The organism is Serratia sp. 22278 (assembly GCF_052045405.1).
Classification (GTDB): Bacteria; Pseudomonadota; Gammaproteobacteria; order Enterobacterales; family Enterobacteriaceae; genus Serratia; species Serratia marcescens.
In genome coordinates, this window is sequence record NZ_JBQEOW010000002.1 from 57,672 (window position 1) to 114,596 (window position 56,925).

The 56,925-nt window shown below is 60.0% G+C and carries 52 protein-coding genes (2 of these 52 running past the window's edge); 27 read left to right on the forward strand and 25 right to left on the reverse strand.

The annotated features are described in order from the left end of the window. A protein-coding gene (gene spt, locus ACTJJ6_RS04905; RefSeq protein WP_143778304.1) for a serine palmitoyltransferase crosses the window boundary here: on the forward strand, positions 1-1,014 show its 3' portion. Its footprint begins 159 nt before the window's first position; only the last 1,014 of its 1,173 coding nucleotides appear in the window; the start codon falls outside the window, past its left edge; it ends in the stop codon at positions 1,012-1,014. A 70-nt stretch (positions 1,015-1,084) separates the two neighbouring features. Here spt and ACTJJ6_RS04910 read toward each other — a convergent pair whose 3' ends face one another. Beyond that, the gene (locus tag ACTJJ6_RS04910; RefSeq protein ID WP_015378484.1) at positions 1,085-1,816 is read right to left on the reverse strand and encodes an ATP-binding protein; all 732 of its coding nucleotides are present in this window, start codon (positions 1,814-1,816) and stop codon (positions 1,085-1,087) included. A gap of 372 nt (positions 1,817-2,188) precedes the next feature. On the opposite strand from ACTJJ6_RS04910, the gene ACTJJ6_RS04915 reads away from it, so the two are divergent. The 10 genes from ACTJJ6_RS04915 (at position 2,189) to ACTJJ6_RS04960 (ending at position 11,706) form a co-directional block, all read left to right on the forward strand. After that, the gene (locus ACTJJ6_RS04915) at positions 2,189-2,914 is read left to right on the forward strand and encodes a lipoprotein (RefSeq protein ID WP_033632594.1); all 726 of its coding nucleotides are present in this window, start codon (positions 2,189-2,191) and stop codon (positions 2,912-2,914) included. Positions 2,915-2,944: 30 nt separating this feature from the next. Continuing rightward, positions 2,945-3,739, forward strand: a complete 795-nt coding sequence (locus ACTJJ6_RS04920) for a hypothetical protein (protein ID WP_048794863.1) — start codon at positions 2,945-2,947, stop codon at positions 3,737-3,739. A 72-nt stretch (positions 3,740-3,811) separates the two neighbouring features. Then, positions 3,812-5,149 carry a lipopolysaccharide biosynthesis protein gene (locus ACTJJ6_RS04925; protein ID WP_004935553.1) on the forward strand — a complete coding sequence of 446 codons (1,338 nt, stop codon included), beginning with the start codon at positions 3,812-3,814 and terminating at the stop codon, positions 5,147-5,149. After that, complete coding sequence (locus tag ACTJJ6_RS04930) at positions 5,146-6,015, forward strand: hypothetical protein (RefSeq protein ID WP_016927024.1); 870 nt, start codon at positions 5,146-5,148, stop codon at positions 6,013-6,015. Before ACTJJ6_RS04925 ends, ACTJJ6_RS04930 begins: the two co-directional genes overlap by 4 nt. A 20-nt stretch (positions 6,016-6,035) precedes the next feature. Then, positions 6,036-6,602 carry a YtfJ family protein gene (locus tag ACTJJ6_RS04935; RefSeq protein WP_049298902.1) on the forward strand — a complete coding sequence of 189 codons (567 nt, stop codon included), beginning with the start codon at positions 6,036-6,038 and terminating at the stop codon, positions 6,600-6,602. 28 nt (positions 6,603-6,630) lie between these two features. Beyond that, complete coding sequence (gene lptF / locus ACTJJ6_RS04940) at positions 6,631-7,701, forward strand: LPS export ABC transporter permease LptF (protein WP_016927022.1); 1,071 nt, start codon at positions 6,631-6,633, stop codon at positions 7,699-7,701. Next, positions 7,698-8,777: an LPS export ABC transporter permease LptG gene (lptG, locus tag ACTJJ6_RS04945; protein WP_079449942.1), complete on the forward strand. Its 1,080-nt coding sequence runs from the start codon at positions 7,698-7,700 to the stop codon at positions 8,775-8,777. Before lptF ends, lptG begins: the two co-directional genes overlap by 4 nt. A gap of 103 nt (positions 8,778-8,880) precedes the next feature. Next, entirely contained in the window at positions 8,881-9,630 is a 750-nt protein-coding gene (locus ACTJJ6_RS04950) for a glycosyltransferase family 2 protein (RefSeq protein WP_049298865.1), read from the forward strand. A 406-nt stretch (positions 9,631-10,036) separates the two neighbouring features. Next, positions 10,037-10,786: an ankyrin repeat domain-containing protein gene (locus tag ACTJJ6_RS04955; protein ID WP_440803184.1), complete on the forward strand. Its 750-nt coding sequence runs from the start codon at positions 10,037-10,039 to the stop codon at positions 10,784-10,786. A 146-nt stretch (positions 10,787-10,932) separates the two neighbouring features. After that, positions 10,933-11,706, forward strand: coding sequence for an ankyrin repeat domain-containing protein (locus ACTJJ6_RS04960; RefSeq protein ID WP_151254636.1), 774 nt, complete (start codon positions 10,933-10,935; stop codon positions 11,704-11,706). Positions 11,707-11,803: 97 nt separating this feature from the next. Here the strand turns inward: ACTJJ6_RS04960 and ACTJJ6_RS04965 are convergent, their stop codons facing one another. Next, on the reverse strand, positions 11,804-13,111 hold the full coding sequence (locus ACTJJ6_RS04965) for a serine hydrolase domain-containing protein (protein WP_440803182.1): 1,308 nt from the start codon (positions 13,109-13,111) through the stop codon (positions 11,804-11,806). Between the two features lie 107 nt (positions 13,112-13,218). Between ACTJJ6_RS04965 and ACTJJ6_RS04970 the strand changes: the two genes are divergently transcribed. Next, positions 13,219-14,130 carry a LysR family transcriptional regulator gene (locus ACTJJ6_RS04970; protein WP_440803180.1) on the forward strand — a complete coding sequence of 304 codons (912 nt, stop codon included), beginning with the start codon at positions 13,219-13,221 and terminating at the stop codon, positions 14,128-14,130. A gap of 265 nt (positions 14,131-14,395) precedes the next feature. Here ACTJJ6_RS04970 and ACTJJ6_RS04975 read toward each other — a convergent pair whose 3' ends face one another. Continuing rightward, complete coding sequence (locus ACTJJ6_RS04975) at positions 14,396-16,123, reverse strand: AIPR family protein (RefSeq protein WP_072271199.1); 1,728 nt, start codon at positions 16,121-16,123, stop codon at positions 14,396-14,398. Between the two features lie 280 nt (positions 16,124-16,403). Here ACTJJ6_RS04975 and ACTJJ6_RS04980 point away from each other — a divergent pair, with 280 nt between their 5' ends. Continuing rightward, on the forward strand, positions 16,404-17,408 hold the full coding sequence (locus ACTJJ6_RS04980) for a LacI family DNA-binding transcriptional regulator (RefSeq protein WP_440803177.1): 1,005 nt from the start codon (positions 16,404-16,406) through the stop codon (positions 17,406-17,408). 6 nt (positions 17,409-17,414) lie between these two features. Here ACTJJ6_RS04980 and araD read toward each other — a convergent pair whose 3' ends face one another. The 8 genes from araD to ACTJJ6_RS05020 all read right to left on the reverse strand — a co-directional run bounded on the left by araD (position 17,415) and on the right by ACTJJ6_RS05020 (position 26,341). Next, the gene (gene araD / locus ACTJJ6_RS04985) at positions 17,415-18,107 is read right to left on the reverse strand and encodes an L-ribulose-5-phosphate 4-epimerase (RefSeq protein ID WP_025303515.1); all 693 of its coding nucleotides are present in this window, start codon (positions 18,105-18,107) and stop codon (positions 17,415-17,417) included. Further along, positions 18,101-18,970 carry an L-ribulose-5-phosphate 3-epimerase gene (locus tag ACTJJ6_RS04990; protein ID WP_440803175.1) on the reverse strand — a complete coding sequence of 290 codons (870 nt, stop codon included), beginning with the start codon at positions 18,968-18,970 and terminating at the stop codon, positions 18,101-18,103. The genes araD and ACTJJ6_RS04990 overlap by 7 nt, the downstream gene beginning before the upstream one ends. Then, positions 18,957-20,444: an FGGY-family carbohydrate kinase gene (locus tag ACTJJ6_RS04995; RefSeq protein WP_440803173.1), complete on the reverse strand. Its 1,488-nt coding sequence runs from the start codon at positions 20,442-20,444 to the stop codon at positions 18,957-18,959. Before ACTJJ6_RS04995 ends, ACTJJ6_RS04990 begins: the two co-directional genes overlap by 14 nt. An 8-nt stretch (positions 20,445-20,452) precedes the next feature. Further along, positions 20,453-21,442 carry an ABC transporter permease gene (locus ACTJJ6_RS05000; RefSeq protein ID WP_046896378.1) on the reverse strand — a complete coding sequence of 330 codons (990 nt, stop codon included), beginning with the start codon at positions 21,440-21,442 and terminating at the stop codon, positions 20,453-20,455. Then, positions 21,439-22,929: a sugar ABC transporter ATP-binding protein gene (locus ACTJJ6_RS05005; RefSeq protein WP_046896377.1), complete on the reverse strand. Its 1,491-nt coding sequence runs from the start codon at positions 22,927-22,929 to the stop codon at positions 21,439-21,441. The genes ACTJJ6_RS05000 and ACTJJ6_RS05005 overlap by 4 nt, the downstream gene beginning before the upstream one ends. Positions 22,930-22,982: 53 nt before the next feature. Continuing rightward, on the reverse strand, positions 22,983-23,900 hold the full coding sequence (locus ACTJJ6_RS05010; protein ID WP_197758967.1) for an ABC transporter substrate-binding protein: 918 nt from the start codon (positions 23,898-23,900) through the stop codon (positions 22,983-22,985). A 135-nt stretch (positions 23,901-24,035) separates the two neighbouring features. Continuing rightward, a complete protein-coding gene (locus tag ACTJJ6_RS05015; RefSeq protein ID WP_016927009.1) occupies positions 24,036-25,103 on the reverse strand; it encodes an erythritol/L-threitol dehydrogenase in 1,068 nt (355 codons plus the stop codon). Positions 25,104-25,387: 284 nt separating this feature from the next. After that, on the reverse strand, positions 25,388-26,341 hold the full coding sequence (locus ACTJJ6_RS05020) for a LysR family transcriptional regulator (RefSeq protein WP_075686129.1): 954 nt from the start codon (positions 26,339-26,341) through the stop codon (positions 25,388-25,390). Between the two features lie 140 nt (positions 26,342-26,481). Between ACTJJ6_RS05020 and ACTJJ6_RS05025 the strand changes: the two genes are divergently transcribed. Both ACTJJ6_RS05025 and ACTJJ6_RS05030 read left to right on the forward strand, forming a co-directional pair. After that, on the forward strand, positions 26,482-27,663 hold the full coding sequence (locus ACTJJ6_RS05025) for a M20 aminoacylase family protein (protein ID WP_440803169.1): 1,182 nt from the start codon (positions 26,482-26,484) through the stop codon (positions 27,661-27,663). 22 nt (positions 27,664-27,685) lie between these two features. Next, positions 27,686-28,474, forward strand: a complete 789-nt coding sequence (locus ACTJJ6_RS05030) for an ABC transporter substrate-binding protein (protein WP_440803167.1) — start codon at positions 27,686-27,688, stop codon at positions 28,472-28,474. Positions 28,475-28,632: 158 nt separating this feature from the next. On the opposite strand, the gene tmaR is transcribed toward ACTJJ6_RS05030, so the two are convergent. The 3 genes from tmaR to ACTJJ6_RS05045 all read right to left on the reverse strand — a co-directional run bounded on the left by tmaR (position 28,633) and on the right by ACTJJ6_RS05045 (position 31,040). Further along, a complete protein-coding gene (tmaR, locus tag ACTJJ6_RS05035) occupies positions 28,633-28,950 on the reverse strand; it encodes a PTS system regulator TmaR (RefSeq protein WP_004935612.1) in 318 nt (105 codons plus the stop codon). Positions 28,951-29,110: 160 nt separating this feature from the next. After that, entirely contained in the window at positions 29,111-30,178 is a 1,068-nt protein-coding gene (locus tag ACTJJ6_RS05040) for an FUSC family protein (RefSeq protein ID WP_016927008.1), read from the reverse strand. A gap of 94 nt (positions 30,179-30,272) precedes the next feature. Then, on the reverse strand, positions 30,273-31,040 hold the full coding sequence (locus ACTJJ6_RS05045) for an N-acetylmuramoyl-L-alanine amidase (protein ID WP_048796451.1): 768 nt from the start codon (positions 31,038-31,040) through the stop codon (positions 30,273-30,275). A 175-nt stretch (positions 31,041-31,215) separates the two neighbouring features. On the opposite strand from ACTJJ6_RS05045, the gene ACTJJ6_RS05050 reads away from it, so the two are divergent. After that, positions 31,216-31,962: a S24 family peptidase gene (locus tag ACTJJ6_RS05050; protein WP_019453597.1), complete on the forward strand. Its 747-nt coding sequence runs from the start codon at positions 31,216-31,218 to the stop codon at positions 31,960-31,962. Between the two features lie 34 nt (positions 31,963-31,996). Here the strand turns inward: ACTJJ6_RS05050 and ACTJJ6_RS05055 are convergent, their stop codons facing one another. Further along, positions 31,997-33,106: an SDR family oxidoreductase gene (locus ACTJJ6_RS05055; RefSeq protein WP_049298904.1), complete on the reverse strand. Its 1,110-nt coding sequence runs from the start codon at positions 33,104-33,106 to the stop codon at positions 31,997-31,999. Positions 33,107-33,364: 258 nt separating this feature from the next. On the opposite strand from ACTJJ6_RS05055, the gene ACTJJ6_RS05060 reads away from it, so the two are divergent. From ACTJJ6_RS05060 to sbcB, 3 genes are all read left to right on the forward strand, one after another. After that, positions 33,365-33,571, forward strand: coding sequence for a hypothetical protein (locus tag ACTJJ6_RS05060; RefSeq protein WP_016927004.1), 207 nt, complete (start codon positions 33,365-33,367; stop codon positions 33,569-33,571). Between the two features lie 54 nt (positions 33,572-33,625). Next, positions 33,626-33,814: a DNA polymerase III subunit theta gene (locus ACTJJ6_RS05065; RefSeq protein ID WP_016927003.1), complete on the forward strand. Its 189-nt coding sequence runs from the start codon at positions 33,626-33,628 to the stop codon at positions 33,812-33,814. Between the two features lie 90 nt (positions 33,815-33,904). Further along, the gene (gene sbcB / locus ACTJJ6_RS05070; RefSeq protein ID WP_143778319.1) at positions 33,905-35,332 is read left to right on the forward strand and encodes an exodeoxyribonuclease I; all 1,428 of its coding nucleotides are present in this window, start codon (positions 33,905-33,907) and stop codon (positions 35,330-35,332) included. A gap of 72 nt (positions 35,333-35,404) precedes the next feature. Here sbcB and ACTJJ6_RS05075 read toward each other — a convergent pair whose 3' ends face one another. Continuing rightward, positions 35,405-36,772, reverse strand: coding sequence for an APC family permease (locus tag ACTJJ6_RS05075; RefSeq protein ID WP_004935642.1), 1,368 nt, complete (start codon positions 36,770-36,772; stop codon positions 35,405-35,407). A gap of 535 nt (positions 36,773-37,307) precedes the next feature. Next, a complete protein-coding gene (locus ACTJJ6_RS05080; protein ID WP_028127730.1) occupies positions 37,308-38,726 on the reverse strand; it encodes a glutamine synthetase family protein in 1,419 nt (472 codons plus the stop codon). A gap of 395 nt (positions 38,727-39,121) precedes the next feature. On the opposite strand from ACTJJ6_RS05080, the gene puuR reads away from it, so the two are divergent. From puuR to ACTJJ6_RS05105, 5 genes are all read left to right on the forward strand, one after another. After that, on the forward strand, positions 39,122-39,679 hold the full coding sequence (gene puuR / locus ACTJJ6_RS05085) for an HTH-type transcriptional regulator PuuR (protein WP_016927000.1): 558 nt from the start codon (positions 39,122-39,124) through the stop codon (positions 39,677-39,679). A gap of 155 nt (positions 39,680-39,834) precedes the next feature. After that, a complete protein-coding gene (locus tag ACTJJ6_RS05090) occupies positions 39,835-41,346 on the forward strand; it encodes a sugar ABC transporter ATP-binding protein (protein WP_028128354.1) in 1,512 nt (503 codons plus the stop codon). Beyond that, on the forward strand, positions 41,343-42,338 hold the full coding sequence (locus tag ACTJJ6_RS05095) for an ABC transporter permease (protein WP_004935654.1): 996 nt from the start codon (positions 41,343-41,345) through the stop codon (positions 42,336-42,338). The genes ACTJJ6_RS05090 and ACTJJ6_RS05095 overlap by 4 nt, the downstream gene beginning before the upstream one ends. Before the next feature lie 244 nt (positions 42,339-42,582). Next, entirely contained in the window at positions 42,583-44,571 is a 1,989-nt protein-coding gene (locus ACTJJ6_RS05100; RefSeq protein ID WP_143778322.1) for a ligand-gated channel protein, read from the forward strand. Positions 44,572-44,626: 55 nt separating this feature from the next. After that, positions 44,627-45,574: a siderophore ABC transporter substrate-binding protein gene (locus tag ACTJJ6_RS05105; RefSeq protein ID WP_440803161.1), complete on the forward strand. Its 948-nt coding sequence runs from the start codon at positions 44,627-44,629 to the stop codon at positions 45,572-45,574. 33 nt (positions 45,575-45,607) lie between these two features. On the opposite strand, the gene ACTJJ6_RS05110 is transcribed toward ACTJJ6_RS05105, so the two are convergent. Together ACTJJ6_RS05110 and ACTJJ6_RS05115 are read right to left on the reverse strand one after the other, a co-directional pair. Beyond that, positions 45,608-46,396 (reverse strand): ABC transporter ATP-binding protein, encoded by a 789-nt coding sequence (locus ACTJJ6_RS05110; protein ID WP_060444535.1) that lies wholly within the window; start codon positions 46,394-46,396, stop codon positions 45,608-45,610. Then, on the reverse strand, positions 46,393-47,475 hold the full coding sequence (locus ACTJJ6_RS05115) for a FecCD family ABC transporter permease (RefSeq protein ID WP_004935667.1): 1,083 nt from the start codon (positions 47,473-47,475) through the stop codon (positions 46,393-46,395). The genes ACTJJ6_RS05110 and ACTJJ6_RS05115 overlap by 4 nt, the downstream gene beginning before the upstream one ends. A gap of 364 nt (positions 47,476-47,839) precedes the next feature. On the opposite strand from ACTJJ6_RS05115, the gene ACTJJ6_RS05120 reads away from it, so the two are divergent. Then, a complete protein-coding gene (locus tag ACTJJ6_RS05120) occupies positions 47,840-48,940 on the forward strand; it encodes a GGDEF domain-containing protein (RefSeq protein WP_049298893.1) in 1,101 nt (366 codons plus the stop codon). A 45-nt stretch (positions 48,941-48,985) separates the two neighbouring features. On the opposite strand, the gene ACTJJ6_RS05125 is transcribed toward ACTJJ6_RS05120, so the two are convergent. From ACTJJ6_RS05125 to ACTJJ6_RS05135, 3 genes are all read right to left on the reverse strand, one after another. Next, on the reverse strand, positions 48,986-50,464 hold the full coding sequence (locus ACTJJ6_RS05125) for an amino acid permease (RefSeq protein ID WP_033632569.1): 1,479 nt from the start codon (positions 50,462-50,464) through the stop codon (positions 48,986-48,988). Between the two features lie 221 nt (positions 50,465-50,685). Beyond that, positions 50,686-51,552, reverse strand: coding sequence for a DNA-binding transcriptional regulator YeiE (gene yieE / locus ACTJJ6_RS05130; protein WP_016926991.1), 867 nt, complete (start codon positions 51,550-51,552; stop codon positions 50,686-50,688). A 107-nt stretch (positions 51,553-51,659) separates the two neighbouring features. Continuing rightward, on the reverse strand, positions 51,660-51,857 hold the full coding sequence (locus tag ACTJJ6_RS05135) for a hypothetical protein (protein WP_016926990.1): 198 nt from the start codon (positions 51,855-51,857) through the stop codon (positions 51,660-51,662). A gap of 193 nt (positions 51,858-52,050) precedes the next feature. On the opposite strand from ACTJJ6_RS05135, the gene ACTJJ6_RS05140 reads away from it, so the two are divergent. Together ACTJJ6_RS05140 and nfo are read left to right on the forward strand one after the other, a co-directional pair. Further along, a complete protein-coding gene (locus ACTJJ6_RS05140) occupies positions 52,051-53,124 on the forward strand; it encodes a YeiH family putative sulfate export transporter (protein WP_097101661.1) in 1,074 nt (357 codons plus the stop codon). Between the two features lie 98 nt (positions 53,125-53,222). Continuing rightward, positions 53,223-54,062, forward strand: coding sequence for a deoxyribonuclease IV (gene nfo, locus ACTJJ6_RS05145; protein WP_049205268.1), 840 nt, complete (start codon positions 53,223-53,225; stop codon positions 54,060-54,062). A gap of 61 nt (positions 54,063-54,123) precedes the next feature. Here the strand turns inward: nfo and fruA are convergent, their stop codons facing one another. The 3 genes in view from fruA to fruB are tightly spaced (at most 11 nt apart) and all read right to left on the reverse strand, a layout consistent with a single transcriptional unit that may run on beyond the window. Continuing rightward, complete coding sequence (gene fruA / locus ACTJJ6_RS05150) at positions 54,124-55,809, reverse strand: PTS fructose transporter subunit IIBC (RefSeq protein ID WP_049298894.1); 1,686 nt, start codon at positions 55,807-55,809, stop codon at positions 54,124-54,126. An 11-nt stretch (positions 55,810-55,820) separates the two neighbouring features. After that, positions 55,821-56,762: a 1-phosphofructokinase gene (gene fruK / locus ACTJJ6_RS05155; protein WP_015378523.1), complete on the reverse strand. Its 942-nt coding sequence runs from the start codon at positions 56,760-56,762 to the stop codon at positions 55,821-55,823. Beyond that, positions 56,759-56,925: the 3' end of a fused PTS fructose transporter subunit IIA/HPr protein gene (fruB, locus tag ACTJJ6_RS05160; protein ID WP_033639846.1), read on the reverse strand. 967 nt of this gene lie beyond the right edge of the window; 167 of the gene's 1,134 nt are visible here — the last part of the coding sequence; its start codon lies beyond the right edge, outside the window — the gene reads right to left on this strand; its stop codon occupies positions 56,759-56,761. The genes fruK and fruB overlap by 4 nt, the downstream gene beginning before the upstream one ends.

Consider the following 56,925-nt stretch of genomic DNA (forward strand, 5'->3'; position numbering starts at 1 on the left):
CTTGGCCTGACGTTCGATGCGCAGGCGATCGCCGCCGGCCAGGCGGCTCTGGCCGCGCTCGGCACCGGCACCACCGGCTCGCGCATGGCGAACGGCAGTTACGGATCGCACCTGACGCTGGAACGGGAGCTGGCGGAATTCTTCGATCGCCCAAGCGCCATCGTGTTCTCCACCGGCTATACCGCCAACCTGGGCGTTATCAGCACGCTGGCGGGGCCGGGCGCCGTGGTGCTGATCGACGCGGACAGCCACGCGAGCATTTACGACGCCTGCGCCCTCGGCGGCGCGGAAATTATTCGCTTCCGCCACAATGACGCCGCCGATCTGGAGCGCCGCATGGTGCGCCTGGGCGAACGCGCCCGCGAAGCGATCATTATCGTGGAAGGCATCTACAGCATGCTGGGCGACGTCGCCCCGCTGGTGGAAATCGTCGACATCAAGCGGCGATTGGGCGGGTATCTGCTGGTGGACGAAGCGCACTCCTTCGGCGTAATGGGCGAGCGCGGCCGCGGCCTGGCCGAAGCGCTAGGCGTCGAGCAAGATGTGGATATCATCCTGGGCACCTTCAGCAAAAGCCTGGCTTCGATCGGCGGTTTCGCCGTCGGCGGCAAGGGGATGGACGTGCTGCGCTACAGCAGCCGGCCGTATATTTTTACCGCTTCGCCGTCGCCGTCCAGCATCGCTTCGGTGCGCACGGCGCTGCAAAAAATCGCCCGCCATCCCGAGCTGCGGGAAAAACTGTGGAGCAATGCGCACCGTCTGTACCACGGCCTCGCCGAGCTGGGCTATACCCTGGGGCCGCGCATCAGCCCGGTGGTGCCGGTCATGATCGGTTCAAAGGAAGAAGGGTTGCGTTTCTGGCGCGAGCTGATCGCCCACGGCGTCTATGTGAACCTGGTGCTGCCACCGGCCGCGCCGGCGGGCGTGACCCTGCTGCGCTGCAGCGTCAATGCCGCGCACAGTGATGAAGAAATCGACACCATCGTGCGCGCCTTTGCGGCGCTGAAAAAATAAAGCCTTTCCTTCTCGGCCGCGGCGGCGGTGCCGAAAATGGCCTCGCCGCCCTGCCGAACCGATGCGCGCCTCAGTGCGCAGCCGTTGATACCCCATCAGCCGAATAGCGATACCCCTGCGCCGCCATAAATTCCGCGATGGCTTTTTCCGCCGCCGAAAGCACCTCTTCGATCGGCCGATCGGCATCGAGATCCACGATGTCGGCGCCTTCGAACGTCAATAGCGGCGTGACGGCGATCTTCTTCTCCAGCGCCGCTTTGCGGTGATCGGGTTTGCGCGCGCAGGCCACGTCCAGACTGACATTCAGCTTGAGCACCAGATCCGGTTTTTGCCCCGCCATCCATTGAAACGCCGCCCGTTCACGCGCCGCCAGCCAACGGACGAAACGGCTGCCTTCAACGTCGACGGGAAAAACCGTGCCGTCGTAAGCGCCAGGGATCTGCGCCTGCGGAAAACGGTCGGTCAACACGATGAACCCTTGCCGGCGATACGCCAGCATGCGGCGAAAACGCAGCAGCCGCCGCCCCACGAAAGCGATGATCACCGCCGACGGCAACAGGCCAATCCGGGATTTTTTCGTTTTGACTTTTTTGGTATTGCTCTCGATAGCCTTGCCCACCGAGCGCCCGAGCAACGGCAATTTCGCCGCCGCGCGCCCGACGTTGCCCGCCTGTTTGCCCAGATGCACCTGCACCGCCGGGCCATAATGTTTCACATACTCGATCAGATGTTCACAAACGGTGGACTTACCCGATCCGTCGCTGCCGATAACCGCAATCAGCGGCGGAAATTTTGCACTCATAATAAGACTCTCTTTCAATACACCAGAAACGGCGTGCCATATTTGAAGCGAACGATCGCTTATCATTGCCGCGGTGGCTGCGTGAAAAAAAATTTGCCATACGCAGCGCCAAAAAGCACAAAAGATTAAGCGAAAATTGAAAACCTCTGCTCTTTTTTCGTCGTGAGCCATGCCGAGAATTAACATAAAAAGCGAAACCGGCCCACGCACGAACAATTAGCACAAAATAACAAGAACAAACGCCATGAATATCAATTCAAATAACGAAAAAGAATACCGATCTCATTATTTTATCGCAGCAAAGCACAATAAATATCTTGAACCCAAGGCGTATTGGAATACAATAGTTTTTTTCGCATTGGATCAATTATTGTGAGTCAGCAGATAAGACCTTCATCTGATCGCTCGCCCGTGCGCGTAATAGCGATAACCGGCTGTGACGGCTCGGGAAAATCCACGTTAGCCGCCAGCCTGGTCAACGCGTTATCGGCACAAGAACCTGCCGAACTGCTGTATCTCGGCCAGTCTTCCGGGCGTATTGGCGAATGGATCAGTTCGCTGCCGATTATTGGCGCGCCCTTCGGGCGTTATTTGCTGAAGAAATCGGAACGCGTGCATGAGCGCCCTTCCACACCGCCGGATAATGCCACGGCGCTGGTGATATTTTTACTCTCCTATTGGCGCGTTTATAAATTCCGTCGCATGCTGAAGAAAAGCCGCAGCGGCGCATTACTGATCACCGATCGTTATCCGCAAGCCGAAGTGGCGGGGTTTCGTTTCGATGGCCCGCAGCTGGCGAAAACCGCCGGCGGCAATCGCTGGATCCGCTGGCTGAGAAAGCGCGAACAAAACCTGTACCAATGGATGGCGTCTTATCAGCCCTTATTATTAATTCGGCTGGATATTGACGAACAAACGGCCTATTCACGCAAACCCGATCACTCGCTGGCGGCGTTGCGTGAAAAGATCGCCGTCATCCCGCACCTGACGTTTAACGGCGCTAACATATTGGATTTAGACGGCCGCGAACCCGCCGACCGTATTTTCGACGCATCGCTGCGCGCCGTTAAAATATCGCTGAGGGCCGCCAATGCCTAGCCGACAAATAACCTTTTCGTACCGAAACAGATGAAAAAAAATAAACTCACCGCCGAACAGGATACCTCTCCCGTCTGCATCACCGGGCTGATTGCCGTGGTGGGCAGCGACGGCACGGGCAAGTCCACGCTGACCGCCGACCTGGTGAAAAACCTGCAGCAACATCGCCCCACGGAGCGGCGCTATTTGGGGCTGATCTCCGGCGAAGACGGCGACAAAATCAAAAAGTTGCCGTTCATCGGCGTGTGGCTGGAACGGCGCCTGGCGGCGAAATCCGACAAAACCCAGCGCATGAGCAACAGGCCGCCGGCGCTGTGGGCGGCGCTGATCATGTACGGCTTTTCGCTGTGGCGCGCATCCAACCTGCGCAAGGTGCGGCGGCTGGCGCAGAGCGGCGTTCTGGTGATCAGCGATCGCTACCCGCAGGCGGAAATCTCAGGTTTTTACTACGATGGGCCCGGCATCGGCGTGGAACGCGCAAAAGGGTGGCTATTAAGCCGCCTGGCGGCGCGCGAACGCCGTTTATATCAACGCATGGCCGTCTATCGGCCGGCGCTGATCATTCGTCTTGATATCGACGTCGATACGGCCTTTTCCCGCAAGCCCGATCACAGTTACGAAGAGCTGAAAGACAAGATCGCCGCCATGGTGCGCCTGCAATACAACGGCTCGCGCATCATCGAACTGGACGCCAGAGCCCCTTACGACGAGGTGCTGAGCAATGCGCTCAACGCCATTTCCGCCGTGGTGAACCCCGCGAAGCGCCCGCAGAGCGATCTCGGGCAACCCGGCGAGAACGCCGGTAAAGAAACTCAGGTTTATTAAACGAATACAGGGCAAGCGCATGACTGCGGAACACAAAATGCAGCAAAACAACGATAACGGCTGGTTTGGGCTATGAAACGGTGGTTTTCCGACGGCGCGTTTCGTTCCATTTTACGTAATGCCGCCTACCTGGGCTCCGGCAGCGTCGCCAGCGCGCTGCTCGGCCTGCTGGCGCTCTCCTGCGCCGGTAAAGGCATGTCGCCTGAAATGTTCGGCGTGCTGGTGGTGATCCAGGCCTATACCAAAGCGGTCAGCGATTTCATCAAATTCCAGACCTGGCAGTTTGTGGTGCAATTCGGCACTCCGGCGCTGGAGCATCAAAATACCGGGCGCTTCCGCGACGTCGTCGCCTTCTCCTTCGGCCTGGATATCGCCAGCGGCGTCATCGCCGTGCTGGGCGGCATGATCATGCTGCCGTTCTTGTCTCACGCCCTGGGGCTGGACAGCGAAAGCTTCTGGCTCGCCATGCTGTACTGCACCCTGATCCCATCGATGACCTCGTCCACGCCGACCGGCGTGCTGCGCGCCTTCAACCGCTTCGATCTCATCGCCATCCAGCAGGCGATCAAGCCGTTCCTGCAGGCGGTGGGCAGCGTCATCTCCTATTATTTCGATCTGGGGTTCCCCGGCTTTATCGTCACCTGGTACGCCTCGAACCTGATCGGCGGCACGCTGTTTTGGTGGTTCACTGCGCGCGAACTGCGCCGCCGCGATATCCACGGCGCGCTGAGGCCGCGCCTGTTCAACGTCGCGCGCCGCATCGAGGGCGCCTGGAACTTCGTCTGGACCACCAACATCGCCCATACCATCTGGGCCGCGCGCAACTCCTGCACCACCGTGCTGGTGGGCGTGGTGCTCGGGCCGGCCGCCGCCGGGCTGTTCAAGATCGCCATGACCTTCTTCGATGCGACGGGCACCCCGGCCAAGCTGCTGGAGAAAAGCTTCTATCCCGAGATCATGCGCCTGGATCCGCGCACCAAGACCCCGTGGCTGCTCGGCCTGCGCTCCTCGCTGCTGGCCGGCGGCATCGGCCTGGCCGTCGCGGTGTTGATGTTGCTGGTGGGCAAGCCGCTTATTTCCGCGGTCTTCGGGCAGCAATACCTGGAAGCCTATGACCTGATTCAAATCATGCTGGGCGCGATCATCGTCTCCATGATGGGCTTCCCGCAGGAATCCTTACTGTTTATGGCGGGCAAGCAGCGCGCTTTCCTGATCGCGCAGGCGACGGCCTCGGCGGCCTACATTGCGCTGCTGGTGTCGATGGCGTATGCCTTCGGCGTGCAGGGCGCCGCCTTCGCTTATTTACTTGGGCAATGTTTAGACGTTCTGTTATCCCTGATACCGACGATCGGCGCCTACCGCAATCGCTTTATGTTGGGGCTGAATGTGCCCAAAGAGAGTAATCAATGACCGCTAGCAATAATTGGAAAAAGTTCTCCGCCGAAACCACCCAGGCGCTGTTTGTCGCGGTGGAAGAGGACGACCTGGTTGAGGCGAATATCAGCCTGCCGCAGCAGATCGATCTGGAATGCTCCCCCGAGAGCATTCGGGACAACTACGCGCTGTGCCTGCAGTTTTGGGAAGACGGCTTTTCCCGCCGCGAGCTGCTGCAATTGGTGAACGGTTTCCTGCAAGACCCGCAGTTGGCGGCGGCGACCCGCATGCGCTACAAATATATCCGCGCCCGCTATAAGCACCTGCGCTTCGCCCAGCAGCTGTACGGCGCCCCCCACCGCGCCAACCGCCTGTTCCACACCACCACCGTGGTGCTCGGCCATTTTCAGGACGCGTTTCGCAACGGCAACCAGAAGAACCTGACGCTGTACGGCAACCTGCTGCGGCTGCTGCTCAGCAAGCCGGTGTGGTCTTACGTGCGCTATGCGCTGCGCCACACCCGGCTGGAAAGCGCACAGGGCTTTATCACCTACCGTCAGGAGCAAATGCGCCAGCTGCAAACGCTGATCGCCGGCCCGGCGCTGACCGGGCATCAGTTCCATGACGTGCGCAAAATCGTCAGCCGCCAGGTCTCGTTCTACGACACGCTGAGATCGATCGATCCCGACAACCGCGAGGCCCGGCAGATCTCGCGCTTCCTGGCGGCGATTAACGGCCTGATGGGTGACCGGCATGACGTGATGGTGGCGGACAAGCTGGCCGGCGGCGATATCTATGATCGGCCGGCGATCCTGGATATCGACATCCGCCAGCGCCTGGAGCTGCTGCTGGCGCGCTTTCCCCTGTCGTTTTCCCAGCCGGCCATCGCGGCGGGCAGATAAGCGCATTGCCCGTAGCCATGATGACGTTACCTCGCTTGCTGGCCCTCGCCCTGCTGCTGACGCCGCTGGCGGCATCCGCGCATAACTTCGTGCATGGCCGGCCGGTGGCGCCGATCGCCATCGCCGATCGCGGCGAGCTGCTGCTGCGCAACGGCGATTTCAGTTACCGGCCGTGGAACAGCGCAAAACTGGCGGGCAAGGTGCGGGTGATCCAGTACATCGCCGGGCGCACCTCCGCCAAAAAGAAGAACTCGTTGCTGATCAACGCCGTTAAGGACGCGAACCTGCCGGGCGATCGCTTCCAGCCGACCACCATCGTCAACACCGACGATGCGATACCGGGCTCCGGCTTCTTCGTGCGCGGCAAGATCGAGAAAAACAAGCGGCATTATCCCTGGGCGCAATTCATCGTCGACAGCGACGGGCTGGGGCGCATGGCCTGGCGGCTGCCGGAGGAAAGCTCCACCATCGTAGTGCTGGACAAGGCCGGGCGCGTGCAGTGGGCGAAGGACGGCTCACTCACCCCGCAGGAAGTTGACCAGGTGATCGCCCTGCTGCGCGCGCTGATCGCGCAGGAGACGCCATGAAGCGCACGCCGCCGGGAACTGATAACGCATGTCTTTGATTGAACGCTATATCACGGTTGAGATCCGCCGCCTGGTGATGATGATCGCCGGGTTTCTGATCTTCATGTTCGCCAGCTACTCCGCCCAGCGCTACCTGACCGACGCCGCCAACGGCACGCTGGCGCTGCGGGTGGTGGCCGACGTGGTTTTCTATAAATCGCTGATCGCGCTGGAGATGATATTGCCCGTCGCGCTGTATGTCTCGGTAGCGGTCGCGCTGAGCCAGATGTACAGCGATGCGGAGATCACCGCCATGCTGGCCGCCGGCGCCAGCCCGCTGCGGCTGTACAAGGCGGTGCTGCTGCTCGCCGTGCCGCTGGCGATCGCGGTCACGCTGCTGTCGCTGTATGGCAGGCCCTGGGCGTACGCCAATATTTATCAGCTGCAGCAACAGTCGCAATCGGTGCTGGACGTGAGCCACCTGCAGGCCGACAAATTCAACGTCAGCGGCAACGGCCGCATGATCCTCGCCAATCACGTCGACAAAACGGCCAACCACCTGACGGACGCCCTGATTTATGTGCGCGGCGGCCATCACACCAACCTGTACCGCGCGCAGTCGGTGGAAGTGCTCGACGCCTCTCCCGCCAGCCCCGCCGTGCGGCTGAAAACCGGCACCGCCTATGTGCTGGATCGCCAGGGCGCCGACGACAACGGCCAGAATTACGACAACTTTGACATCGCGCTCAAACCGTTCGTGCCCAGCGCCGAGAGCCGGCACAAGTCGGCCTCGCCGGCGGAACTGGCGCGCTCCGCCGATCCGGGCGACGCCGCCGAACTGCAATGGCGCGAGAGCCGTGGGCTGACCACCGTGCTGATGGTGCTGCTGGCGATCCCCTTTAGCCGCATCAAGCCGCGGCAGGGGCGCTACGCCGCGCTGCTGCCCCTGACGGTGCTGTTTACCGTGATTTTCTATGGCGGCAACATTTGCCGCACGCTGGTGGCCAACGGCTCTCTGCCGACGATCCCCGGCGTTTGGCTGGTGCCGCTGGCGATGGCTGTCGGCATCGCCCTGCTGCTGGCGCGCGACTTATCCCTGCTGCGGAAACCCTCCCGATGACTATTTTTAGCCGTTACCTGATCCGCAACGTGTTCATCGGCTTCGCCGCCGCGGCCGGGCTGCTCATCCCGCTGTTCACCACCTTTACGCTGATCAACGAGCTGGAGGACGTCACTCCGGGCGGCTACCGCTGGCAGCAGGCGCTGCTGGTGACCGTGATGACGCTGCCGCGCAGCCTGGTCGATCTGGGGCCGTTTATCGCGCTGCTCGGCGGCATCGTCGGGCTGGGGCAGCTGTCTAAAAGCCTGGAGCTGACGGCGATCCGTTCCGCCGGGATGTCGATATTCCGCATCGCGCTGGTGATGCTCGCCGCCGGGCTGCTGATGAACCTCTCGCTCGGCGCCCTCGATGAATGGGCCGCCTCGCCGCTGCAACAACGCGCGCTGCAGATGAAAAACAACGCGCTGGCGCAGTCGAACAGTAACGACGTCACCGTTAACCCGCTGTGGGCGCGGCGCGGCAACGAGTTTGTGACGGTAAAAACCGTCGATGAGAACGACCAGCCCCACGGCATTGAGATCTTCCGTTATCAGGCCAACCGCGCGCTGGAGTCTTACATTTACGCCGACAGCGCCAGCACCGCCGCCGACGGCAACTGGCTGCTGCACAACGTGATGCAGAAAAGCTGGCAAGGCAGAAAGGAGACGATTGCGCGGCAAGACAGCCTGCTCTGGCGCTCGCTGTTCGCGGTGCCGAGCCTGAAAGAGCTGACCCTGCCGGCGGGCAGTTTCTCGCTCCAACAGCTGGATCGCTATATCGATTATCTGCAGGGCTCTGGGCAACCCAGCACCGAATACCGCCTGGCGCTGTGGAAAAAACTCGGCCAGCCTCTGCTGGTGCTGGCGATGATTTTGCTGGCCATCCCGTTTACCTTCACCGCCCCACGTGCGCCCGGCATGGGCAGCCGATTAGCGCTCGGCGTCATCATTGGGCTGCTGACCTACATCGCTTACCAAATCGTCCTCAATCTGGGGTTGCTGTTCGCCCTCAACGCGCCCTTCACCGCCCTCGCTCCGCCCCTGTTGCTCCTGGCGTTGGCGCTGGCGCTGGTTTATCGGTTTGATCGGCGGGGTTAGGCATTTTCCGAGGTTGATAAGGGATAAGAAGAGAATCGCAATCTCCATTCCAGAGAAAACATCACGCGCTCACCTGATCAGCGATTTTTAAGGATGTTAGTTAATGGCAAAGATAGCTGTTTGTATACTGACCTTTAACTCCTCTCGTTTATTGCACGAGGTGCTTTCTCCACTCATGGGCATTGCGGACGAGTGGATTGTGGTGGACTCCGGCAGTACGGATAAAACGCTGTCTATTTGCCAAAGCTTTGGAATAAACCCTATTTACCATCGTTTCGAAACGCATGGACGGCAAATGAACTTTGCGATTTCTCAATCTCACCATGATTGGGTACTGTGCCTGGACAGCGACGAAATCCTTGATGCCGAAACCATAGCGTCCATTTTAACATTCAAATCGCAGGCAAACCCGCCACCACAGCAAGCCTATAGAATAAAAAGGAATTGGTTTGTACTCGGACAGCCAGTTAGAACGATTTACCCCATCTCCTCACCGGACTACCCCGTTCGACTGTTCAATAGAACACAGGTCAGGTTCAATGATGCTCCGGTAGATGATGCCGCTGAAGGCTATATTCAGACGTCGGTCATTCCCGGCAATGTTAAGCACGATACTTTTTATTCTCTCCATGAAATACTCAATAAGCTCAATAGCTATACGACAAGGGTAGTCAAATACAGAGACATTAGGCCCTCAATATTTCGTGGCGTCGTTAGCGCGATCGGCGCATTTTTTAAATGGTACGTACTGAGCGGCGCATGGAAAGAAGGTAAAGTCGGCGCCGTCACTGGCTTCTATGCCGTCGCCTACAGTTTCCTGAAGTATTTTAAATCCTGGTATGGCAAAGATTGATAGCGTTAAGGACAGAAACAGGGGTACATCCCCGCCGCTACTGATCCTGGCGTTGGTTTATCGATTTACGCGGCGAAGTTAACACCCTACAGCAGCCTTTAGAAAACAAGAACTTTCCGGTTAATAGTTGGCCGGCTTTACAAATCAGCTTGAGCCGTTATTATCCCTTATTTGGTGTCCTATGCGCCGTTAGCTATTGCTGACTGCCGTTCGATAACATGCCCCTCAAGGGCCATCGAGTGCAAGGAGTGCGAGCGCCCGCCTGAACAGGCCAAGACGCAGCAAGCAAAGGAAGAGACACACTATGTTTTCCAGTTTGAAACTGCTGTATATCGCCGATGATATTATTTCACCTGATGATTGAAGATCAGAAAGACGAGGATATCGCCACTATCAGGGGGAGAATATGAGCAAGTTGATAATGGCAATGGCGTTACTGTTTACTGTTCTCATGATGCAAGGATGCAAAAAAAACATGGAATATGAACCACAGGATTTTTTTGAAGGCCAGCAACTGGACATCGCACAGCTGATTTATGATGGCGATGAAGTGAAACTGAAAGAGAAACTTCCCTCTGTCAGCAAGGAAGAACTGAATCGACCGGTTAAGGCGGACATGACCCTGCTGTTTTGGTCGGTGCTAAACTCAATCTATGATAAAAACACGCCAGAAAGGCTGAAAATAATAACCGACTTGGTAAAAGCTGGCGCAGACCCGTTGCAGCCCAGATCGGAGGGAGGAAGCAGCCCAGCGGAATTCGTCATGAAAGCCGACAAGGGGATTTGGGTCAAAGCCATGCTCGACGGCGGTTTACCGCCAAACTCAAAAGATAAGGTATTCAATGAACCCATTGTATTCCAAACAATCAAAGCAAAAAACACTGAAACATTAAAGGTGATGCTGGATTACGGAGCGGACATTAACATCAGAGACTCCCTGCAACAAACCCTATTAATGGATGCTTTTTTTAGCTCAGCCTTTGAGCACATGACCCTACTGCTCAATCAGGGGGCGAATCCTAACCCGGTAAATATAAACAATCTTTCGCTGTTAACAGCAGTGAATCGACAAATAAAAGACAGCCAGGATGGCTCAGAATACAATGTGCAGTGTAAGAAAATACTAGAGCTCATGCTTCTGAAAGGAGCAAAGTAAACGCAGTAATTTCATTAACTCAGAGCTGACAGCTGCCGGTTATTTATACTGAAGCTGTCAGGTTACATCTGGCTTTCGATAAATACGCTATAGACCAAAAAAACTGACTGAAGAAACGAAGATCCCACCATTCTCAGGAGGAGAATATGAGCAAATTGATAATGGTGATAGCGCTACTGTTTACTTTTCTCACAATGCAAGGATGCAAAAAAAACATGGAATATGAACCACAAGATTTTTTTGAAGGCCAGCAACTGGACATCGCACAGCTGATTTATGATGGTGATGAAGTGAAACTGAAAGAAAAGCTTCCTTCAATAAGCAAACAAGAACTGAATCGACCGGTTAAGGCGGACATGACCCTGCTGTTTTGGTCGGTGCTAAACGCAATCTATGATAAAAATACGCCAAAAAGACTGAGCATTATTACTGATTTGGTTAAAGCGGGTGCAGACCCATTGCAACCTAGACCGGAAGGGGGAAGCAGTCCAGCTGAGTTTGTCCTGCAGGGCGATAAAGACGTCTGGATAAAAGCAATGTTGGATGGTGGGTTACCACCGAATTCTAGAGATAAAGTGCATAACGAGCCAATTATATTCGAAGCATTAGACGCGAAAAACACTGAAACATTAAAGGTGATGCTGGATTATGGTACGGATATAAACACAAGGGACTCATTGGGAAACACCTTGTTAATAAGCTCACTGGATTCTCATTCATTTGACCATACGATTCTTTTGTTAGAGAGAGGTGCGGATAGTAAAATCAAAGGGAAGTTTGGTTGGACTATGGGCAATCAGCTTCAGCGCTTTATAGATAGAGGTGTAGGCGACACCGGGGATAAAGAAAAAATCAACAAGATAAAAGAGTTGTTAATTAAGAACGGTGGAGACTGGCCTCCACTACCTATAGAGAATTGATACTCCCCTACCCTACGGCATGGATAGGTCGACGTCGAAGACATGGAATATACCGCTCAGGGGCGCAATGGCATCCGCCCCTGCTCGCTACGTAGGGTTAACGCAATTCCTTCGCTATCGCGCTAAACATCAGCGAGGCCTCCAGCGGTTGCGCGCTGAAAGACGGCTCCGCCTGCGGCCAGGTAGACCACTGGACGATCACCAGATTCTCCGCCTGATTGACCATAATCATCTGGCCGAAGATCCCCAGCGCCCACAGAGAATGCTTGAGGGATGCCTGCGGAGCGGGTTCTACGTTGGCCGCATTCACCGGCACTTCGTTGTTCCACCACTGGTAGCCGTAGATGCCGTCAGGATGCGCCGCCGACACCGAGCCCGCCGCCCGCGTCCAGTTGGCCGACTGGGCTACCCAATCAGCCGGCAAGATCTGTTTGCCGTTCGGCAGCGTCCCGTTATGCAGAATGAACTCACCGAAACGCCCCCAGTCTTCCAGCGTGGCGTTAAAGCCGTGCGCACCCACGTCGTGCTGGCCTTTGGCGTAGGCATGCCACACGCCGTCGCTCGCCATGCCGTAGGGCTGCCAGATGCTTTGCTCAAGATAGGCCGCCAGCGGCATGCCGGTGGCGCGTTCCAGCACGTCGCCCAGCAGCCACGCGCCGCCGGAGGAGTAAGACCAGTTCTGCCCGGCCGGATGCGCACGCTGCAAACCGGCCACCAGCTTGCGCACGCAGGCATAGGCGCCGGGCCTGGCCTCACACTCGGTCAGCTGCGCGAAGTCCGATTTCGGGTTGGTGTAATCCTCATTCCACGCCACGCCGGAGGTGTGGGTGATCAGCTGCCTGAGGGTCACGCCGTCCCACGCGGTGCCTTTCAGATCGGGTTCGTATTGCGTGATGAGATCGTCGAGCGAGCGGATCTTGCCCTGTTTAATCGCCACACCCACCAGCGTGGCGACCACGGATTTGCCCACCGAGCGCGACGTCCACAGCGTGGCGTCGGTATTGCCCTGCCCCAGATATTTCCAGGCGATTTTGCCGTTCTTCAATACCAGCATGCCGCTGACATTCTGGCGCTGCAGGTAATCCTGCAGGTGGTAGGTTTTGCCATTCACCCGATAGCTGGCGTCGGTTAGCTGTTTAGCGGCAGCCGGCAGCGGCGCAGCGTTACCGTGGTGAAATACATCCCCGGCATAGTTACGGTAGTCGTTACGAAAACCGATCACCCGGTCGCTCTGGCTCCAGGTGAGCATCTTGTGCGTATCCGGCAATTGCGCATCGAAAGGCGCGGGACAGGCGCTGAGTTCGGTGCCCGCACAGGCGGCCAGGGCGGCGGGCGCCAACAGGCCGCTGCAGAGACTGATGACAACGCCCGCCAGCAGGCTGCGGTTAAACACTTTGCTTTTCATATTTTTTCTCGCTTAGCTCAGGAAGGCGTTCAGCTTAAAAAAACGCGGCCTATAATAAAAAACGCCTAATGGGGGAAAATCCCCCGCAAAATCGACGGGAGAACCGCGTGCCGAGCCTGATTTATTCCTTTGCCCAACTGGAAGCCTTCACCGCCGTGGCCGAGCACGGCAGCCTGGCGAAAGCCGCGCTCAAGCTGGGCAAAGACCGCACGACGCTGCGCGATTTGATTGATTTTCTCGAGGATGGCTTGGGCTATGCGCTGTTCCTGCGCGAGGGGCGCAGCCTGCACCTGACGCCGGAAGGCGAACAGCTGCAGCGCCAGGCGCACCTGCTGATGCGCCAGGTGAAAGCGTTTGAGGCGTTTGCCAAAGACGTGCCGAAGAGCGCGGCGCAGGAAATCTCGCTGGTCTACGATCCCTTTACCCCCCGCGCGCTGCTGCAGGCGCTGATTGCCGCTATGGCCCAACGCAACACACGGCTGAGCCTGATTAACGCCTCGCGCGACGAGGCGGAAAGCCTGCTGGCGAGCGGCCAGGCCGATCTGGGCATCTGCCAGGCGCGCCATCGCAGCGTGGGCGACGCCATGGAGTGGCGCGCCCTAGGGGCGATAGAAATGGATTTTTACGCCGCCGAAGCGCTTTTCCCCAATGCGGAACAGCCGCTTTCGCTGTTGGAGCTCTCACTCACGCCACAGGTGATCATGCACCCGGACTCTGACGAACCGGTGGCGCGCCGCCTGCAAATTTCCGGGCGCACTATCTTTACCAACGAACTGGAAATGCTGCGCGCCCTGCTCGAACAGGGCTGCGGCTGGGGATTCCTGCCGACGCATATGCATGCCGAACGGTGGAAAAACGTCAACACGCTGCGCACCGAAGTGGGCAGCCAGGGGATCAGCCAAACCATGGTGACCATCTGGAAGCCGGGCAATGACCGGCGAACGCTGATTGATGAGACGTTGGGATTGTTGCCGGGGTTGTGGTGGGGGGTTGGGGGTGAAAAGTTGCTGTCAAATTAGCGGTGTTGTTACCAATAATCGACCGTAGAACTCATCACCTGCGTTGTTTTTCCTAGCGTTCTTAAGCAGGGATTGCTGTTTTCGTCCTCTCACCACCTTCGCTCCAACACTGCTGGCGCTGGGATATTGCCTTGATCGACGGTGTTAGGGGCAGTTTCGAGCGAGGAACGGACATCTATAAATTGATTTTCAGATGTCCGCGATTATGCCTAGTATATTCCTCACCTTATAACCAAATATTAGCAACTCGAGTTAAAATTTGATCTTAGGGTGCTGACACTTTATGTTTAAAAACATCAAAGACTGTTGCATTGAATGCTCTTGTAGATTTTGCCAAAGAGTTAAAAGTACTTACAGCCTGTTCTATTTCATTTTGATTTTTCAATCCATTCACTATCGCAGAATTTAAATGCTCTAGAAATGGAATAAGTGCATCGATTACCGGCTTCCAGTTTTCCATGGATTTTGTTGGGCTGCACTTAACTCCAAATGATATTCTGAATAAATTTGGCACCGAGCGTTCTAAAATTGTCTCAAGGCAATAAGAAAATGCATAGGCGGTTAAGAATATTGCACCTCTTTGTCGGAGAAAAGTAAGGGACTTCTCATCATCTCGAGTCAAATTAGTTTTAGTTTGAAGTTGTTTTTTCTTGGCCTCAATTGCCCGAACCAGTCCGTAGCAACAAACAATATGCGCTGCCTTTGTGTTATCATTAAATAACTTATCATATGTTTTATTGTTAATCCAAATGCCTGCCTTTTTATTATAGGCTGTTATTGGATCACCATGAAATGCAGCTAAAGCCTGTCCTACAGTATAAGAAGCCAACAGGTTAGGCCTACGCCTAATAACATCACTTGAGCTACCACGCCGTCCACCTTCATATTCTGCTTCAGGGATTAAACTAAACTCATCTTTAAGTCTTTTTTGTATTTTATCCGTACTTCGGAAATCAGCTGCTTCAACTTTATTTTGACTATTGTTGTACCGAATAATGTTGTCAATTAGGTATTCAGATGAACTATCTACTGCAATAAATCGTGCCTGAACCATTGCTTTCTCATCTGGCAATTTTTTTAGGGAACCTATTGCACCAGTTGTTTGAGCTCCGTTAACAATCGATAATCCTTGTATCAGAACTGATTTATCACCAACTGTGTAGGCATGTGTTAATACTGTCAATCCATTGTTAAATGCCCAAAAGTCGGTAGCATCATTCTCAACTGTTTGCTTAATTCCATGATTAATGTTTGAATCTGACTTTCGCGAACCTAAGTAGTCACGAATATTCGCCGAAAATATTTTTGTTTTATGTTTTTTATACAGTTTAGCGAGATCTCTAGCTTGAATAGCAGTTGAGTACGATGTCCAACCCTTACCCGATATTTCATATCCACCTATCGTACTCAAAGAAATATCTTCATTGATAAGAATGGGTGTCCGGCAATCTTCATACCATTCCTGTAAAGTTTTAGATCCTACTTCTTTATGAGAGATATTGACTTTAAGCCCAGGATATTCATTTTTTAGTATTGATGTTGCTGTTTGCTGTACGGTAACTAATTCATTCTCTACGTGATGGGATTCTGGAAGATTGTGGATATACCACAAATAAATACTCTTTACGCTTCCATCCTTTATACATTGGCGGAGGTTGATTGCCGCAGGCTTTATTCTTTCTGGCACATCATCAATGGCCCTTTGGAGTAGCCATGCAACTCCAGTATTTAAATCGCTTGCTTTGTTAGACGGAGCGTTTTGTTTTTCTTTTTCTGAATAATAGCATTGTCCTACAACCGCATACTCTTCTTCTGAATTAATAAAAACAATATCAAGCTTTTTGTCATCCGAACCGTCTGTTACTGCATCGACCCCTATGCTTGATAAATCATCCAATCCAAATCGTAATCCAAGAGCAAATAATCCCAAGGCATTATCTTTATAGTCTGAGAGGTCTTCAAGAGCGCTGTAAGCTGTTTCCCAAGTATCCATAACTGTCCCTACTTAATGTCAATGATCATTACGTCAATACACCAAGGTTACTTTTGAAAGCAGTCAGAATCAACAAATTCTGTCATGGCCCGTCTCTGGCACAAAACGGTCTCCACACGTACCCATCTCCATCAATGAAATACAGAAATATAAAATAATTAACTCAAGATTAATAAACAAATGGCACTATTCACTATTCTTCCATTTGATTATTCCTAGCACCGCCCCCGCCCTTTCCCTACAATAAGGGATCTGTTGAGGCATAACGCAAGGAAAGACGGTGTCGAAAGCCAATCCCAATGCCACTATCGTGGATATCGCCCGCCGCGCCAGGGTGACCAATATCACCGTTTCCCGCGCCTTCAATAAGCCCGAGCTGGTCAAGCCGGAAACCCGCGAGCGCATTCACGCCATCGCCAAAGAGCTGAACTATGTGCCCAACGCGTTCGCGCAGGGGCTGAAAAGCAGCAGCAGCCAGATTATCGGCATCGTCACCAGCAGCATGTACAACCCGTTCTATTCCGGCCTGATCAAGACCGTGTCGCGCATTGCGCGCCAGCAGGGCTACCAGATCATGCTGTTCGACACCGACGGCAGCGAAGAGGCGGAAATGCGCGCCATTCAGGCGCTGTTCGGCTACAAGGCGCGCGGCATCCTGCTGTCGGCGGTGCGCGACGACAAGCGCTACCGCCCCGCCTATCTCGAGCTGGCCGAGGTGTACGGCGTGCCGCTGATCCTGATCGACCGCGATCTCTACGATCAGCAGCTGAGCGGCGTGTTCCTCGATAACCGCGAGATCGGCGTGCTGGCCGGGCGCTATCTGGCGGAACAGCCGGAGCAGAAGCTTTTGATTATCGGCGGCCCGGCGGATTCGGAGATTACTTTAACGCGCACCGCCGGCATCGTCGCGGCCTTGCAGGGCAGCGGGCGTGAGATTCATATCATCAACGGTGACTATGATTTCACCTCGCAAGAGAGCGAGGTGCGCGCCTATCTGGCGCAGCCGGAGAACCGCCCGGATTACATCATCGGCCTGAACGGCATCATCACGCTGGGTGCCATCGCCATCTGCCACGAGATGAGCCTCTATCAGCAGGTGAAGTTCTTCTCGATAGACGAGCCGCCGCGCGCCGGCGCTTACGGCCTGCACATTCCGGGGGTGTATCACGATACGCAGAAACTGGGGGAGATCGCCGCGGAGCTGTTGTTCAGCGCCATTAACAGCCCGCGCGGCGAGTTGCCGGTGCGCAGAGAATTCTTCACCGGCTCGCTGTTGAATCGCTGACGGGCGCTATTGCCCGTAGTAGGCGTGTTTGCCGTGCTTGCGCAGGAAATGTTTGTCCAATAGCTCCGGCTGCATCGGGGCGATGGCCGGCGCCAGCTGGCGCGTCGCCATCGCCATGATCGCCACCTCCTCCAGCACCACCGCGTTGTGCACCGCATCCGCCGCGTCCTTGCCCCAGGCGAACGGGCCGTGGGAATAGACCAGCACTCCCGGCACCTGCTGCGGATCGCGCCCCGCCTGATTGAAGGTCTCGATAATCACCTTGCCGGTTTCCCCCTCGTAATCCCCGGCGATCTCCGCCTCGCTCATCGGCCGGGTGCAGGGAATGTCACCGTAAAAGTAGTCGGCGTGGGTGGTGCCCAGCGCCGGGATCGGCTGCCCGGCCTGCGCCCAGATGGTGGCGTTGCGGCTGTGGGTGTGCACCACGCCGCCGATATCGGCGAAGGCGCGGTACAGCGCCAGGTGGGTGGCGGTGTCGGATGAAGGCTTGCGGTGCCCTTCGCGCACCTTGCCCTTCAGATCCACCACCACCAGATCCTCCAGCGTCATCGCCTCGTAGGCGATGCCTGAAGGCTTGATCACCACCAGCCCGCTCTGGCGGTCGATCGCCGAGACGTTGCCCCAGGTAAAGGTCACCAGCCCGTATGCCGGCAGGCTGAGGTTGGCGGCCAGCACCTGCCGCTTGAGTTCGTTCAGCATGCGATGCCTCCCTCATTCATCTGTTGTTCGATCCAGGCCTTGGCCTGGGCGATGCGTTGCTTATCCTGCCCGTCTTCACGCGCCCACATCTCCAGCAGGTAGGGACCGCGATAGCCGAGCGCGTTGAGCACGGCAAAGGCGTGGGCGAAATCCACGCAGCCTTCGCCGAACGGCACGTCGCGGAACTGCCCGGCGCTGCCCGGCCCCACCGCCACGGTGTCTTTGAGGTGCACAGCGGTGATGCTGCCGATGCCCAGCGCCAGCTCGGCGGCGACGTCGTTGCCCCAGGCGCTGAGGTTGCCGAGATCGGGATACACCGTGAACCACGGGCTGTTGACGTGGCGGGCGATGTCGCGCCATTTGCTGATGCTGTTGATGAACGGCGTGTCCATCACCTCCACCGACAGCATCACCTGCGCCCTGGCGGCCTGCGCCGCCGCCCACTGCATGCCCTCGATAAAGCGCTCGCGGCTGTGGCGATCGGCGGGTTCGTAATAGACGTCGTAGCCCGCCAGCTGGATGTTGCGGATGCCGAGATCCGTCGCCAGTTCCAGCGCCTTGCTCATCAGCCCCCGCGCCCGTTCGCGGGTGGCGGCCTCGGCGCTGCCGAACGGATCGCGCCGGTGCGCCGACAGGCACAGGCTCGGCACCGTCACCCCGCTGTCGAGCCGCGCCTGGATAAACGCCAGCCGCTGGCGGCGATCCCAATCCAGCCGCTGCTGGCGCGCCGGCTGTTCGTCGATCGACATCTCCACAAATTCAAAGCCCAGCTCGGCGGCGGTGGTCAGCCGCTGCGGCCAGCTCAGATCGGCGGGCAGCGCCTTTTCATACAGCCCCAGACAGGCGGCGTTAGTCGTTTGCATCAGTCACCTCACTCAAAGCCTGGGCGACCGCCAGATAGCGCGCCTGCTGGGCGCGCAGGCGCCGGTGGGCGGCGGTCGCGGGATAATAACAGCGCAATTTGGGCGGCGCGGCGGCGATCGCTTCGGCGAACCCGGCATACTCCCCGGCGCCGACGGCGGCGCACAGGGCGGCGGCGCGGCAGCCGCTTTGGCGGGTTTCCACCACCTCAAGCGGCAGGTTGCCGGCGTCGGCGTACATCTGCATCCAGACCTCAGACTGCGTCGGCCCGCCGGTCATGCGCACCCGTTCGATGCGCGGGTTCAGCTGCACCATGCGCTCCTGATGGATCAGGTGCGAAAACACGATGCCCTGGTAGATCGCCTGCACCACGTCCGCCATCTCGTGGTGAGCGCTCAGGCCGATCAGCCCGCCCGGCGTGTTGCCGCCGAGGTTGGAGCCGTACAGATAAGGCAGGAACAGCAGCCCGCTCGGCTGCTCGCGGCGCTCGGCCACCCAGGCGTTGAACTGGGCGTAGCGCTGCCGGTCGCCGGCGCAGAACTGGCGCAGAAACCAGGCCAAATTGCCGGCCGAGGTCGGGCTGCCTTCGTGCACGAAATAGCGGCCGTCGATGCAGTAGCGCCCCCAGGCGTAGGGATAATCGGCGGGAATGATGCGCTCGGTTACGCAGGTGGCGATCGACCAGGTGCCCGCCACCGCGCTGAGCGTGCGATCGTCGGCCACGCCGGAGCTGAGCGCCGCGCCCACCACGTCGAACAGGCCGCCGTATACCGCGGTGCCCGTTCGCAGGCCGCACTGCGCCGCCGCAGCGGCCGTCACCCGCCCGGCCAGCTGCGCCGAGCCGATCACCGGCGCGGTCTTCTCCTGCGCCTCTTCGATGCCGAAGGCCGCCATCAGCGCCGGATCGTAAGCGCCGCTGTGCTGGTTAAACAGGTTGCTGCCGGAGATGTTGGTCACTTCGGCCGCCGCCTCGCCGGTGAGGCGAAAGCGCAGGTAGTCGTGCGCCATCAGGATGCGATCGACGGCGGCGTACTGCGCCGGTTGCCGCTGCTTCAGCCAGCGCAGCAGCAGCGCCGGGTGACTGGGCCACAGCGGCTGCAGGCTGCGCGGGTAGGTCTGCGCGTCCACGCCGGCGCGGCGCAGCTCAGCCGCCGTGGCCGCCGCGCGGTTGTCCGAAGAGAGGATGCCGTTGCCGACCGGTTTGCCGTGGCGGTCGATGGCGTACAGCCCTTTGCCGTGCGCCGAGAAGCTGACGCCGCGCACCTGCCCGGGCTCCAGCCCCGCCGCGTGCAGCGTCTGGCGGATCGCCGCGCAAACGTCATCCCACAGCGCGTCCATATTGCGTTCGCTGAAGCCCGGCTGAGCGGCGATCGCCGCGCCGTCGCGCTCGGCAATCGCCAGTTCTTCGCCATCGGCCCGGTACAGCCCGGCCTTGATCACCGTGCCGCCGACGTCTATGCCAAGAAAGACTGACATCGCGCCTCCTATTTGCGCCGCACGGAGCTGAGGTAGATGGCGGCCAGGATGATGCCGCCCTTCACCACATTCTGGATATACGGCGATACGTTCATCAGATTGAGGCCGTTGTTGAGCACCCCGAGCATCATCGCCCCCACCAGCGTGCCGACGATGGCGCCGCGCCCGCCGGAGATCGCCGCCCCGCCCAGCACTACGGCGGCGATGGCGTCCAGCTCGAAGCCTTCGCCGGCGTTGGGCTGCCCGCTCATCAGGCGCGAGGTCAGCACCAGCCCGGCCAGCGCGGCGGTCAGGCCGCTGATCACGTACACCAGCATCTTGTAACGCGGCACACGGATGCCGCTCAGGCGCGCCGCCTCTTCGTTGCCGCCCATCGCGTAGACGTAGCGGCCGAACGGCAGCTGATTGAGCATCAGCCAGGCCAGCAGGTACACGCCGAGCATGATCAGGATCGGCACCTGAATGCCCAGCAGCGTGCCGCGGCCGAAGAAGGAGAAGACGTCGGGCAGGCCGGAGATCGGGTAGCCGCCGGTATAGAGCAGCGCCAGGCCGCGGGCGATGCCCATCGACGCCAGGGTGACAATGATCGGCGGCATGCGCAGGTAGGCGATGCAGGCGCCGTTGGCCAGGCCGAACAGCGCGCCGAGCGCCAGCGCCGCCACCATAGCCAGCGGGATCGGTACCGCCGCCAGCATCAGCCCGGCGGCGACCGAGCCGGCCAGCGCCATCACCGGCCCCACCGAGAGATCGATGCCGCCGGTCAGGATGGCGCAGGTCATGCCCACCGCGATGATGGCGTTGATCGACACCTGGCGCGCCACGTTGGTCAGGTTGTTGACGCTGAGGAAGCTGTCGTTCAACAGGCTCATCAGCACGAACAGGATCACAAAGCCGATAAACGGCAAGACCGCCGGGTGATGCAGCAGTTTTTCCCAGCGCTTGCCGAGGCTGGGGCCGGCGGCGCGGCGCGCCACGGCGGGTTGTTCAATTCCGATCATAAGGCACTCCCGGTCGCGTGAAGCATGATGTGGTTGGATTCGATGTCGTCGCCGGTCAGCTCGGCGACGATGTGGCCGCCGCGAAACACCAGCACGCGGTCGCACACGCCGATGATCTCCGGCAGTTCGGAAGAAATCATGATGATGGAGATGCCCTGCTGGGTCAGTTGCTGCATCAGCTGGTAGATCTCGGCCTTGGCGCCCACGTCTATGCCGCGCGTCGGCTCGTCGAAGATCAGGATGTTGCAGTCATTGTTGAGCCAGCGGGCGATCACCACCTTCTGCTGGTTGCCGCCGCTCAGGGTGCTGACGGCGGTCTCGGCGTCCGGGGTTTTCACGCCCACGGCGCGGATCAGCCGCTGCACCACGTCGCGATCCTTACGGGCGCTGACGAAGATCTTGCCGCGCCGGTGGTGCCGGTTGAGGGTGATGTTCTGCGCCACCGAGAACGGCAGCACCAGGCCCTCGGTTTTGCGGCTCTCCGGCAGCAGGCCGATGCCCTGCGCCAGCGCCTGCGCCGGGGAGCGCAGCGCCGCCGGTTGGCCGCCGAGGCGGACGCGTTTGCGGTGGCAGCGGCTGGCGCCGATCAGCGCCGAGACGGTCTCGGTGCGCCCGGAGCCCACCAGCCCGGCGAAGCCGAGGATCTCGCCCTTGTGCAGGTGGAAGCGGTCGGTCGCGCCGTGCTTCTCGCGCTGGATCTCCGCCTCCAGCAGCACCGTCGCGGTATCGACCGGGTGCTGCTTCACCGGGAAGGCGTTCTCGATTTTGCGCCCGACCATCAGCCGCACCAGCTCTTCCACGTTGGTGTCGCCGGTGGCCAGCGTTTCGATGTAGGCGCCGTCGCGCAGTACGGTGATGCGATCGCAGATGGTGAAGATCTCGTCCAGGTGGTGCGAGATAAACACCATGCCGACGCCCAGCAGCCGCAGATCGTTCATCACGCTGAACAGGTGCTCGGCCTCGCCCGGCGTCAGCGTGGCGGTCGGTTCATCCAGCACCAGCACCCGCGCCTCCAGCGACAGCGCCTTGGCGATCTCAACGAACTGCTGCTGCGCCACGCTCAGCTGCTCCACCGGGCAATCGAGATCGATAGCCACCGTCAGCCGCTTGAAGATCGCCTCGGCCTTGCGCCGCATCGCCCGCCGATCCAGCAGGCCCCAGCGGTTCCTGATCTCCCGGTTGAGGAAGATGTTGTCGATGGCGCTCATGTAGGGAATCAACGAGAATTCCTGAAAAATAATGCCGACCCCGGCCTCGATCGCTTGGCGATAGTTGTTAAAGCGGCGCTGCTCGCCGTCGATAAAAATATCGCCCTCGTCCGGCTGATAGATGCCGCACATGATTTTCACCAGCGTCGATTTGCCGGCGCCGTTTTCGCCCAGCAGGGCGTGCACCTCGCCGCGTTGAATGGCCAGATCGATGCCGTCCAGCGCCTTCACGCCGGGAAAGCTTTTCTTGATTCGCTTCAGTTCCAGTAAAGGTGTCACCGCATTGCCCTCCGCGCCGAACGCCCCGCCGCAGCGGGGCGAACCGGCCGCTGTTACCAGCTAAAGCCGGCCGCATTGCTGCGGTCGATCAGCTTCACTTTGACCGGCACGGTTTTCGGCACCGTTGCGCCCCAGTAGCGGGCCAGCGCAATGCCGAGCGCAATGCGCAGCTGGTCGCGCGGAAACTGCGCCGAAGTGGCGATAAACGGCGAGTTCGGCTTGAGGATCTCTTTGATGGCTTCCGGCTGGCCATCGACGCTCACCAGCTTGACCTTGGCGCCGTTGCTTTCGATCGCCGCCAGGGCGCCGAGCGCGCCGACGTCGTTGACGCTGAAGATGCCCGCCAGATCCGGCGCCGACTGCAGCATGTTTTCGGTCACGGTCAGCGCGGTGTCGCGTTCCTGCTTGCCGTTTTGCTTGGTGACGATCTTGATGCCGGGGTATTTTTTCATCGCCGCTTCAAAGCCGCGCACGCGCTCCAGGATCGGCACCACCGGGATGCCGTCGAGGATCGCCACCTTGCCTTTGCCGCCCAGCGCTTTCGCCAGGTACTCGCCCGCCTGGAAGCCGGCGTCGTAGTTTTCCGAGCCGACGAATGAATCCAGCGGCCCTTCCGCCTGCGCGTCGATCGCCACCACCACCGCGCCCGCCTTATGGGCGGAGATCACCGCCGACTGCACCCCCACCGAATCGGTCGGGTTGATCAGCAGGATATCCACCTTCTTCTGCAGCATGTCTTCCACGTCGCCGATCTGTTTGGCAACGTCATGGCGCGCATCGGCCACGTACACCTTGGCGCCGATATCCGCCGCCGCCTGATCCAACGCCTGCTTCATGGTGACGAAGTAGTCGTTGTTCATTTCCTGGAACGACATACCGATCGTGATTTGCTTGGCCAGCGCCACCTGGCTGGCCGCCAACATTCCACCGGCGACGATAAAAGGCAGGGTCTTTTTGAATAATGAAAACATAGCCAATTCTCCTGTAGGGAAGCTTCTTGTTGTGGTTATCAGAGCAACAGCATGTCTTTACGTTTGGCCGACCGGCCGGCCCCCCATTGCGGATGGGCCGGCGGTCGTGACTGCAACAGCGGTACGGCGGGAAAATCAGGGAACCAGGATCACCTTGATGGAATCGGTCGAGTCCGCCAGGGCGAAGGCTTCGTCCCAGTCGTTCAATGAATAGCTGTGGGTGACCACGCCGTTTGAGGTCACCAGCCCGCGCTCGAACAGATCGATGGCGATTTCATAGCTGTAGGGCGCCAGGTGCGCGCCGCGAATGTCCAGCTCCTTGCGATCGCCGATGATGGACCAGTCGACGGTGGTTTCCTTGCCAAATACGCTGAACTCCACGAAGCGGCCCAGCTTGCGGATCATCTGCAGCCCCTGGGTGACGCCGATCGGCGCGCCGGTGGCCTCGATATACACGTCGCAGCCGTAGCCGCCGGTCAGCGATTTGACAATCTGGTCGGCGTCTTCCTTCAGCGGGTTGATCACCACGTCGGCGCCGAATTCCTTCGCCAGCGCCAGCCGCTCGTCGATGGCGTCGATCACGATCAGTTTCTTCGGCGTCTTCAGGCGCGCCACCTGCACCATGCACAGCCCGAGCGGCCCGGCGCCGGCCAGTACCACCACGTCGTCCAGCTGGATGTCGCCGCGCGCCACGGTGTGGATGGCGCAGGCCATCGGTTCGATCAGCACCGCGTCTTCATGGCTCAGGCTTTCCGGGATCTTGTGGACGATGGCGTTCTCGGAAAAGCGCATGTATTCCGCCATGCCGCCCTCCGCCACGTCTTTCTGGAAGCCGTAAATGTTATGCGTCTCACACATCCAGTAACTGCCGGATTTGCAGTAACGGCACTCCCAGCACGGCACGATCTGCTCGGCGATCACCCGCTCACCGATCCGGTATTTGCCTTCCGCGCCCTCGCCCAACGCGGCGATGCGGCCGTAGAACTCATGTCCCGGCACCACCGGCGGTTTGACCCACGGGTTCTCCCCCCAAAACATCTGCGCGCCGTTCTTGCACTTGCAGTCGCCGGCGCAGATGCCGCAGCCTTCCACCTTGATCACCAGCTCGCGCGCTTTCGGCAGCGGCGTGGGCACCTGTTCGAAACGGTAGTCCTGCGGGCCGTGGCAAACGACCGCGCGCATTTTTTCCGGCAACTGGCTCATCTATCCCTCCAATATTCTCGTTAAACGCTTGAAAATTATAAATGTTGACGTTGTCATTTTTATCAAACAAAAAACAAACTGAGTTATAAAATTATAAATTTCAACAAATTAACCATTACACATCCCGATAACTAAAAATGACAACGTGAACATAGAGCGACATATAACCAAAGCTGCAAAAATAATTATTTGAGCAAAATCACAGTTCGTTAACATTGCGGCTAAAAATGCTACAAATGCGGATCGCGATCCCATTTACGGGATCGGCGATCCGGGCAGATCCGCTAAATCAGCAGGCGCACGCGATCGTAGATCTGGCGATCCTCCGGCCGCGACGATCGCACCTGCTGGCGCAGGGTGCGCACCAGCGTGTCGATAAACGCATGGGCGGCGGCGCTCAGAATGCTGTTGCGCCGGGTGACGATATTCAACTGCGCCGGTTGGCAGCTCTCCCGCAGCGCCAGCGGCTGCACGCGGGAGGCAAACTGCGGCAGCGCGGCGATCGGCCGCGGGCACCAGGTACACATCTCGGCGGACTCCACCAGCGCCTGCAGCATACCGAACGAATGCGCCTGGATAATGCGCTGGCGCGGCAGGCGCACGCCGTGGCGGTGGAACACCTCGTCGAGCAGCGCATCGAAACTTTCCTGGGTATAGCTCATCACCCAATCCTGCTCCAGCAGCTGATGCAGCGAGGTGCTGTGCGCCAGCGGGTGGCCGCGCCGCACCATGTACGCCGTTTCATACTCCAGCAGCGGCTCGCAGTGAAACTCCTGCGGCGCCGACGACGCCGGCAGCGGCGTGATGGCGAAATCCATCGTGCCCTCGCGCAGCTGCGACTGGGCGTTGGCCATCAGGCTTTCCGACAGTTCCAGCCGCACCGCCGGCACCTTGCTGCGAAACGCCATCACCGCCGGCGGCAGCACCGTCAGCATCAGCCAGGGAGTGATCGCCGCCTTGACCAGATCCGCCGCACTCCCGCGCAGCGCCGCCATTTCGCCCTGCGCCTGCTCCAACTGGTTCAGCACCAGCCGGGCGTGCGCCAGCAGGGTTTTGCCGTAGGGGGTAAAACCCAGACCGGTCGGCGTGCGGATCAGCAGCGGCAGCGCCTGTTCTTGCTCCAGTTCGCGCAGTGCGCGGGTCACCGCCGCCTGCGACAGCCCCAGATGCCGCGCCGCCGCGCGAATGCTGCCGCTGTCGGCGCTGGCCACCAGCGCCTGCAGTTGGTGCAGTTTCATGTCCACCTCCTGACAATCATAGGTTGTCAGCATAACCGAACGGCGGCTACCCGGCAAAAATGGAGTTTGCTAGTCTCGATGCCTATCCCCTCTGCCCCGTTCCCCGCCCACTGGCCGGGACCCTTTTGCCGGAGACCGTGATGATGCATTCACTGCTACTGCCTGAGATCGCCGCCGTTCATGATGAGATGGTCGCCCTTCGCCGCCATATTCACGCCCACCCGGAATTGGGATTCCAGGAGTTCGCCACTTCGGATCTGGTGGCGCGGCGGCTGGAGGAATGGGGTTACCGCGTCACGCGCGGCGTAGGACAAACCGGCGTTGTCGCCACACTGCAGCGCGGGTCGGGAAAATCGCTCGGCATCCGCGCCGACATGGACGCCCTGCCGATTGCCGAAACCACCGAACTGCCTTACGCCAGCACCCATTCCGGGGTGATGCATGCCTGCGGCCACGACGGGCACACCGCCATGCTGCTGGCGGCGGCGCGCTATCTGGCGCGGCAGCCGAACTTTTGCGGCACGCTGCACCTGATCTTTCAGCCGGCGGAAGAAGGCGGCGGCGGCGCCAAAGTGATGATCGAAGACGGCCTGTTTGAGCGCTTCCCCTGCGACGCGGTGTTCGCCATGCACAACGTGCCCGGCTTACCCACCGGCCACCTGGGCTTCGCCGGCGGCCCCTTCATGTGCTCGGCCGATACGGTGCACATCACCCTGCACGGCCACGGCGGCCACGGCGCGGTGCCGCAGAGCACCGTCGATCCGGTGGTGGCCTGCGCAGCCATCGTTATGAGCCTGCAAACCATCGTGGCGCGCAATATCGATCCGCAGGAAACGGCGATCGTCACCGTGGGGGCGATGCAGGCCGGCCAGGCCGCCAACGTGATCCCGGCGACCGCCACCCTGACGCTCAGCGTGCGCGCGCTGACGGCGGCGGTGCGTGCGCGGCTGGAACAGCGCATCACCGAGCTGGTCACGGCGCAGGCCGCCAGCTTCGGCGCCCGCGCGGAGATCGACTATCAGCACGGCTACCCGGTGCTGGTGAACCACCCGGCAGAAACCGAACTGGCGCGCGCGGTGGCGCTGGAATGGGCCGGAGAGAGCCGGGTGATCCCCACGCTGCGGCCGTTCACCGCCAGCGAAGATTTTGCCTTTATGCTGGAGAAGTGCCCGGGCAGCTACATCTCTATCGGCAACGGCCCCGCCACGCCGGACAATTCTCTGCACACCCCCGGTTATGACTTCAACGACGACAGTCTGTCGTTGGGCGCCACTTACTGGGTCAAATTGGTCGAGCGCTTTTTGGCTCGCCCTGCGGTTTAATCGCCAACACAGAGGAAATGACATGAAAATCATCAAAGGGCTGTTGTTGCTGCCGCCGCTGGCCGCGAGTTTTCCCGCGCTGAGCGGTGAATTCAGCGGCAAAGTGATCAAGCTGGGCATCGATCCCACCTTTCCGCCGCTGGAGTATAAAAATCCGCAGGGCAAGCTGACCGGCTTCGGCGTCGATATCGCCCAGGCGCTGTGCGACCAGATGCAGGCCAAATGCGTGTGGGTGGAAAGCAGCTGGGACGGCATGATCCCCGGCCTGCAGGCGAAGAAGTTCGACGCCATCGCCTCGTCGATGACCATTACGCCGCAGCGCCGGCAGCAGATCGCTTTCTCCAGCAAAGTCTCCAACGCCCCGGCGCGGCTGGTGGCGCATAAAGGCAGCAATCTGCAGCCTACCGCCGCCTCGCTGAAGGGCAAATCGGTCGGCGTGCAGCAAGGTTCCAGCCAGGAGACCTACGCCAACGCGCTTTGGCGGCCGGCCGGCGTCAACGTGGTCGCCTACCAAAGCCAGCAGGAGGTGAACGAAGATCTGGCCAACGGCCGCCTGGATGCGTCGCTGCTGGCCAGCGTCAGCGCCAGCGAATTCTTCAAAACGCCCGGCGGCAAAGACTTTGCCTTTATCGGCGCCGAATTGAGCGACAGCAAATACTTCGGCGTCGGCGACGGCATCGGGGTGCGCAAAGAGGATACCGCGCTGCTTAACGCCTTCAACGCCGCGCTGCAGGCGATCCGCGCCAACGGCACTTACAAGAAAATCAACGACAAGTATTTCGATTTCGACATGTACGGCGCGGAGCAGTAACACGCGTTCCCCGGCGGTCACCTGCAGGTCCTGCAGGATGGGGAGGCGCCTTCGGCCGCCGGGGAACGCCCCAACGGAAACGGCAGTGTCGGCAAGAACGGAAAATCAGGCGGGACAAGGATGCGGGCCAGGCAGGACGCCCGGCCCGCTAAAGCGGGTTACTTCACTTCGCCCATCGCTTTCAGCTTTTTGGACAGCTCGCGGCGTTCTTTGGACAGATCGGCATTTTTGATGATGTAGTCATCAACGCGATCTTCGTAGTCGCTGCGCATGTTGGCGATGATGCCCTGAATGTCTTCAATGCTCATGCCGGGCTTGATGTACTCGCTCAGGTTGTCGAGCAGCAGCACGCGCTTCTGGTTATCACGAATTTTCTTTTCGTTGTCGACGATCTCGCGTTGCAGTTTGTTTTTGCGGCGGAACATACGCACAAACTCCAGCACGTCCTGGAAACTCGGCTTATTTGCATTATCCATCTTTATACCCTTGCTTTAGTAATACACAGATTCATTTGCTTACGGCCACATGGCACCAAGATACAGGTTTGTGGCGGTCCGGCACAACAGTGATTGCCTTATCTTACCCACTTTGCCCCGGCGGCCAAAACCCAAAGCGCCGCCTTCATGATCTGACCCCTTATTCACGCCCGGCGGCGGTGCAGACCTGGAGCAGATCCCCCAACTCTTCCAGCTGCTGCGCCAGCTCCATGCTGAGCCAGACATAGCCGTAAATCGGCGCTTCGCCGTGCTGACCGAGGCTGACCTCCTGCATCAGCGTTTTCAGCTCGCCGGCGATCTCCGCCAGCTGCCCCGCCGCCGCCTGCCGCTGCGCCTGTGGCCCTTCGCGCATCAGCAGCGCCAGCGATTCCAGCGAGCTCAGCGTCAGCAGTTGGGTGCTGCGCAGCGTGCGGGCGTTTAGCATGATGAAGTGCGTTTCGCGCGAAGCCCAGTAGGCGTCGGCCATCAGTTCCAGCGTGCACACCAGATTGCGGCTGAGGGTTTGCACCGCCTCGAACACCGCTTTGGGGATGCGGGTTTCCTTGCTGGCGGGCACGATCAGGCTGCGCAGCTTCACCACCTGATTCAACAGATCCTTGAGCTGCGGCTCCAGCCGCGGCCGCTCAATGACGTTCGGCGAAAAGTAGGCGCCGTAAATTCGGGCGGCGGTTTGCAGGCAGTCCGCCATTTGCATGCGCCACAGAATGTAGGCGCGCTGCGGGTAGATGCTGGTGAACAGCAGCGCCAGCAGCGAGCCGAAGATCACGTCGCCGCTGCGCCAAAGCGCAGTGTGCATGTCGCCGGCGCCCGCGCCGCACACCACCGCCAGCGTGATCCCCACCAGCAGCGCCATATACGGCCGTTTGCCGAGCGTCAGGTAACCGCAGACGAACATCACCACGCCGCACCAGACCAGCATCAGCGGCAGCGAATAGAGTTCCAGATACAGGGCGATCAGGCCGGACGCGGCGCCGAACACCGTGCCGGCAATGCGTTGCAGCGCCCGCTGCAGCACGTTGCCCCAAAACGAGATCGGCCCCATCACCACCACCAGGGTGATCAGCGGCCAGGTGCCTTCGGGCACCGCCAGCAGGCGGATCAGCAGAAAGGTCAGGATAAACGCCAGCCCGATGCGCACGCCGTGAACGACGCGATAGTGGCGATAGGTCAGCAGTTCAAGGGGAGAGATTTTTCGATCGAGGCGCACGATGCCTCCGATAAAGACCAGCCAGGCCGCTATTTTAGCGGAGGAAGCCCGGCGAGGAAAAGGCGAATGAGGCGCCCCCCATTCGCGGTCAGGCTCAGGCGGCGTACTTGTCGACCAGCGCGCGCAGAACGGCGGCGGTTTCGACATCCATCACGCCGTCATACTTCTGCGGACGGAAGTGCAGCTGGAACGCGCGCACCAGCTGGCGATAGCCTTCTGCGGTGTTCGCCGCCGAGGTGTCATAGCCGTATTGGGCGAACAGTTTCAGCAGATCGGCCTGCGCCGGCAGGCCCTGGCTGCAGTATTCCTGCTGGCGCTGCTGCTTGGTCGCTTCGTCATACCAGGCGCCGACGCCGGCCTGATACAGCTGCTGCCACGGGAACTGCGGGCCCGGATCGCTCTTGCGGCCCGGCGCGATGTCGGAGTGCGCCACCACGTTCACCGGCGAGATGTCCGGATAACGCTGCAGGATGTTCTGCGCCAGCTGGGTGACCGCCTCAATCTGCTGCGGATTGAACGGCGGGAAGGTGATGTTTTCACCGTCGCCGCTCGCCAGATTGACGATCTCGATGCCGATCGAGGTGTCGTTGATATTGCTGCGGGTGCCCCACTGGCTGGTGCCGGCATGCCAGGCGCGCTCGTTCTCGTCCACCAGGTTGAAGATGCGCACGCCGCTGAAGCCGGCCGCCTGATAGGTCGCCTCGGTCGGATCCGGCACCAGGTAGTGCGCGCTGACCGATTTTCCGGTCAACGACGTCACCGAGTCGGCGAAGTTTTGCGCCGTGTAGTGCAGCACCAGAAAACGCACGCGGTGGCCGAAGCTGGCGACCGATCGGTAGCTATTGTAATCAATCTTGTACATCGTAAAGTCCCTCTCTCGTTTGATTTCACTGAGCGGCTCCTCATCATGACAGGCCGCCCCGCACGGGTGAACCCTTGGCTCACCCTTTTGTTTTAGCTAATTGCTAAATTATGCGCAAGTGTTTTTTAGCAAAATCGTTATTTACCTTTTTGCTAAAGAGTGCGATCATTGCACGATGGAAACTAAAGAAATCAGGCGCAACAATCTGCGCGAATTGATGGCCCGCTACGCCCGGCAAGGCGTCAACCAGAATGAGTTCGCCACGCTGGTTGAGTCTTCCGCGCCGACGCTGAGCCAAATCATCGGGGAAAAATCCTCCCGCAATCTTGGCGACAATCTGGCCAGGCGGATCGAGGCCAGGCTGAATTTGCCCAAGGGCTGGTTCGACGTGTTTCACGAAAAGCAGCTGGTGCGCCCGTTTGACAACGTGGCGGCGGAGTCGGACTTCCAGCCCGCCCGTTTGAAACCGGTGGTATGGGAAGATACCGAACAAGACAAGGAAGAGTTTGTGGAGATCCCGCTGCTGGATATTGATTTTTCCGCCGGCGACGGCTGCTACGAAATCGTCGATCGCGAGGAGTTTTCGCTGATCTTCCGCCGTTACTATCTGCACAAGATGGGGGTGGCGGTCAACGCCGCGCGCATTATCCGCATCTCCGGCTCCAGCATGGAACCGCGCCTGCAGGACGGCGACGTGGTCGGCATCAACACCGACGACACGCGCATCCGCGAGGGCAAGACCTACGCCATCCGCCACGGCAATTTGCTGCGGGTGAAGGTGCTGATCGAGCAGCCGGACGGCGGCGTCATCATCCGCTCCCTCAACCGGGAAGAGTACCAGGACGAGCATCTCAGCTATCAACAGCGCAAGGAGCAACTGGTGGTGCTCGGCCGCGTCTTCTGGTCGTCTTCGTCCTGGTAGCAGAGCAACCTCGGGCGCCCGTTGCGCCCGGCGGTTATTTGAAGTCCACCACCATCTGCTGCTGGATAGACAGCCCGCGCGTCGACTGCACGCAGCCGGCGATGTAGTCGGTGAAACGCGGCGGTTTCGGCATGCCCAGCTTGAGGATCTTCTCGTTGCTGAAACGCACGTTGAGCATGGCGAACGAGCCGTACAGGCGCATCGCTTTGAGCATCAGCCGCTCGTTGCACGGGCCGAAAATGTCTTTCAGCTGACGGCGCATTTTCACCAGCGCGTCATAGGTCACCTGCGCATACTCATCGCCCACCGGCGCTTTTTCCAGGGCCGCCGCCATGGCGTTGTCAATTTCAGCAAAGCTGACGCTGCTCTCCTCACCGGCGGAGATGTGATAAACGTCGTTCTCCAGCGTTTCGCTGTTCATCAGCATCACCAGCGCATCCGCGCAGTAATCCGCCGGGATCACGTCGATATTGTCCTGCAGCGAGCACATGAACTTGCGCAGCATCAGCGCCATGCCAAACACCCAGAAAATGCTGCTGGAAGGCTGGCAGCCCAGGCGGGTGTGCCCCACCACAATCGACGGACGAGCGATGGTCAACGGCATTTGCGGGCAGCGCTGGCGCATCAGCTGTTCGATGGTGGATTTGGAACGGGTATATTCCACCAGGTGCTCGGCGTCCTCCTCAAACTCGCCGCTCTCCGCCACCAGCGAACCCGGCTCCGGCGAACAGGACATGGCGGTGCCAACGTGCAGGAAGCGTTTTAATCCCGGCACCTGCGCCATTCTTTCAGCAAAAGTCAGAGTGCCTTCTACGTTTACCTTCCAAATGAGCGGGTTATTACCAAATGAAGCAACGGCCGCGCAGTTAATAACGTGCGTGACATTGTTAATACGTGCGTCAGTTAAAAAGTCGGCCGGCTCGGAAAGATCGCCCAACAATATATTTTCCATCGTAATTTTAGACAGCAGATTCGCGTCGATATTAAACTTTTCCATATTCGCGCGAATACGGGCCAGCCCTTGCTGCGCATCATCGGCGCGCACCAGCAAAAGATAATTAATAGACTGATTTTCAATCAATAATTTTTCAAGAACTGCACCACCGAGAAAGCCGGTAGCGCCGGTCAACAGTAGCGTTTTCATCATTGTCACCCACATTGGCATTGAATGTGGGAGATTGTATCTGCGGATATTTAAACAAATATTAAATAGAATTACGGCGCCCAGACTCACTTTTCTTAATATTATCTTAAGGAATCTTTTGAAACATCCACCCTGGGTTTAGTAACAAAAGAACCGCGTAGATTCCATGATTAATCTCCGCCGTTTAAATACCATTGATGTAATGCCTGATTTAATTTAACGGTCAATGTTATTTCTCTTTTCGTCCGTGGAGGACTTATGACCTATAACCAAAAAATCTGGTTGGGGGTTTTACTGCTGTGCACCCTGTTTTGGGGGGCGGTGATAAGCGGCGCCTGTTCGCTGTATAACCGGGCGGATCGCCTCAATGCGCACCAGGCGCAGAGCGAGTTCGCCGCGCGTCACAGTCTGACTTCCAGCTCACAGCAAAGCGCTCAGGCGTCCACCTCCCCTCGGAATGGGTAGGGACAAGACCCGCTAACGATCCTATTATACCCTAAGGTTAACAGGGAGATAACGATGGTTCGAAAGCTGGATAGCTTACCGCAGGCGCAACGCGAGAAAATAGAAACCGATTTGCTGGCCATCAGCGTGATCTACAACGAGCGCTACGGCATCGCCTCGACCCAGGCGGAAACAGAACGACAGATCCCCGACCACCTGCTCCCCTACTTTCATCAGCGGCTGGATTTCTATCGCCGTGCGTAATTGCGCGCATTTCGCTAACCGCCGCTTGGCATCGCTCCCCACGCCGTTACAATAGGGGCATATTGTATCCGCCACTGAAGAGACGCGATTTTGAGCAGCAAGGCAACGGCCACATTTTACATTCACGACTATGAGACCTTCGGCAAGAGCCCGTCGCTGGACCGCCCGGCGCAGTTCGCCGGCGTGCGCACCGATATGGATTTCAACATTATCGAAGAGCCGCTGGTCATCTACTGCGCCCCGGCCGACGACTACCTGCCGGAACCCGAGGCGGTGATGATCACCGGCATCACGCCGCAGGTGGCGCGAGCCAAAGGCGTTAACGAGGCCGAGTTCACCCGCCAAATCCATCAGGCCTTCAGCGTGGCCGGCACCTGCATTCTCGGTTACAACAACATCCGTTTCGATGACGAAGTGAGCCGCAATATCTTCTATCGCAACTTCTACGATCCCTATGCCTACAGCTGGCAAAACGGCAACTCGCGTTGGGATCTGCTGGATGTGATGCGCGCCTGCTACGCTCTGCGTCCGGACGGCATCGTCTGGCCGGAAAACGAAGACGGTTTCCCCAGCTTCCGCCTCGAACACCTCACGCGCGCCAACGGCGTCGAACACACGCAGGCTCACGATGCGATGTCGGACGTTTACGCCACCATCGCGATGGCCAAGCTGGTCAAGCAGGCGCAGCCGCGGCTGTTCGATTTCCTGCTGCAGCACCGTAACAAACACAAGCTGAACGCCCTGATCGACGTCGCTGACATGACGCCGCTGGTGCACGTCTCCGGCATGTTCGGCGCGGCGCGCGGCAACACCAGCTGGGTGTCGCCGTTGGCCTGGCACCCGGACAACAAGAACGCGGTGATCATGTGCGATCTGGCCGGCGACATGACGCCGCTGTTGACGCTGAGCGCCGAGCAACTGCGTGAACGGCTGTACACCCGCCGCGACGATCTGACGCCGGATCAGGCGCCGGTGCCGATCAAGCTGGTGCACATCAACAAATGTCCGGTGCTGGCGCCGGCCAAAACCTTGCTGCCGGAGAACGCCGAGCGGCTGGGCATCGATCGTCAGGCGTGTCTGCAAAATCTGCAGCTGCTGAAACAGCATCCGGAAGTGCGCGAGAAAGTGGTCGCGCTGTTCGCCGAAGCCGAGCCGTTCAAAGGCGCCGACGACGTCGACGCCCGCTTGTACGACGGTTTCTTCAGCGACGCCGACAAGGCGGCGATGAGGATTATCCAGCAGACCAAGCCGCAGAACCTGCCGGCGCTGGATCTGGCCTTCAGCGACGGCCGCATGAAAGAGCTGCTGTTCCGCTTCCGCGCGCGCAACTACCCGAATACGCTGGACGACGCCGAGCAGCGCCGCTGGCTGCAACACCGTCAGGAAGCCTTGAGCGCGGAGCGCGTGCAGAGCTATCTGCTGCAGCTCGAATCGCTGTATAACCTGCACGAAGGCGACAAAGAGAAAACCGCCCTGCTGAAAGCGCTGTTCGATTACGGCAAAGAGTTGGTGGGATAAAAACCCGCAGCAAGCAGAAAAGGAAAAGGCCGCGAAAGCGGCCTTTTTTGTGGCTGAGGAGACGGCTCGCGCTTAGGCGGCGTCTTCGCTCGCTTGCGGCACCGGCAGACGGAAGCTGCGGGTGACGAAGGCCAGGTAGATCAGGCCGATGGCCGCCCAGACCAGGCCCAGCGTCATCGAGCTGGCTTCCAGGTTGATCCACAGCGCGCCGACGGTCAGTGCGCCCATCACCGGCAAGATCAGGTAGTTGAACGTGTCCTTCACGGTGCGGTTCATCTTGTCGCGAATATAGAACTGCGAGATCACCGACAGGTTGACGAAGGTGAAGGCCACCAGCGCACCGAAGTTGATCAGCGCAGTCGCGGTCACCAGGTCAAACGACACTGCGGACAGCGCGATGGCGCCAACCAGCAGCACGTTCAGCGCCGGGGTACGCCACTTCGGATGCACATAGCCGAAGAAGCGAGTCGGGAACACGCCATCGCGGCCCATTACATACATCAGACGCGAAACGCCCGCGTGCGCCGCCATGCCTGACGCCAATACCGTCACGCAGGAGAACACCAGGATCACCGACTGGAAGAACTTGCCCGCCACGTACAGCATGATTTCAGGCTGCGACGCGTCAGGATCCTTGAAGCGCGAGATGTCCGGGAAATACAGCTGCACGAAGTAAGACACCACGATAAAGATGATGCCGCCGATCAGCGCCGTCAGGAAGATGGCTTTCGGGATCACTTTCTCTGCGTCTTTGGTTTCTTCGGACAGCGAGCTGATGCCGTCGAAGCCCAGGAACGAGAAGCACAGGATGGTCGCGCCGGTAATCATCGGCACCACGTGAGCGTTATCGGACCAGAACGGGCGGCTGCTGACCAGCGTACCGGCGCCTTCGCCGTGGTAAACGCCGTTGATCACCAGGCCCAGGAATACGATCATGATCGCCACCTGCACCACCACGATGATGGAGTTCAGGTTAGCCACCAGCTTGATGCCGCGCAGGTTGAAAATCGTCATCAACCCGACCAGCACCGCCACGAAGATCCAGGACGGGACGCCCGGGAAGATCGCTTCCAGGTAAATCTTGGCCAGCAAAATGTTGATCATCGGCATGAACAGGTAGTCCAGCAGCGATGACCAGCCCACCATAAAGCCGACGTGCGGACTGATGGCTTTCTGGGCGTAGGTGTAGGCGGAACCGGCGGAAGGGAACTTCTTCACCAGCTTGCCGTAGCTCAGGGCGGTAAACAGGATCGCCAGCAGAGCGAAGGCGTACGCGGTCGCGACGTGACCATCGGTCAGGCCGGATACGATGCCGAAGGTATCGAAGATGGTCATTGGCTGCAGATAAGCCAGACCCATCATCACTACCGGAACCAATGTCAGGGTTTTACGCAGCTGAGTGCGCTGAGCCGGAGCGGCGTTAAGGGTGTTATCGGACATTGTTCAGCCCCCCCTTACCTTGAGCCTTGCGGATGGCGGACACGCCAAGACTTAAGGTTGCGGGGAAACTTCGCAACGAGCGACTTAATTCTAAAAGAAGGGGATTGTAAGCTGGATAACGGGTCGAGGTAACCTCGGCTGCTCCATAGTCGCTGCGGCCACAGCGGAAACCGGCGGGCACCGGCGCTAAAGTGAAAAATTGCCCCATCTTTCTAATCCTCATGAGTCACGACCATAAAGTTTTGTTTGATCGTGCACGAAACTATTTATCTATCCGGATCGGTGTCCGGCCTCGCTTGGTGTATGAAACGCTACGTTGGTAAAACTAAATGCAAAAAAAATAACCGACGCTTTCAAAACGTCGGCTATCTGCATTTGAGATATTTTGCACCAGAATGCCTCCGGATGACAAGATCCGGAAGCCCTCAAATACAAATTCTTTTTGTCGATCGAACGGAAAACCAGCCCGGCAGGCGAATTAATCCGCTACCAGCAGGCCGGTCGCCCGCACATACTTCTTACTTTATACGCCCATTCAGGCATTTTTCAACATCCAGTCGATCTCGGTTTCCGTCACCCGCCGTTCAAACTGCAGCAATTCGTCCGTCTTGCAGGCGTGATAAACTTGGGTGAAACGCTCGCCCAGATAGTGGGTCAACGCGTGCTGATGTTCAAACTCGTACAGCGCATCGCTCTGGCGGATCGGCAGCGGCAGCCCCTCCTGCTCCAGCCCGTTGCCGGTCACCGGCTCAGGCAACGGCAGCGCGTTGTCCAACCCGTACAGCATGCCGGCCAGGATCGCCGCCATCACCAGATACGGATTGGCGTCGGCGCCGGCCACGCGGTACTCCACCCGATGATTCTCCGGTTCGCCGCAGGGAATGCGCAGCGCCACGGTGCGATTGTTGTGGCCCCAGGCGGCCTGGATCGGCACATACATCCCCGGCTGGAAACGCCGATAGGCATTGACGTTCGGCGCCAGCAGCGCCATCGACGCCGGCATCAGGGTGATCATCCCGGCCAGCGCCTGTTTCAGCAACGGTGAATCCTCGCCTTCGCCGTCGGCGAACAGGTTGTTGCCCGCCCCGTCCTGCATGCTGACATGCACGTGCATGCCGCTGCCGGCGTAATCCTCATAGGGTTTGGCCATAAAGGTGGCGTGCATACCGTGGTTCTCGGCCACCAGCCGCACCAGCCGCTTCAGCGCCAGCGCGTGATCGCAGGCCAGCAAAATATCGTCGGTATGACGCAGGTTGACCTCGAACTGCCCCGGCGACGCCTCCGCCACTGCGCCGTCCGCCGGCAGCCCCTGCAGCTTCGCCAGCGCGTCGATATCGTTCAGCACCTCAGCGAAATGGTTCAGGTTATCGACGGAATACACCTGGCTTTGGGTGTTGCGCTCCTGGGTGCCGGGCGCACACGGCGGCTGCAAATCGCCTTCCGCGTCGCGCAGCCTATCAATGAGATAAAACTCCAGCTCTACCGCTGCCACCGGGAACAAGCCGCGCTGTCGCAGCGCCTGCCACACGCGGTTCAGCACATTACGGGGTTCAACGTCAAAGGGAGTGCCATCTTCATCCAGCATGGTCAGCAACACCTGGCCGATATGCTCCGGATCGGCGGCCGACGGCGTCAGCGAGCCGGGCACCGGCAGGCAAATGCGATCAGGCTCGCCGAGCTCCTGCCCAAGACCGGTCTCCTCCACCACGTTGCCGAGGATGTCCATGGCGAACACCGACGCGGGGAAGTAGCTGCCTTTTTCCAGTTTTTTCAACCCTGAGACGGGTATGCGCTTGCCGCGGAAGGAACCATTGAGATCGGTGAGAAGGATATCGACATACTGCGTGGCGGGATGGCGTTCCAAATAATGAGCAACCTCATTTTGGAACGCGCTACTTCGCCTCTCTTCATGATGCTGTGCAAAATGTTCAACTGCTGCGCTATTGGTTTGCATACGTCACCCGCCATTATGCTCTTAAGGCGCGTTAGCGCCCGTCCGCCGTTCGATTCAACACATGATTGGATTTCTCGCCAGGTCGCGCCGCTGCCGGGCGCTCAAAATAACATCCACAATATGAAACATAGTATTAACAGAATGGGTTTGCAAATGTTACAATCCTGTTTGATTATTCATCACCGACTGCTAAATTGATAAAATATTGACCGAAAAGGCCTTGCTGCCATTTTTACGTCAACTATTTCGTCCAACGCACCGAGAGTGAATATGGGCAATATATTTTCCAAACCCACCCTAACTACCGATATCATGCAGCATCGTTATCGACCAGACAGGCACCCGATAGCGATCTTCATTTCTACCTGTCGTCCTTACCAGAAGGAAGTACCGCTATGAGCGAAGCCAGCTTGGCACCGGGCAAACGCCTGTCACAGATCCGTCAGCAATTGGGTTTGTCGCAGCGCCGGGTCGCCGAACTGTCCGGGTTAACCCACAGTGCGATCAGCACCATCGAACAGGACAAGGTCAGCCCGGCCATCAGCACGCTGCAAAAGCTGCTGAAGGTGTATGGCCTGTCGCTGTCTGAATTCTTTGCCGAACCGGAGGCCGTCGACGAACCGCGCGTGGTGATCGACGCCGAAGATCTGATTGAGATCGGCAGCCAGGGGGTGTCGATGAAGCTGGTGCACAACGGCAGCCCGACGCGCAACCTGGCGATGATGCTGGAAACCTACCAGCCCGGCACCACCACCGGCGAAAAGATCAAGCATCAGGGCGAAGAAATCGGCACCCTGCTGGAGGGCGAGATCGTGCTGACCATCAACGGCCAGAGCTATTGCCTGACCGCCGGTCAGAGTTACGCCATCAACACCGGCATTCCGCACAGCTTCAGCAATACGTCGGCGCGCATTTGCCGCATCGTCAGCGCACACACCCCTACCACCTTCTGACCGCTTCTCGCACCGGCGCAGCCTGACGCGGGTTGCGCCCCTGCCTCTCCACGTTTTTCATCGCCGTTATGCCATTTTGTTGGTTGCCAACGGCGCAATCTGTGTTACAACAGAGCAAAACAGCCATCTAAACATCTAAACGGCCTTACTACCCTATGTCAACCGCAACGCCTTCACGCCTCGAGATGCGCAATATCTCGATCGCCTTCGCCGGCTTCAACGCGCTGCAGGACGTGGACTTCACGCTGCAGGGCGGATCAATCCATGCGCTGGTCGGCGCCAACGGCGCGGGTAAGTCGACGTTGATGGCGATCCTCTCCGGCGCCCACGATCATTATCGCGGCGAGATCCTGATCGACGGCCAGCCGGTGGCGATCCACTCCCCGCTGCAGGCGCGCCGTCACGGTATTCACGTGGTGCAGCAAGAGGTCGACGTCGCGCTGATCCCCACGCTGTCGGTAGCGGAAAACATCATGCTTGACTGGCTGAACGAGCCGGGCCACTGGCTGAACTGGGCGGAGCTGCACCGCCGCGCCGCGCAGCTGCTGCAGCAATGGGCGCTGCCGCTCAACCCGCGCAGACGCCTGGCGGACTGCACGCTGGCGGAAAAACAGCAGGTGCTGCTGGCGCGCGCGCTGTCGCACCGCTGCCGTTTTCTGGTGCTCGACGAGCCGACCGCGCCGCTCGATCGCGCCGAGAGCGAGCGCCTGTTTAACGTGGTGCGCCGCCTGCAATCCGAAGGCATCGGCATCGTGTTTATTTCCCACCGCATCCATGAACTGAGCGACATTTGCGATCGGCTGACGGTGCTGCGCGACGGCCGGCGCGTCAGCGAAGACGCCATGCGCGGGCTGAGCGGCGAACAGGTCGTCGAGAAGATGCTCGGCCATCGGCTGGACGACATTTTCCCGCCGCCGCGCCCGCCGCACCCAGAGCGAACGCTGCTGCAGGTGGAGGGCTTGCGCGATCGCCATAAGCTGCGCGACGTTTCGCTGCGGTTGCATGAGGGCGAGATCCTCGGCATCGCCGGGCTGGCCGGGGCGGGCAAAACCGAACTGTGCAAGGCATTGTTCGGCGCCGGCGCCGTGCAGCTTGAGCGCGGCGAACTGCGCGGGCAGCCCTGGGCGCCACGCGCGCCGCACCTGTCGGTCGAACAAGGATTGGCGCTGGTGCCGGAAGAACGCCGCAAAGAAGGCATTTTCATCGACGAGGCGATCCCGATGAACCTGAGCGTCAGCGCCGACGACAGCTTCTCGCGCTGGAGCCTGTTCAACCGGCGGCAAGAACTGCGCTGGGCGCGCGAGATCATGCAGCGTCTGAACATTCGCGCCTCCGGCCCGCAACAGCGGCTGGCGCGCCTGTCAGGCGGCAATCAGCAAAAAGTGGCGATCGGCAAATGGCTGCGCGGCGACGCCGAGGTGCTGATCTTCGATGAGCCGACCAAGGGCGTGGACATCAAGGCCAAACAGGAGCTGTTCAGCCTGATCGACGGCCTGGCCCGCGCCGGCAAAGGCGTGATTTACGCCTCCGGCGAGTTCGCCGAGCTGATTGGCCTGTGCGATCGCATCTGCGTGCTGTGGGACGGCCGCATCGTGGCGGAGTTGAACGCCGCCGACATCGACGAAGAAACCTTATTGCTCTATTCCACCGGAGGAACCCCTGCGTGAGTAAAGAATTTGCCTTGCGGCCGGCGCTGCCCTGGCGCCAACAGCTGTTCGATTTCCTCTACAAGTGGGGCATGCTGCTGACCGTGGCGGCGCTGATCGCCCTGTTTGGCCTGGCGTCGGACAACTTTCTCGATGCCAACAACATCATCAATATCCTGCGTTCGATCGCCATCGTGACGGTGATCGCCATCGGCGTCTCCATCTCGCTGTCGGTCGGCGGTTTCGATCTGTCGGTCGGCTCGACCGCCTCGCTGGCCAACGCACTGGTGATTTCGCTGTTCGTCTGGCACGGGTTCGGCACCACCGGCGCCATCGTGGTGACGCTGCTGCTGTGCACGCTGGTCGGCCTGTTCAACGCCCTGCTGATCGTGGTGTTCAGAATTCCCGATATGCTGGCGACGCTGGCCAGCCTGTTCGTGATCCAGGGCGTGGCGATGACCTACAGCTATGGCGGTTCCATCACCCAAAACATGGTGCTGCCGAATGGCGACATGGCGGAAGGCCCGATCCCGGAAGTGTTTGCCGCTCTCGGTCAGGTGCCGGTGATCGTGCTGATCATGCTGGCGGTCACCGTGGCGGTGCAGCTGTTCCTGTCGTTGACCAAGCACGGCCGCCGCATGTACGCCATCGGCGGCAACCCCGAGGCTGCGCGTCTGTCGGGCATCCGCACCGTGCGTTACAGGGTTGCCGCTTACGTCATTTCCTCCTGGCTGGCGGCGCTTGGCGGCATCTTACTGGCGTCACGTATTGGCTCTTCGCAGGTCAATGCCGGCGGCGGTTATCTGATGGACGCGGTGGCGGCGGCCTATATCGGCTTCTCGCTGGCTGGCGCCGGTAAACCCAATGCGCTCGGCACCCTGATCGGCGCGGTGATCCTCGGCGTGCTGCAAAACGGCCTGGTGATGCTGTCGGTGCCCTACTACGCCATGGACATTATCAAAGGCCTGGTGCTGGCGCTGGCGCTGGCCATCACCTACATCCAGAAACGCTGATCCTTCCCGGCGCACGCCCGCTGCGCCGCTTTTCCCTTTAATTCATCCGGTTACCCTTTTCCGTCAGCAGAACAAGCATACAAATGATATGAATTATCATTAGCGTTTACATTAAGAAAAAAATCCTTACAATACCCTCACGCAACGCTGACGAAGCGAAGTATTTCTCAGCGAACGATGAATAATTTCATTAGAAATTCAATTGGTTAATTACTTTCACTTCAATCCAGGAAAGGTTTACCTCATGGAAACGCCACGTTACAGCAAGCTCGCCGCTCTGGTGATCGCCTCACTCAGCGCCACCGCCGCACTGGCCGCGCCGCAGGACGACACCCAGGACACCATGGTCGTCACCGCCTCCGGCTTTCAGCAAAAAATTCAGGACTCTGCCGCTTCCATCTCGGTGATCCCGCGCCAGCAGATCGAAGATAAAGCCTATCGCGACGTGACCGATGCACTGAAAGACGTACCGGGCGTAGTGGTCACCGGCGGCGCCAGCAGCAGCGACATCAGCATTCGCGGCATGTCTTCCAAGTACACGCTGATCCTGGTGGACGGCAAGCGCGTCGACACCCGCGGCACCCGGCCGAACAGCGATAACGCCGGCATCGAACAGGGCTGGCTGCCGCCGATGGAAGCCATTGAGCGCATCGAAGTGGTGCGCGGGCCGATGTCTTCGCTGTACGGTTCCGACGCCATGGGCGGCGTGATCAACGTCATCACCCGCAAAACCTCGCGCACCGAGTGGAAAGGCTCGCTGCACGGCGACGCCACCCTTCAGGAAAACCGCGATTCCGGCGATCTGTTCCAGACCAACGCCTACGCCTCCGGCCCGCTGGTTGAAGGCCTGCTCGGCCTGCGGGTCAACGGCCTGCTGTCGCGCCGCGCGGAAGATAAAATCACCAACGGTTACAACGAGCAGCGCATGCGCAGCGGCACCGCGGTGTTCACCCTGACCCCGGACGAGAAAAACGAATTCGACTTCGAAATCGGCCGCTCGCTGCAGGATCGCAACAGCACGCCGGGCAAATCGGTGGTAGCGGAACGCTGCAGCAAAGGCAAATGCACGCCGACATCGCGCAGCGAAAGCCTGTATACGCGCACCAACTACGCGCTGACCCACAACGGCTATTACGACTTCGGCAACTCCACCAGCTACGTTCAGCGGGAAGAGACCAACAACCCGGGCCGCAAAATGAAGATGTACAACACCATCTTCAACACCCAGAACCAGTTCGAGCTGGGTTCACACATGCTGAACCTCGGCGGTCAGTATCGCTATGAAAAACTGAGCGACAGCGGCAACCAGCTTGAATCGGCACAAGGTCTCAGCAAGCTGACGCGCTGGAGCTGGGCGCTGTTCGCCGAAGATGAGTGGGCATTGACCAACGACTTCAGTCTGACGACCGGCATCCGCATGGATCAGGACGAAAACTTCGGCAGCCACTGGACGCCGCGCATGTACGGGGTCTGGCACCTGACCGAACAGTGGACGCTGAAAGGCGGCGTCTCCGCCGGCTACAAATCGCCGGATCTGCGCCAATCCTCCGCCAACTGGGGCCAGGTCACCGGCGGCGGCGTGCGTAAAGGCATCATCGTCGGCAACCCGGATCTGCAGCCGGAGAAGAGCCTGAGCGAAGAGATCGGCCTGATGTGGGATAGCCTGAAAGGCGTCAACGCCGGGGTCACCGTCTTCAACACCGACTTCAAGAACAAGATCACCGAAGTGCGCCGCTGCGAAGACACGCCGGACTGTAAGATCGGCAATGACGTCTACGACTTTATCAGCGATCGCGTCAACGTCGACAAAGCCAATATGCGCGGCGTAGAAGCCACCTTCGGCTGGCAGATCAACAAAGACTGGAAGTGGAACACCAACTACACCTACACCGCTTCCGAGCAGAAGAGCGGCGAGTTCCAGGGCAAGGCGCTCAACCAGATGCCGAAGCACATGGTTAACACCGTGCTGGATTGGCGCGCCACGCAGGACCTCAGCCTGTGGTCGCGCGTTAATTTCCGCAGCAAAACGTCTGAGTATCTGAGCCGTACCTCGATGGCCAAGAGCACGCCGTCCTACACCTTCGTCGATGCGGGCCTGAGCTACCAGGCGGCGAAAAACCTGCAGCTGACCGGCGGGGTCTACAACATCCTCGACAAGACCGTGGATTACGATCACTACAACACCACGCTGGACGGCCGCCGTTACACCGTCGGCATGACCTACAACTTCTGATGCCCCCGGGCGCGCGCTGCGCGCCCTTTTCATTCCATCACCGTGAGGAAGCCCCATGAAATTACGCCGCTCCCCCCTGATGATCGCCCTGCTGACCGCGATGGCGCTGGCGGGTTGCCACAGCAAAACCGACGCGCCGGCGGCCCCGGCCACCGTCAACGTCCAGCACCTGAACGGCAGCACCGAGCTGAAGAAACACCCGCAGCGCATCGTGGTGCTGGATTACGCCTCGCTGGAAACGCTGCAGCTGCTGGGCGTCGAACCGCTGGCGCTGCCCGGCAACCGTAAGAATTTGCCGGATAGCCTGAAGCGCTATCAGGACGACAAATACCTCAATGCCGGCACCCTGTTCGAGCCGGATATGGCAGTGCTGCGCGCCGCCAAACCGGATCTGATCCTGATCGCCGGCCGGGCGTCCAAAGCCTATGACGAGCTGAACACGCTGGCGCCGACGCTGAATATGTCCGTCGATCAGCAGGATCAGTTGGGCAGCCTGAAACAGCGCACGCTACAGCTGGGTGAGCTGTTCGATAAGCAGCAACAGGCGCAGGCGGCGATCGATAAGCTGGATGCGCAGATCGCGGCGGTCAAACCGCAGGCCGCCCAGGCCGGACGCGGGCTGGTGGTGCTGTTCTCCGGCGGCAAGATCAGCGCTTACGCCCCCAAGAGCCGTTTCAGCTTCGTCTATGACGCCCTCGGCTTCGCGTCCGCGTTGCAGTCCGATGAAAAAGACGTGCGCGGCAACAAGCTGACGCCTGAGCAGGTGGCCAAACTGAATCCGGACTGGCTGTTCATCATCGACAGGGACGCCGCGACCGGGCGGCCGAACGCGGTGGCGCCGCAGAAAATCCTTACCACCACCGCGCTGAAGAAAACCGCGGCGGTGAAGAAAGGCCAGGTGGTTTACCTGCCGGCGGCCGAGGTTTATCTGTCCGGCGGCATCGTCACCGCTCAGCACGTCGTCGAACGCGTGAGCGAGGCGCTAACCCACGCTGCGCGATAAAAAAAGCCCGGCGATGCCGGGCTTTTTCCTGGATTAAATCGTCGGCTGGTTTACCAGGCCGTCTATCAGCACCTGCGGCGTGCCCTGCGAACAGCGCTCGATGCGCCCGCGCACGCCGTAGACCCGCGCCAAGCTCTGCGGCGTAATCACCTGCTCCGGCGCGCCATCGGCGATCAGATCGCCATCCTGCAGCATCAGCACGTGGTCGCCGTGACGCAGCGCGATGTTGATGTCATGCACCACCACCACCGTCACGATATTGCGCTTGCGGGTTTCACGGCGCACCAAATCCATCACGTGGAACTGATAGTTGAGATCGAGCGCGCTCAGCGGCTCATCCAGCAGCAGCAGCGACGGCTGACGGATCAGCGACTGCGCCAACCCCACCAGCTGTTTCTGGCCGCCGGACAGCTGATCGAGATAACTCAACGCCAGATGGGCGATGCCCAGTTGCTCCAGCAGGGCCATCACCTCCGCTTCGCTGCCGGCGTTGCTGCGGCCGCCCGAGGCGCGCTGCGCCACGATGATCGACTCCAGCACGTGCAGGTGCACCCCGGCGGGCAGCGACTGCGGCAGATACACCACTTTCTCCGCGCGACGGGCGAACGGCATCTGCATCAGATCGCCGTCGTCCAGCCACAGCTTGCCCTGCGCCGGGTTCAGCCCGGCCAGCGAGCGCAGCAGCGTCGATTTGCCGCTGCCGTTCGGCCCCAGCAGCACGGTGATTTGCCCGCGCGGCAGCATCGGCACCGAGAGATCGTCGATCACCTGACGTTTCGGGTAGCCCGCCGAGAAGTGTTCTATGCGCAAGCCCTGGTTCATACGTTCCCCCGATGGCGCAGAATAATGCTCAGGAAGAACGGCACCCCGACCAGCGAGGTGACGATGCCCACCGGAATGATCACGCCGGGCACCAGATTTTTCGACGCCACCGAGGCCATCGACAGCACCAGCGCGCCAATCAGCGCGCTGGCCGGCAGGTAGAAACGGTGATCTTCGCCGAAGATCATGCGGGCGATGTGCGGCGCCACCAGGCCGATAAAGCCGATCGGCCCGACGAAAGCCACCGCCAGCGCCGAGAGCATGCTGATGCGCAGCAGCGTGGTCAGCCGCAGACGACGCACGTCGATGCCGAAGCTCACCGCCCGGTCTTCGCCCAGACGCAGCGCGGTCAGTTTCCACGAGCTCATCATCGACAGCGGCAGCAGCACGGCGAACACCCCGAACAGAATGCCCAGCTTGTCCCACGAGGCGCGCGCCAGGCTGCCCATGGTCCAGAACACCAGCCCCTGCAGCGTGTCCTCGCTGGCGATGAATTGCATCATCGAGACCAGCGCGTTGAAGGTAAACACCAGCGCGATGCCGAACAGCACTACGCCGGAGGTGGCGACCCGCGTCCAGCGCGTGATGCCGTCGAGCATCAGCGCGGCGAACAGCGCGAAGATAAAAGCGTTGGCGGAGATGAACCACTGATCGGGAATGCCCGGAATGCCGATGCCGAGCACGATCGCCAGCGCGGCGCCAAAGGCCGCGGCAGAAGACACCCCGAGGGTGAAGGGACTGGCCAGCGGGTTATTCAGGATGGTCTGCATTTCCGCCCCGGCCAGGCCGAGCGCAAAGCCCACCACCACCGCCATCAGCGCATAGGGCAAGCGGATGTCCCAGACGATCACCCGCGTGCCGGCATCGGCCGCGGCGGGGTCAAGCAGCGTTTGCCATAAGGAGGACAGCGACAGGCCGGACGGCCCCATGGTGAAATCCAGCAGCAGCGAGCCCAGGATCGCCAGTGCCAACACGCCCATCATCAACAGGCGATGGCGAAGAATATGCTGATAACGCCCCATCACGCCGGCGTTGGGTTGCCCCTTGGCGTCAGTCATGGGATCGGTGGATACGCTCATTCGTTAAGATACCTGTTACAACCATCATGACAGCGGCGCGAAGGCGTCCGCCGTAAACCGGAAAGCGCGCGGCGACCGCCTGCGCGCAGCCGCCCACAATAAAGCAAACGATAATACTTATCAATCATATCAATAGGTGAAAACAGCGTTGTCGAAATGTAATAATTTGTTTTTTCTCGCCATTTTTCAAACCACCACGCTTTCCCCCGCCAACGGCCAGTAGGTTAATTATTCTGAAAATTATTCCTGATCCGACCAGACTCTGACAAATAGCGGCAAAACCACATAGAATCCAAAACCACAGCACCGCGCGTGCAAAAAACTTTCAGGCCGCCGCAAGAGCGGCCTTATTGACGAGGCTGTAATGAGAAGTCCATCTCCGGCGGTAACGCCCAAACGCCCGGCGCTGCTGAACTGGCTGTTGCACAGCCCGCTGCACGCCGATGACGAACCGTTTCAACGCCAGCTGCGTCTCACGCTGACGCCCTCACCTCTCACCCCCTGGCTGAATGCCGTGGGGCCGGCCGCGCTGTTGGCGGGGTACGCCTGGCTGAACCAACCGCTGGTCGGTATCGGCCTGTTGCTGCTGTTGCTGCTGTTGACCGCCGGGCGCGCCAGGTTGGCGCAAAGGCGCCAACCCGCCTGGCCGAACGCCATGCTGGTGACAGTGTTGTTGTGGGCGCTGCTGGTTGGCGCCAGCGCCGCGCTGGCGATGCTGTCGGGCCGCTTCGTGCTGATCCTGTTCGCCGGCCTGACCATTACCGCCCTGGCCTGCTGGCTGATGCAGCGCCATGCCGCCGCGCCGCGCTTCGCGCTGCTTGAGGTGATCGCGCTGACGCTGCCCTACCTGCTGGCGGCGCCGCTGTCGCGCGTGCAAAATCTGTTTGTCCTGGCGGATCTCGCGCCGCTGTGGCTGGTGCTGGCCCATGGCATGATCGCGCGCTACCATCGCCAATTGGTGCAGCACGTCACGCTGGCCTGGGAGAAGCAGCAGGCATCGCACCGCGATCGCCTGACCGGCTTTCTCAACCGCGCGGGCGGCGAGGTGGTGATGCGCAGCATCTGCCGCCCCGCAGCGGCGCAGCCGATCTCCCACCTGTTCATTCTCGAATTCGGCCCGCTGGCGGCGCTCTACCAAAGTCACGGCGTCCAGATCGGCGACGACGTGCTGCGCACCGTCGGCGAGCGCCTCAAGACGCTGATCCGCCCGAGCGACTACGTCTGCCGCTATACCGGCGGTCTGTTTCTGATTCTGGTGCACGATCTGCCCTACGGCGCGGAAAGCGAGTTTCTGGCGCGCATTGTGCCGCCGCTGGAGGCGCCCTACGATTTTGGCGCGTTCGGCGAGGTGAACATGCGGCTTAACGCCGGCATTTTGGCGCTGACGCAGCATTACGCTACGGTAGAGAGTTTGATGAGCTCGGCGCAGCAGGCGCTGGCGGAAGCCAAAGGCGGGAAAAAGTAAACCAAAACGCGGCGGGAGCCCCCGCCGCGAGTCACTCACCGAAGATTACTTCACGTCCATCTTCGGGAATTCCATTTCGCTGTACTTCACGACACGGGTGCCTTGCGACAGCTTGTAACCGAACCAAATCAGCAGGAACAGCGGAATGCCGATGTAGGTCGCGGTCACGCCGTACCAGTCAATCTTGTCTTGCAGGAAGGCCTGGTAATTCTGGCCCAGGGTAATGATCAGGCACAGCACGAAGGCGAAGATCGGCCCCAGCGGGAAGAACCCGGAACGGTACGGTAAGTCGTTGAGATCGCGCCCCTGCAGCATGTAACCGCGACGGAAACGGTAGTGGCTGATGGCGATGCCCAACCAGGCGATGAAGCCGGTCATGCCCGAGGTATTCAGCAGCCACAGGTAAACCGACTGGTTGCCGAACATCGAGGTCAGGAAGCACAGTCCGGCCACCACGCAGGTCGCGTACAGCGCGTTGCGCGGCACGCCGCCTTTCGACAGCTTGGCGAAGATGCGCGGCGCCTTGCCTTCCGACGCCAGGGTGTACAACATGCGGGTCGATGCGTACATGCCCGAGTTACCGGCCGACAACACCGCCGTCAGGATCACCGCGTTCATCACCGCCGCCGCCGACAGCAGGCCGGCATGCTGGAACACCAGGGTGAACGGGCTGACGCTGATGTCTTTCACGTCATTGCGCAGCAGGCTCGGATCGGTATACGGAATGATCAGGCTGATGATCAGGATGGCGAAGATATAGAACAGCAGGATACGCCAGAACACCTGACGCACCGCGCGCGGAATATTTTTACCCGGGTTTTCCGATTCACCGGCCGCGATGCCGATAAGTTCAGTGCCCTGGAACGAGAAGCCGACGATCATGGCCACGCCGATCATCGCCGAGAAGCCGCCGGCGAACGGCGCATCTCCAATGGTCCAGTTCTGCCAGCCGGCATGCTCGCCGCCTTTCAGAATGCCGACAATCATCAGCACGCCGACGGCGATGAAAATAATCACGGTGCTGACCTTGATCAGCGCGAACCAGTATTCCGCCTCGCCGAACCCTTTCACCGAAATGTAGTTCAGCAGGAACATCAGGCCGAGGAACAGCGCGCTCCAGATCCAGCCGGGCGTGTCCGGGAACCAGTAGCTCATCACCAATTGCGAAGCCACCAGGTCAACGGCGATGGTCACCGCCCAGTTGTACCAGTAGTTCCAGCCCAGTGCGAAGCCAAAGCCTTCTTCCACGTATTTGGCGCCGTAGGTGGAGAATGAACCGGAGACCGGCATAAAGGCCGCCAGTTCGCCCAGACTGGTCATCAGGAAGTACACCATCAAACCGATCAGAGCGTAAGACAGCAGCGCCCCGCCGGGGCCGGCCTGAGAAACCGTGGCGCCCGAGGCGACGAACAGGCCGGTGCCGATGGAGCCGCCGATGGCGATCATGGTCAAATGCCGGGCTTTCAGCTCGCGGCGCAATCCGGGAGCTTGCTGCCCCGATGTTTTTATATCCTGCTGAGCCATTCGTTCCCTATCTATCTGCTCTTCGAAAAATGAGGGCGGATTGTAACAAATACCCGCCGGTGAACTAGCAACATTGCACCGATATAAGATAGCTTCATAATTCAGAGGCAATTATTAGCCGCGGCCCTTATGGCCTTACTTACGCTCATTAATGTGAGCACGCGCAGGTTTTTATGCTTTCTTTTGCCTGCGTGGCGATAGAAGACGTGACGCGCTGTCGATTACAACGCGCAATAGCTGAGAAAACGCTGCAAGGCGTTGGAAATGTGCTTTTGCCGATGGCGGATCAGGTACAGGGTGCGCCGCAGCGGCGGCAGCGGCACCGGCAGTTCCACCAGCGCGCCGCTGGCCAACTGCTCCGCCACCACGCGCCGTGACAGGCAACTGATGCCGATACCGTGCCGCACCGCATGCTTGATCGCCTCCGAGTTGCCGAGCTCCATCACCAGCTGGAAGTGCGGCAGGTGCGCCAGCAGCAGATGATCCAGCACCTCGCGGGTGCCCGAACCGCGCTCGCGCAGGATCCAAGGCGCATTCGCCAGCGCCTCCAGCGTCGGCGGCTGGCGGGTCAAGGGATTGTCCGGCGCGGCGAACACCACCAGCTCATCCTCCAGCCACGGCTGCGTCACCAGCTCCGGCATATGGCAAGGCCCTTCGATCAGCCCCAGATCGACGCGGAAATCCGCCACCGCCACGATCACGTCCTGGCTGTTGCCAACGTTCAGCTCCAGCGGCGTGGCCGGAAAGTCCCGGCGGTAACGGGCGATCATCTCCGGCAGCATGTAGTTGCCGATGGTGCTGCTGGCGGCGATGCGCAACGCCCCCCCGTCATGGCGAAACAGCTGCTCGATCTCCCCCGCCTGCTCCAGCAGCGCCAGCGCCTTGGGATACAGCAACCGGCCGTGTTCGTTGATCACCAGCCGTTTGCCGACGCGATCGAACAGCTGCACGCCCAGTTGCCCCTCCAGATCCGCCAGCGCCGCGCTGACCGCCGACTGCGACAGCGCCAGCACCACCGAGGCCTGAGTGGTCGAACCGCTTTTCAGCACTTCGGTGAAGACTTCCAGTTGACGCAACGTGATATGCATAGCCGTCCCGGTATTGAAAAAGGGTTCTGCCAGAGAACCGCAAAATTAATGTCAACATGATGTGGGTAGCCCGGCCAGGCTACCCCGTTTGCGGCCAGTTCGGCGCGCTACTTGCCCAAGGCGACCAGCTGCGCCGCCGCGGCCAGCGCCGCCTCGCGCGGCGTGCCGGCTTCGTCCCGCTGTATCAATTGCAGCATCGCCACGAGATGGTCGCGGTCGATCGCCTTGTTTTCTTCAATCAACCGCCGCACCGCGCGCCCCACTTCCTGATCTACCTGCTCTCTGCGTTGATCGTCGGTATCCATCGCCTGCTCCTGTTCAGTTGGAAAGTTGACGGCGGCTTGCCGCTCCACCTCACCCTAGCCGCAATGCGACTTTATGCCAATGCCTGAAGCAATACCACTTATTCAGATAGGTTATAAATATATAATCAATTTCTCTTTTATTCAGCCCAAACGTACTCTTAGCAGCAAGAAACAGACTGAAGGACTGACTTTTATGGCGACTGATACCACTCACACTTACCCCGAGCGACGCTTTCCGCTGTTCGGCCTGCCGCGGCTGGTGCCGGGGCTGGCGCTGACCGGCGCGCTCACCGCGCTGGCCGTCTGGGCCGGCGATATTCCCTGGGTGGCGGAGCTGGGGCTGGGGGCGTTGACGCTGGCGATCCTGATCGGCATTCTGGTGGGCAACACGCTGTACCCCCGCTGGCAAACCGTTTGTCACGGCGGCGTGCAGCTGGCCAAACAGCGCCTGCTGCGTTTGGGGATTATTCTTTACGGCTTCCGGCTGACCTTTCAGCAGATCGCCGACGTGGGCGCCAGCGGCATTATCATCGACGCGCTGACCCTGATCACCACCTTCCTGCTGGCCTGTTGGCTCGGCAAGAAAGTGTTCGGCATCGACAGCCAGACCGCGATACTGATCGGCGCCGGCAGCAGCATTTGCGGCGCGGCGGCGGTGATGGCCACCGAGCCGGTGCTGAAGGCCGACTCCAGCAAAGTGGCGGTGGCGGTTTCGACCGTGGTGGTGTTCGGCACCCTGGCTATCTTCGTCTATCCGTGGCTGTATCAGTTGAATGAACACTTCCAGTGGCTGCCGTTCAGCCAGGAAACCTTCGGCATCTACGCCGGCTCCACCATTCACGAAGTGGCTCAGGTGGTCGCCGCCGGGCACGCCATCGGGCCGGACGCCGAAAATGCGGCGGTGATCGCCAAGATGATCCGCGTGATGATGCTGGCGCCGTTCCTGCTGCTGCTGTCGGGCTACATCAGCCGCGGCAGCGCAGGCAAGGCGGAAAAATCCGCCATCACCATTCCGTGGTTCGCCGTGCTGTTTATCGCCGTCGCCGGGCTGAACTCCTTCAACCTGCTGCCGGCCACGCTGGTGCGCCATCTGATCACCGCCGACACCTGGATGCTGGCGATGGCGATGGCGGCGCTGGGGTTGACCACCCACATCAGCGCCGTGCGCCAGGCCGGGGTGAAACCGATTCTGTTGGCGACGCTGCTGTTCGTCTGGCTGCTGGTCGGCGGCGGCGCGATAAACCAACTGGTGCAACACCTGCTGTAATCGCCCTCGGCGGCCCGCTTCGGCGGGCCGCCGCTTTTCGCCATTCAATCCGCCCGCCATCAATGCCATAATGTCACCGATAACACAGGAGAATGAAGATGAAGTTTGTCGGTGCACATGTCAGCGCGTCAGGCGGCGTGGATCAGGCGGTTATCCGCGCGCACGAATTGGAGGCGACCGCGTTCGCCCTGTTCACCAAAAATCAGCGTCAATGGAAGGCCGCGCCGCTGGCCGCCGACGTTATCGATAAGTTCAAGAGCGCCTGCGCCCAGTACGGCTTCGGGCCGGGGCAGATCCTGCCGCACGACAGCTACCTGATCAACCTGGGCCACCCGGTGGCCGAGGCGTTGGAAAAATCGCGCGAGGCGTTTATCGACGAGCTGCAGCGCTGCGAACAGCTGGGGCTGACGCTGCTGAACTTCCACCCCGGCAGCCACCTGCTGCAAATCGATGAAGACAAGTGCCTGGCGCGCATCGCCGAATCGATCAATATCGCGCTGGATAAAACCGCCGGCGTGACGGCGGTGATCGAGAACACCGCCGGCCAGGGCAGCAACCTGGGCTTCAAATTCGAACACCTGGCGGCGATCATCGACGGCGTGGAAGACAAAAGCCGCGTCGGCGTCTGCATCGACACCTGCCACGCCTTCGCCGCCGGGTACGATCTGCGTACCGAAGAAGACTGCGAGCATACCTTCAAGCAGTTGGGCGACATCGTCGGCTTCAATTACCTGCGCGGCATGCACCTGAACGATGCCAAGAGCGAGTTCAACAGCCGCGTCGACCGCCACCACAGCCTGGGGGAAGGCAACATCGGCAAAACGGTGTTCAGCTACATCATGCGCGATCCGCGTTTCGACAATATCCCGCTGATTCTGGAAACGGTAAACCCGGACATCTGGGCGGAAGAGATCGCCTGGCTGAAAGCGCAGCAGTAACGCGGCGCCCAAACGACAAAACCGGAGCCTGGGCTCCGGTTTTTTTATGGCTGGATCGCCGTTACGCCACGCTGGCCGCCGGTACTTCAGCACGTTTCAGCAGGGCATAAGCCACCCCGGCCAACAGCGTGCCGGCGGCGATCGCTACCAGGTACAGCAGCACCGGCGAAATCGCGCCCGGGATCAGCAGCACGAACAGCCCGCCGTGCGGCGCCATCAGTTTGGCGCCGAACGCCATCGACAGCGCGCCGGTCAGCGCCCCGCCGGCGATGCAGCACGGCAGCACACGCATCGGATCGCGGGCGGCGAACGGAATCGCCCCTTCGGTGATGAAGCACAGCCCCAGCACCAACGCCGCCTTGCCGCCTTCCTGTTCGGATTTCGGGAACTTGCGGCGCGCCAGCAGCGTCGCCAGCCCCATCGCCAGCGGTGGCACCATGCCCGCCGCCATGATTGCCGCCATCGGCGCATACACCGAGGAACTGAGCAGCGCCACGCCGAATGCATAGGCCGCTTTGTTCACCGGGCCGCCCATGTCGGTGCACATCATGCCGCCGAGGATTGCCCCCAGCAGTACGGCGTTGGCGGTGCCCAGCGATTGCAGCCAATGGGTCAGGCCTTCCATGATTTTCGCCACCGGCGTGCCGACCACGTAAATCATGATGAGACCGGTGATCAGGCTGGCCACCAGCGGAATGATCAAGATAGGTTTCAGCGCTTCCATACTCTGCGGCAGACGCAGCTTGCTGCTGATCGCCTTGGCGACGTAACCCGCCAGGAAACCGGCGATGATGCCACCGAGGAACCCGGCGCCGGTGCTCACCGCCAGCATGCCGCCGATCAGGCCCGGCGTCAGGCCCGGACGATCCGCGATGGAAAAGGCGATGAAACCGGCCAATACCGGCACCATCAGCGCGAAGGCGGAGCCGCCGCCGATCTGCATCAGCGCCGCCGCCAACGTGCCTTTGACTTCAAACGCCTTGATGCCGAACACGAAAGACAGCGCGATACACAGGCCGCCGGCCACCACCATCGGCAGCATGTAGGACACGCCGGTCAGCAGGTGACGATACGGGCCGTTGCCCTCTTTCTTCTTCGCCGCCGGCGCCGCGCCGCCGCGCTGCTGCGGCTGGAACACTTCAGCTTCGGCCAGCGCCTTGTCCAGTTCCTGCGCGGTTTTCTTCAGCGCCAGACCGGTGGAAGTACGATACATCGGTTTACCGGCAAACTTGTCCAGATCCACCTCGATGTCCGCCGCGACGATCACCAGATCCGCCGCCGCCACTTCTTCCGGGGTGATGGCGTTACCGGCGCCCACGGAGCCGCGCGTTTCCACTTTCACCCACCAGCCGCGTTTCTTCGCTTCACTTTCAATGGCTTCGGCCGCCATAAAGGTGTGCGCCACGCCGGTTGGGCAAGCGGTGATCGCCACGATGCGTTTTTGCCCATCGGCTTTCACCGGCGGCGCCGCCTGCCGTGCCTGATAGGTTTCAGCTTCGGCCCTGGCGCGCGCCAGAAAAGCGTCCGGTTCACGCACCGCCTGTTCTACATCGCCCACATACACCAATTTGCCGTTCAGCCCGGCGTCAGCAGGGGCAGCCTGCCCCGCCACCGCCACCAGTTCGGCGTCCTGCAGCGACTCGACCAGCGTCAGGCCGGTTTTGGCCGCGGCGGCCTCCAGCATGCGTTTCGCCAGGTGGCCACGGGCCTGCCCCAGCGAACTGTCTACCATCAGCAGCGTTTTCATTCTGCCTCCTGCTATTGATTGAAAGGTTTCAGATCGACGCGCGCCATCATCGCGGCCAACTGGGGACGATCGGTCACGCCGACGTTGCTCTGGCTGACCGCCAGCGCCGCTACCGCCGTGGCCAGACGCAGAGTGTGTTCGCTGGATTCGCGCATCAGCAGGCCGTAAATCAGACCGCCTACCATCGAATCGCCGGCGCCCACGGTGCTGACCACCTCACAGGACGGCGGTTTGGCGATCCAGGCGCCGGATGCGTTAACCCACAGCGCGCCTTCCGCGCCAAGGGAGATAACCACGTGGGCGATGCCCTGCTCGCGCAGCGCATGCGCGGCCTCGACCACGTCCGCCAGCGTCGGCAGCGGGCGACCGGCCCAGATTTCCAGCTCGCGGCGGTTCGGTTTGACCAGCCACGGCGAGGCCTTCAGCCCGGCGACCAGCGCTTCGCGGCTGCTGTCGAAAATGATGCACGGGCACTTGGCGCGCAGCTGGGTCATCCAGTCGGTAAAGGCGTCGGGATCGACGCCGGCCGGCAGGCTGCCGCTCACCGCCACCATGTCAAATTGGCCCAGCCAGCTCAGCGAGTCGCTGACGAAGCGATCCCAGTCCTGCGGCGTCACTTCGAAGCCGGAGAAGTTGAAATCGGTCACTTCGCCGTCTTTTTCCGTCAGCTTGACGTTGATGCGGGTGCGCCCCGGCACCACCTGAAAGCGGTTGGCGATCCCCAGATCGCTGAACAGCAGCTGGAAACCGTCCTGATTGTCTTTGCCCAGGAAGCCGCCGACGGTGACGTCGATGCCCAAATCCTTCAACACCTTGGCGACGTTGATGCCCTTACCGGCGGCGTGCAGGCCGGCGGTTTTTACCCGGTTGACTTCCCCGCGCTCGATCTGCGGGCAGAAACCCACCAGATCGTACGCCGGGTTCAGGGTGATCGTTGCTACTCTTCTGCTCATGCTGCGCCCTCGCCCAGTCCTTCATTAATCGCTTCGCCTATCGCCTTCAGCGCGGCTTCAGCATCTTCTCCATTGGCGGTAAAGCGCAGGTGATGCCCTTTCTTCACGCCCAGCGCCACCACCTTCATCAGACTGCGCCCGTTGGCCGGCTTGCCGCTGCCGT

Excerpts from the sequence above, each read along its gene's own strand:
- ACTJJ6_RS04910 (WP_015378484.1), bottom strand. The coding sequence starts at position 1,816 with ATGAGTGCAAAATTTCCGCCGCTGATTGCGGTTATCGGCAGCGACGGA.
- ACTJJ6_RS04920 (WP_048794863.1), top strand. The coding sequence starts at position 2,945 with ATGAAAAAAAATAAACTCACCGCCGAACAGGATACCTCTCCCGTCTGC.
- ACTJJ6_RS04925 (WP_004935553.1), top strand. The coding sequence starts at position 3,812 with ATGAAACGGTGGTTTTCCGACGGCGCGTTTCGTTCCATTTTACGTAAT.
- ACTJJ6_RS04930 (WP_016927024.1), top strand. The coding sequence starts at position 5,146 with ATGACCGCTAGCAATAATTGGAAAAAGTTCTCCGCCGAAACCACCCAG.
- ACTJJ6_RS04935 (WP_049298902.1), top strand. The coding sequence starts at position 6,036 with ATGACGTTACCTCGCTTGCTGGCCCTCGCCCTGCTGCTGACGCCGCTG.
- lptF (WP_016927022.1), top strand. The coding sequence starts at position 6,631 with ATGTCTTTGATTGAACGCTATATCACGGTTGAGATCCGCCGCCTGGTG.
- lptG (WP_079449942.1), top strand. The coding sequence starts at position 7,698 with ATGACTATTTTTAGCCGTTACCTGATCCGCAACGTGTTCATCGGCTTC.
- ACTJJ6_RS04950 (WP_049298865.1), top strand. The coding sequence starts at position 8,881 with ATGGCAAAGATAGCTGTTTGTATACTGACCTTTAACTCCTCTCGTTTA.
- ACTJJ6_RS04955 (WP_440803184.1), top strand. The coding sequence starts at position 10,037 with ATGAGCAAGTTGATAATGGCAATGGCGTTACTGTTTACTGTTCTCATG.
- ACTJJ6_RS04960 (WP_151254636.1), top strand. The coding sequence starts at position 10,933 with ATGAGCAAATTGATAATGGTGATAGCGCTACTGTTTACTTTTCTCACA.
- ACTJJ6_RS04965 (WP_440803182.1), bottom strand. The coding sequence starts at position 13,111 with ATGAAAAGCAAAGTGTTTAACCGCAGCCTGCTGGCGGGCGTTGTCATC.
- ACTJJ6_RS04975 (WP_072271199.1), bottom strand. The coding sequence starts at position 16,123 with ATGGATACTTGGGAAACAGCTTACAGCGCTCTTGAAGACCTCTCAGAC.
- araD (WP_025303515.1), bottom strand. The coding sequence starts at position 18,107 with ATGCTGAACGAACTCAAGCGGCAGGTGCTGGCCGCCAACCTCAGCCTG.
- ACTJJ6_RS04990 (WP_440803175.1), bottom strand. The coding sequence starts at position 18,970 with ATGCAAACGACTAACGCCGCCTGTCTGGGGCTGTATGAAAAGGCGCTG.
- ACTJJ6_RS04995 (WP_440803173.1), bottom strand. The coding sequence starts at position 20,444 with ATGTCAGTCTTTCTTGGCATAGACGTCGGCGGCACGGTGATCAAGGCC.
- ACTJJ6_RS05000 (WP_046896378.1), bottom strand. The coding sequence starts at position 21,442 with ATGATCGGAATTGAACAACCCGCCGTGGCGCGCCGCGCCGCCGGCCCC.
- ACTJJ6_RS05010 (WP_197758967.1), bottom strand. The coding sequence starts at position 23,900 with ATGTTTTCATTATTCAAAAAGACCCTGCCTTTTATCGTCGCCGGTGGA.
- ACTJJ6_RS05015 (WP_016927009.1), bottom strand. The coding sequence starts at position 25,103 with ATGAGCCAGTTGCCGGAAAAAATGCGCGCGGTCGTTTGCCACGGCCCG.
- ACTJJ6_RS05020 (WP_075686129.1), bottom strand. The coding sequence starts at position 26,341 with ATGAAACTGCACCAACTGCAGGCGCTGGTGGCCAGCGCCGACAGCGGC.
- ACTJJ6_RS05025 (WP_440803169.1), top strand. The coding sequence starts at position 26,482 with ATGATGCATTCACTGCTACTGCCTGAGATCGCCGCCGTTCATGATGAG.
- ACTJJ6_RS05030 (WP_440803167.1), top strand. The coding sequence starts at position 27,686 with ATGAAAATCATCAAAGGGCTGTTGTTGCTGCCGCCGCTGGCCGCGAGT.
- tmaR (WP_004935612.1), bottom strand. The coding sequence starts at position 28,950 with ATGGATAATGCAAATAAGCCGAGTTTCCAGGACGTGCTGGAGTTTGTG.
- ACTJJ6_RS05045 (WP_048796451.1), bottom strand. The coding sequence starts at position 31,040 with ATGTACAAGATTGATTACAATAGCTACCGATCGGTCGCCAGCTTCGGC.
- ACTJJ6_RS05050 (WP_019453597.1), top strand. The coding sequence starts at position 31,216 with ATGGAAACTAAAGAAATCAGGCGCAACAATCTGCGCGAATTGATGGCC.
- ACTJJ6_RS05055 (WP_049298904.1), bottom strand. The coding sequence starts at position 33,106 with ATGAAAACGCTACTGTTGACCGGCGCTACCGGCTTTCTCGGTGGTGCA.
- ACTJJ6_RS05060 (WP_016927004.1), top strand. The coding sequence starts at position 33,365 with ATGACCTATAACCAAAAAATCTGGTTGGGGGTTTTACTGCTGTGCACC.
- ACTJJ6_RS05065 (WP_016927003.1), top strand. The coding sequence starts at position 33,626 with ATGGTTCGAAAGCTGGATAGCTTACCGCAGGCGCAACGCGAGAAAATA.
- ACTJJ6_RS05075 (WP_004935642.1), bottom strand. The coding sequence starts at position 36,772 with ATGTCCGATAACACCCTTAACGCCGCTCCGGCTCAGCGCACTCAGCTG.
- ACTJJ6_RS05080 (WP_028127730.1), bottom strand. The coding sequence starts at position 38,726 with ATGCAAACCAATAGCGCAGCAGTTGAACATTTTGCACAGCATCATGAA.
- puuR (WP_016927000.1), top strand. The coding sequence starts at position 39,122 with ATGAGCGAAGCCAGCTTGGCACCGGGCAAACGCCTGTCACAGATCCGT.
- ACTJJ6_RS05090 (WP_028128354.1), top strand. The coding sequence starts at position 39,835 with ATGTCAACCGCAACGCCTTCACGCCTCGAGATGCGCAATATCTCGATC.
- ACTJJ6_RS05100 (WP_143778322.1), top strand. The coding sequence starts at position 42,583 with ATGGAAACGCCACGTTACAGCAAGCTCGCCGCTCTGGTGATCGCCTCA.
- ACTJJ6_RS05105 (WP_440803161.1), top strand. The coding sequence starts at position 44,627 with ATGAAATTACGCCGCTCCCCCCTGATGATCGCCCTGCTGACCGCGATG.
- ACTJJ6_RS05110 (WP_060444535.1), bottom strand. The coding sequence starts at position 46,396 with ATGAACCAGGGCTTGCGCATAGAACACTTCTCGGCGGGCTACCCGAAA.
- ACTJJ6_RS05115 (WP_004935667.1), bottom strand. The coding sequence starts at position 47,475 with ATGAGCGTATCCACCGATCCCATGACTGACGCCAAGGGGCAACCCAAC.
- ACTJJ6_RS05120 (WP_049298893.1), top strand. The coding sequence starts at position 47,840 with ATGAGAAGTCCATCTCCGGCGGTAACGCCCAAACGCCCGGCGCTGCTG.
- ACTJJ6_RS05125 (WP_033632569.1), bottom strand. The coding sequence starts at position 50,464 with ATGGCTCAGCAGGATATAAAAACATCGGGGCAGCAAGCTCCCGGATTG.
- yieE (WP_016926991.1), bottom strand. The coding sequence starts at position 51,552 with ATGCATATCACGTTGCGTCAACTGGAAGTCTTCACCGAAGTGCTGAAA.
- ACTJJ6_RS05135 (WP_016926990.1), bottom strand. The coding sequence starts at position 51,857 with ATGGATACCGACGATCAACGCAGAGAGCAGGTAGATCAGGAAGTGGGG.
- ACTJJ6_RS05140 (WP_097101661.1), top strand. The coding sequence starts at position 52,051 with ATGGCGACTGATACCACTCACACTTACCCCGAGCGACGCTTTCCGCTG.
- nfo (WP_049205268.1), top strand. The coding sequence starts at position 53,223 with ATGAAGTTTGTCGGTGCACATGTCAGCGCGTCAGGCGGCGTGGATCAG.
- fruA (WP_049298894.1), bottom strand. The coding sequence starts at position 55,809 with ATGAAAACGCTGCTGATGGTAGACAGTTCGCTGGGGCAGGCCCGTGGC.
- fruK (WP_015378523.1), bottom strand. The coding sequence starts at position 56,762 with ATGAGCAGAAGAGTAGCAACGATCACCCTGAACCCGGCGTACGATCTG.